Below are 56,533 nucleotides of genomic sequence, written 5' to 3'. Positions count from 1 at the left end.
TAGACGAACTGTACGCCGTCCTTGCGCGCTTCCCACCAGTTGATCGGGCCGTCATCTGCAGTGACATCGACGCCCTGGACCGGAAAGTCCGCCGGGCGCGGGTGCCAGCTGCGGGCATAGACCCATCCGGCGACCGCTACGCCGAGCACCGCCAATGCGGCAGCAACGCGCAACGGATGCGCTTTGAGACGGGACAGCATCGCTCAGCCCTTGATGTGGAGGACGCAGATCAGCGTGAACAGGCGGCGGGCCGTGTCGAAATCGACATCGATCTTGCCCGCCAGCCGGGTGCGCAGCAATTCGGCGGCGTCGTTGTGGATGCCGCGCCGGGCCATGTCGATCGTCTCGATCTGTTGCGGGGTCGCGGCGCGGATCGCCTGGTAATAGCTGTCGCAGATGGCGAAGTAATCACGGATCGGGCGGCGGAACGTCGCCAGGCCGATCACCAGCGTTTCCAGCGGCTCACCATTCTCGCGCCGGATTTCCAGCGCGAGCCGGCCTTCCTCGACGCGCAGGTGCAGGCGGTACGGGCCGGCATAGCCATCGGCATGGGCCCGCTGCGGCGCGAAATGATTGTCTTCGAGCAAGTCGAAGATCGCGATTCGCCGTTCCTGCTCGATATCCGCCGAACGCCACAGGATCGTGCGTTCGTCCAGCGTGACGTCGATGATGCGCGGATCGGCCATTGCGGCCTTGCTTTGCGGCCAATTCCCGCTTTCCACAAGCCGTCGAGGTTGAAGCGGCGGCAATGTTCCGCGACAAGGCGGCGATGGCGCAACCGATCCCCTTTCCCGCACCCGAGATTCCCGAAGGCGTCAGCCTGCCCGCCAATATCGAGGCGGAGGCCGCGCTGCTGGGCGCTATGATGATCGACAACCGAGTCGCGGAGGACGTGCTCCAGAAGCTGCGGCCCGAGCATTTCTTCGAGCCGCTGCACGGGCGCATCTATGATGCCATCGCGACGATGGTGGGCGACAACCGGCTCGCGACGCCGGTGACGCTGCGCCCGCTGTTCGCTGCCGATGCGGCGATGAAGGAACTGGGCGGCCCGGCCTATCTGGCGCAGCTGACCGGCAACCCGGCCAGCCTGATCGGCGCGCGATCGTTCGCGGACCAGATCTATGACCTGGCGATGCTGCGCGCGCTGGTGACGGTGGGGCGAGATCTGGTGGATGGCGCGCTCGACACCAGCCAGGACATCAATCCGTCGAAGCAGATCGAACAGGCCGAGCTGAAGTTGTACGAAGTCGCCGAGAAGGGCGACACCGAGGCGGGGCTCAAGTCGTTTACCCGCGCCGCGACGATGGCGGTGCGCCAGGCCGAAAAGGCGATGAATTCGGGCGGCGGCATTTCGGGCGTCACCACCGGATTGAGCGACCTCAACGCCTCCACCGGCGGCTTCAACCGTTCGGACTTGCTGATCCTCGCCGGACGCCCGGGCATGGGCAAGACCTCGCTCGCGACCAACATTGCGTTCAATGCGGCAAAGCGCTGGGCCGACGATCTGGATGCGGGCATTCCCGAGGACAAGTCGATCGGCGCGCCGGTCGCGTTCTTCAGCCTCGAAATGTCCGCCGACCAGCTGGCGATGCGTATCCTGTCCGAGCAGGCCGAAGTCGTGTCGGAAAAGCTGCGTACCGGGCAGATCAGCACGGCGGAGTTCCAGAAATTCGCACGCGCGGCGGGCGATCTGGAGCGGCTTCCGCTGTTCATCGACGACACGCCGGGCCTGACCATCGCGGCGCTGCGCACCCGCGCACGCCGCATGAAGCGCCAGCACAAGATCGGGATGGTGATCGTCGACTACCTCCAGCTGCTGACCGGCAGTGCCAAGGCATCGGGCGACGGGCGCGTGCAGGAAATTTCGGAAATCAGCCGCGGGCTTAAGACGCTGGCAAAGGAACTCAACGTGCCCGTGCTCGCGCTGTCGCAGCTGAGCCGCGCGGTGGAAAGCCGCGAGGACAAGCGCCCGCAGCTGTCCGACCTTCGCGAATCGGGGTCGATCGAGCAGGACGCGGACATCGTGCTGTTCGTGTACCGCGACGAATATTATCACGATTTCAAGGCGCCGACCAAGGTGCCCGACGGCACCGAAACCGCCGAGGAGCGCGCCGCGTACGAGGCGTGGCAGGCCAAGCAGCTGGAAGTCGCGAACAAGGCGACGGTCATCATAGCCAAGCAGCGCCACGGCGCGACGGGTTCGGTGCATATGCGGTTCGACCGACAGTTCACCAAGTTCAGCGATCTCGCGCCCGAAGCCTACTGATCCGGGGTTGCGGCGCGGGACCGTCACGGCCATAGGCGCCGGCCCACTTCTCAGCGACAGGCGATCCTCAACGTGACTCATGCCCTTGGGCTCGATTTTGGCACGACCAACAGCGTCGTCGCGCTGGCCGGTGCGGGGGCGGCGCCCGAGATGGTGGAGTTCGCCGCCCCAGGCGCGACCAGTGCGGTGTTCCGGTCGGCGTTGTGCTTCTGGGAAGACGATGACGTCCGCGGCGGCGTGAACGTCGAGGCGGGGCCCTGGGCGATCGCCGAGTATCTGGAATTTCCGCAGGGCAGCCGGTTCATCCAGTCGTTCAAGTCGGTCGCGGCCAGCGCGTCGTTCGAGCACGCCTCGATCTTCCAGAAGCGGCTGCGCTTCGAGGAACTGGGGCAGATGTTCCTCGACAAGCTGGTGGCTCATGCCGGTGGCGCGCTGAAGTCGCGGCCCCAGCGGATCGTGGTGGGGCGCCCGGTCGAGTTCGCGGGCAGCCGGCCCGACGAGACGGTGGCGCGCGAACGCTATGATGCGATGTTCGCCGGCTTCGGGGCCGAGGTGCATTATGTCTATGAGCCGATCGGCGCGGCGTTCAGCTATGCGCGGCGGCTGAGCGAGCCGGCGACGCTGCTGGTTGCCGATTTCGGTGGCGGCACCAGCGACTTTTCGGTGGTGCGGGTCGGCGCGCCGGGCGAGGCGCGGCGCTGCACGGCGCTGGGCCATGCGGGTATCGGGATTGCGGGCGACCGTTTCGATTACCGGATCATCGACAAGCTGGTGCTGCCGATGCTGGGGCAGGGCACGACCTATCGTTCGTTCGACAAGCTGCTCGAAATCCCGCGCGGCTATTTCTCCGACTTCGGAGACTGGTCGCGACTGGCGCTGATGCGCAACCGCCGGACGATGGAGGCGCTGCACAAGCTCCAGCGCAACGCGACCGAGCCCGAGGCGATCGGGCGGATGATCGCAATCATCGAGAACGAACTCGGCTTCCCGCTCTATGACGCAGTGGGCAAGCTCAAGCGCGCCTTGTCGACGCAGGATCGGGCCGAGTTCGTGTTCAGCGGCGGCGGCGTGGATATCGCGTCGGAAGTGTCGCGGGCGGATTTCGAAAGCTGGATCGCCCCGGATCTGGCGCGGATCGAAGCGACGATCGACCAGGCGCTGGCGGCGGCGGGGGTTGCCGGCGATGCGATCGACCGGGTGTTCCTGACCGGCGGGACTTCGCTGATCCCCGCCGTACGGGCGCTGTTCGATGCGCGGTTCGGCGAGGATCGGATCGGCACGGGCGGCGAACTGACGTCGATCGCGCACGGCCTCGCGCTGGTCGCGCAGGAAGGCGATATCGCCGCCTGGGCGAGTTAAAACACCGGCAGATCGGGCTCGCCATCGCCGGTGGGCGTGTGGATGCCGCACTCGGTCTTGTCCCAGCCGCGCCAGCGGCCCGCGCGCGGGTCCTCGCCGGGCTTGACGATGCTGGTGCACGGCGCGCAACCGATCGACATATAACCCTGCGCCTCCAGCGGGTGGCGGGGCAGATCGTGCGCCGTGAAATAGGCGGCGATGTCGTCGCGGGTCCAGTCGGCAAGCGGATTGAACTTCATCCGACCCAGCGGATCGGCGGGGTCGACTTCGAAGCGGGGAAGGGCGTTGCGTGTGCTGGCCTGGAACGCCTTGCGCCCGGTGATGCTCGCGTCGAAGCCCGCCATCCCGATCGCCAGCGGCGCGACCTTGCGGATCTCGCAGCAGCCATCGGGGTCGAACGACCAGCGCAGTTCGTTGGCGTCGCGCGCTGCGAGCACTTCGGCATCGGGCTGGAGCGTGCGCAGGTCCGTCAGCCCGAGTAGCGCAGCCAGCTGGTCGCGATAGACGAGCGTCTCGGGGAAATGGCGCCCGGTGTCGAGGAACAACACCGGCACCGTCGGATCGACTGCCGCGATCATGTGGAGCAGCGCCGCCGACTCCGCGCCGAACGAAGAAACCACCGCGACATCGCCCAGCATATGTTCGCCCAGCACGGTGCGCAGCAGGTCCTGCGTTCCCGTCCCCCGGAACAGGTTGTTGAGGCGGATCGCCTCCTGCTCGGTAAAGCGGGGGGCGGTGTCGATCCGGTCGATGCGGCGGGCAAGGTCAGCCATGCCGCAGTTTCCACACCGGCACGGCGCCATCGGCTGCCGCCTGATACACGCGCTCGTGCCGGGCCAGCGCGGCGGCCAGCACCGCTTCGTCGACCGGCGCTTCGGGGGCGAAGCTGTCGAACCCGCAGCGGCGCATCAGCGGGATCTGATCGACCAGCACGTCGCCCTGTGCGCGCAGTTCGCCGGTATAGCCCGCCTCGCGCAGGATGCGGGCGGTGGAATAGCCCCGACCGTCGCGAAACTTGGGGAAGCTGACTTCGATCAACGCGAGGCGATCGAGATGCGGCAGCAGCACGCCCGCGTCGTCGCCCGCCTCGATACGGACGGCAGTGGCGTTGGACTGGCCGAGGAATGCGTCGAGCGTGACGGCAGGCTCGTCATGCGCGTCGTCGGTGCGGAACCGGAGCAGGTCAGTCATACAGCGCCTCCTTGAACGGCGCCATGCCGATGCGGCGATAGGTGTCGAGGAAGCGCTCCCCCGGGGTGCGCGCGGCAAGGTACACGTCGGTCACCTTTTCGATGGCGTCGACCACGCCGTCCTCGGAGAAACCGGGGCCGGTGATCTTGGCGAGGCTAACGTCCTCCGCGCCCGATCCGCCGAGCAGCAGCTGGTAATTCTCGGTCCCGCGACGGTCGACGCCGAGGATGCCGATATGCCCGGCATGATGGTGGCCGCAGGCGTTGATGCAGCCGCTGATCTTGAGCTTCAGCTCGCCCAGTTCGCGCTGGCGGCCCAGATCGGCGAAGCGCTCGCCGATCTTCTGCGCGAGCGGGATCGACCGGGCGTTGGCGAGGCTGCAATAATCGAGGCCGGGGCAGGCGATGATGTCGCTGATAAGATCCAGGTTCGCCTCCGCCAGCCCGGCTTCGCGCAGCTGCTGCCAGACCGTGTACAGGTCGGCCTTGCGGACATGGGGCAGGACGATGTTCTGCGCATGGGTCACGCGCAGTTCGTCGAAGCCATAGCGCTCGGCAAGGTCGGCCATCAGGTCGATCTGGTCGGCGGTCGCGTCGCCCGGAATGCCGCCGATGGGCTTCAGGCTGATCGTGACGATCGCATAGCCCGGCGCCTTGTGCGCGGACACGTTCTGGTCGAGCCATACCGCGAAATCGGGGTCGCTGCGGTCGATCGCGTCGCTCAGCCCCGTCTCGAACGGCGGGGGAGCGAAATAGCCGGCGATCCGCTCGAACTCGGCGTGCGGCGGATCGATGCCCAGCGCCTTGACCTTGACGAACTCGGCCTCGACCTGGCGGCGATATTCGTCGGCGCCCAGCGCGTGGACCAGGATCTTGATCCGCGCCTTGTACATATTGTCGCGCCGCCCGTGGAGATTGTACACGCGCAGGCAGGCTTCGAGATAGCTGAGGAAGTCTTCGTACGGCACGAAGTCCTTGATCTCGGGCGCGATCATCGGAGTGCGACCCATGCCGCCGCCCGCAAAGATGCGCGCGCCCAGCTGGCCGTCGCGCTCGACGATCTGGATGCCGATATCGTGCAGCCGCATGGCCGCGCGATCCTCGTCCGCCGCGATCACCGCGATCTTGAACTTGCGGGGCAGGTAGGTGAATTCGGGGTGGAAGGTACTCCACTGGCGCAGCAGCTCGGCCCAGGGGCGCGGATCGGTCAGTTCATCCGCGGCGGCGCCGGCGAACTGGTCTGACGAGATGTTGCGGATGCAATTGCCCGACGTCTGGATGGCGTGCATCTCCACCGTCGAAAGCTCGGCCAGGATGTCAGGCGCGTCGGCGAGCTTGATCCAGTTATACTGGATGTTCTGCCGCGTGGTGAAATGGCCATAGCCGCGATCGTACTTGCGCGCGATCGTCGCCAGCATCCGCATCTGGCGGCTGTCGAGCGTGCCATAGGGCACCGCGACGCGCAGCATATAGGCGTGGAGCTGGAGATACAGCCCGTTCATCAGCCGCAGCGGCTTGAACTGGTCCTCGGTGATCTGGCCGGCCAGGCGGCGCTCCACCTGGTCGCGAAATTCCTCGACGCGCGCGGCGACAATGGAATGGTCGTACTCGTCATATTTGTACATGTCAGGCTCCGATCCTCCCCCGGAGGGGGAGGGGGACCACGCGCAGCGTGGTGGAGGGGTAGTCGCGGCAGGCGACTCGTTCGAATGCGGAAGCGGCGCCGCCCGTGGAGACTACCCCTCCACCGCTGCGCGGTCCCCCTCCCCCTCCGGGGGAGGATTGCGGGGCGCTCATATCACCCAGCTCCCGGCGGTCGGGTCGGCGGGCTTCAGCGTCAGGTCGGCGCGGACCGTGGGGCCGAGCGCGCGGATGCGATCCTTGATATGGCCCGGGCGGGGGCCTTCGGGCGTGTCGATCGCGTCGATGACATAGGGAACGTTGACGCGCAGCGCCGCTTCCTCTTCGCGGGCGATCATTTCGCCCTGTTCGCCGACGTCCACGGCATCCTCGACATGGCGCGACCAGCCTTCGCCGGTCCACCAGGTGACGTCGCCGGTGGCAAGATCGTTTCCGGTCAGCAGCTTCACGCCATCGCCTCCGCCGCCTGTGCCCAGCGGGCGAGCTTGTCCTCTGCATCGGCGAGCTGGACGACTTCGCCGATGACGATAACCGCGGGGCTCTTCACCCGTTCGCGCTCGACCATCGGGCCGAGATCGGCAAGCAGCGTGCGCAGCGCGCGGTGACCGTCGAGCGTGCCGCGTTCCAGCACCGCCACCGGCATGTCCGGCGCCACGCCGTCGGCCATCAGCTTGTCCGAGATCTGGGCGCAACTGGCCACGCCCATATAGATCACAAGCGTGCGCCCCTTGCCGGCGAGGCCGGACCAGTCCTGCTCGCTCAGCCCCTTGCACTGGCCCGCGACGAAGCTGACCGCGCTGGACCAGTCGCGATGGGTGAGCGGCAGCATCGCCTCGGCAGCGGCGCCGAGCGCGGCGGAGATGCCGGGAATGACTTCGACCGGCAGCCCGGCGGCGCGGACCGCCTCCACCTCTTCGCCACCGCGGCCGAAGATGAACGGATCGCCGCCCTTCAACCGCACGACGATCGCGCCGGTCCGCACATGGGCGATGATGAGCGCGTTGATCGCTTCCTGCGGCAGGGTGTGCCGGGCGCGTTGCTTGGCGACCGAGATGCGGTGCGCCTGCGGCGCCATGTCGAGCACGCGCGGATCGACCAGCCCGTCATGGACGAGGACGTCGGCCTGGGCGAGCGCCTCGACGGCGCGAACGGTGAGCAGGCCGGGATCGCCCGGACCGGCTCCGACAAGGATGACGCGGCCACGCGCGCCGGGATCGAGAAGGCTAGCCATGACAGGCGAGATGCGCCCGGGCCCCTTCGGCTTCAACCGACGCTTGCTTTGCCGGGGCTTAGCGAAACTATTGCATAGCCATGGAGTGGGGGAATGCCCGCCGCCGGTGGCAAGACCGGCGGCGGGAAAGAGGAGCCGTCGGGGGACGGGGGCTAGTCGAACAGCTCCTCAAGGAAAGACTTCCGCTTCTTGTGCGGATACCCGTGGCGGCCATAGTGGCGGGGTGCGTCGTCGTAGCGCGGTTCCGCCGGCCGGACGGGTTGGGGCGAGGGGGTGGCAGTGGCGGTGCTACGCTCGAGGATCTTGTCGAGTTCCCCGCGATCGAGCCAAACGCCGCGACAATCGGGGCAATAGTCGATTTCGATTCCCTGCCGCTCCATCGGCGTCAGCTTGGTGCCATCGACCGGGCAGGTGAAACTTCCGTGGGGCATGGGGTGGTCCTCAATGTGGTTCAGGGCTTTTGGGAAGCCCTGAACCTGAGATCTATTGGGCGATTTTAGCCCTAAGCGATTGTCATGCAGGGTCCGGCATGTGACGGAACAGGCGATCCTTTACCGCGAGTCGTTCCTTCTTCAACTGCGCGAGTCGTTCGCGGTCGGGCAGCCGGCGCGTGACTTCCTTGCGGATTTCGCGGTCGAGCGCGCGGTGGGCGGCGATCAGGCGTTTGAGTAGAGGGTTCATGTCTGGCTCCAAATCGATAGGTTGTATCGATCGAGCGTGCCGGGAGAGGTGGGGCGTATCGACAGCCGTACCTGCACCGAGCTTGCTCGATGCGGTCCGACATCACGGGGCTTCGGAAGAAGCCGCCGCCAGAGGGGCCCGGTCCCGCAGCCCCTATTTAGGGCAGACGAGACCGCGCTTCAAGAGGCGAGCGATCAGGCGTCGCGCAGGCCGAGACCGATCGAGGCGCGGGCCTGGTCGGCCTCCGAGCTTACCACCGGATAGGCGCAGTAATCGGCGGCGTAATAGGCGCTGGGGCGGTGATTGCCCGACCAGCCCACCCCGCCAAAGGGCGCGGCGGACGACGCGCCGTTGGTTGGCCGGTTCCAGTTGACGATGCCCGCGCGGATATTGGCCCAGAACTGGTCGTACAGCCGGGGGTCCTGGCTCACGAGGCTGGCGGACAGGCCATAGCGGGTGTTGTTCGCCTCCGCGATCGCTTCCTCGAAGGTCTCGACGCGGAAGACCTGGAGGATCGGGCCGAACAGCTCGACGTCAACCTTTTCCGTGGCTTGCGTCATGTCGATGATGCCGGGTGTGAGGAATGGGCGCCCCTCGATCGGGCGTTCCATGTGCCGTATCGGGCGCCCGCCGAGCGTCAGCAGCGCGACGAAACTCTCGGTCAGCATGTCGGCGGTATCGTTATCGATCACCGGACCCATGAAGGGCGCCGGATCGGCATGGGGCTCGCCGATGATGAGTCGTCCGACCAGCTTGTTCACTTCGGCCATCAGCGGGTCGTACAGCTTCTGGTCGACGATCAGCCGCCGCGCCGCCGTGCAGCGCTGGCCCGCCGTGGTGAAGGCCGATTGGACGACCAGCACCGCCGCCGAATAGAGATCGGGGGTGGACCAGACGACGATCGGATTGTTGCCGCCCATCTCCAGCGCCAGGATCTTTTCCGGCCGCGTCGCGAACTGGCGATTGAGCGCGATGCCGGTGTTGGCGGAGCCGGTGAAGAGCAGCCCGTCGATGTCGGGATGCCCGGCCAGCGCCTTGCCCTCTGCCGGGCCGCCGATCAGCAGGCGGATACAGCCTTCGGGAATGCCGGCGGCGCGATAGCAATCGACCAGGAACGCGCCCGATGCGGGCGTCTTTTCCGAAGGCTTGAAAATCACGGCGTTGCCCGCGAGCAGCGCGGGGACGATGTGCCCGTTGGGCAGATGCACCGGAAAGTTGTACGGCCCGAGCACCGCGAGCACGCCATGCGGCTTGTGCCGCAGCGCCAGCCGCGTGTTCATCGGCGCATCGATCCGGCGCTGGCCGGTGCGCTCCGAATAGCTGGTGATCGAGATATCGACCTTCGAGATCACGGTCTCGATCTCGGTTCGGGCTTCCCAGATCGGCTTGCCGGTTTCGCGCGCCAACAGGTCGGTAAAGGCATCGGCCTTTTGCCGGACGACATTGGCGAAGCGGCGCAGCGCTTCGATCCGATAGGCGAGCGGACGCGCGGCCCATTCGGCCCAGCTTGCGCGGGCGATGGCGACTTCAGCATCGGCGTCACCGATCGCGTGGCGCCAGAGGATCGCCCCGGTCGCGGGCTCGGTGGAGATGATTTCCTGTCCCGGCATTATGATCTTTTTACACTTCCCGGATGATGGACGTGCTCTTGCACGAAATGGGGAAGGGTTGCCAACCCCTCAGGCAAGCGCTTCGCCCATGCGGCGGATTTCGGCGACCTTGGCATAGAGCGGCGCCCAGTCGTCGCGCTCGGCGATCGGCGCCCACAGTGCCTCGACTTCGTCGATCAGCATCGCGCAGGGGTTGGCATCGGACCAATAGGGATGGTCGCGGGATGAGCGCGGGGCATAGCCGCCAAGCTGCTGGCGCAGCGCGTCGAATTCCGGGCCATAGTCGGCGGGCAATTGGCCGCCGAACGTATCGAAATAGAAGCGGTCCAACGACATAGCGGTCGCTGCCAGCGTGTGCTGAAGCGTCTGGACCAGCGCGGTGTCGCGTTCCTCGCCCTGGGGCACCACGCCCAGCCGCCACAGCATCGCCGCGCGCAGTTCGTCGTGGAACGCTGCGGGAAAGCCATCCAGCGCAGCGACCAGCGGCGCTTCCTCGGCGATCAGCCGCAGCGAACTGGCAAGCTGCATCACGTCCCAGTAGATCGCTTCGGGCTGGCGGCCAAAGGCGTAGAGCCCGGACTGGTCGAAATAGGCGGCAGTGAAGCCCGTGTCCCAATGCGGGGCGAAACGCCAGGGGCCGTAATCGAAACTCTCGCCGCTGACGTTGATATTGTCGCTGTTGAGCACGCCGTGGACGAATCCGGCGGCCATGAACCGCGCCGCCATCCGCGCAGTGCGCGCCGCGACATGGCCGAGCAGGCGGGCGGGGGCGTCGTCGCCCGCCGTCTCGCCATAATAGTGGCGCAGGACATAGGCGGTGAGCGCGGCCAGCCCTTCGGTATCCTGCAAATGGGCGAGGCGCTGGAACGTGCCGATGCGGATATGGCCGTGGCTGAGGCGGACGAGCACTGCCGAGCGGGTGGGCGAGGGTTCGTCGCCGCGATGCAGTTCCTCGCCGGTTTCCACCAGCGAGAAGGTGCGCGACGTCTCGACCCCGAGCGCCTCGAGCATTTCGGTGGCGAGGATTTCGCGCACGCCGCCCTTCAGCGTCAGCCGCCCGTCGCCGAAGCGGCTGTGCGGGGTCTGGCCCGATCCCTTGGTGCCCAGGTCCATCAGCCGCCCCTGCACATCGGTCATCTGCGCGAACAGGAAGCCCCGCCCGTCGCCGATTTCGGGATTGTACACGCGGAACTGGTGCCCGTGATAGCGCAGCGCGAGCGGCGCGGGCAGGCTGCCGGGCAAGGGCGCGAACTGCGCGAAATGGGCGAGCCACTGGTCGTCCGACAGCGACTCCAGCCCGACCTCGGCCGCCGCGCGGTCGTTGCGGTAGCGCAGGATCGTCTGGGGGAAGCGCGCTGGCTGCACGCGATCGTAGAAGGCGTCGCCGAGTTCGAGGATCGCCTGTTGCGGAGTGAAGTCCATACGGCGATATGGGGGGCGATGGCCGAGCGACGCAACTATAGCGATGGATATTGGTGGTCCAAGGACGGATTGCGGCTGCATTACCGCGATTATGCCGGGCCATCGGAGCGTCCGCCGATCCTGTGCCTGCCGGGGCTGACTCGCAACGCGCGCGATTATGACGCGCTGGCGCGCCGGCTGGCGGGCGAATGGCGCGTGCTGTGCCTGGAATTTCGCGGGCGGGGCGAGAGCGCCTATGCCAAGGACCCGATGACCTATGTTCCGCTGGTGTATCTGCAGGACGTGCAGGCGCTGCTGGCGGAACAGGGCATAGCGCGGTTCGTGGCGATCGGCACCTCGCTGGGCGGGATCGTATCGATGCTGGTCGCCGCGACCGATCGCGAACGGCTGGCCGGCGTGGTGCTGAACGATGTCGGGCCGGAACTGAACCCCGCCGGGCTGGCGCGCATCCGCACCTATGTGGGCAAGGCGATCTGGCACCCCACCTGGATGCACGCCGCGCGCGCGCTGGCCGAGAGCACGGGCGACGTCTATCCCGACTATGGGATCGAGGACTGGCTGGCGATGGCCAAGCGGCTGTACCGCGTGAACAGCTCTGGCCGGATCGTGCTGGATTACGACATGAAGATCGCCGAGCCGTTTCGCGTGCCGGGCAATGAGGCGGGGCCGGACATGTGGCCGACGATCGACGCGCTGAAGGACAAGCCGCTGCTGGTCGTGCGCGGCGAGCGATCGGACATATTGCGCGCCGATACCGCCGACCAGATGATCGCGCGCGTGCCGGGCGCCGAACTGGTGACCGTGCCCGGCGTGGGCCACGCCCCGACGCTGGACGAGCCCGATGCGGTGGCCGGGATCGCGCGGCTGCTGGCGCGGGTGGCGTAGCGGGCGCGTTGCTCGCCCGGCGCGTTGTCCCGGAAAAATCCGAGAAAAATCCCGTCTCTGGAGCCGGTTGGCGTATCGAGCGTTTCGCTGTCCGAACGACCGTTCGTTCGAGGAACAGGGAGAGAGAAATGAAGCATCTGACGTTCGTGCTGCCGGCGATTGCAATGCTCGCGGCCTGCAATTCGCAGCCCACCGTCAAGGCCGAGAACGCCTCTGTCGCGGATGTGGCGGCGGCGACCAAGGATGCCGTGAAGCTGGAGCCCGGCAAATGGGAAACGTCGATGCAGGTCCTGTCGGTCGAGGGGCCCGGCCTCCCGCCCCAGATGGCCGAGCAGATGAAGAGTGCGAAGATGCAGAAGGTCGAGACCTGCCTGACCAAGGAACAGGCCGACCAGCCGCCGCAGGACATGTTCGGCGCGGCGAAGAACTGCACCTATGAGAAGTTCGAGATGGGCGGCGGCAAGCTGGAGGGCATGCTGGTGTGCAAGGACATGCCGGGCATGCCCAAGGCCAACATGCGCGCGACGATGTCGGGCAATTTCGCCAGCACCAGTTACGACCTGACCAGCGAATCCACGATGACCATGCCGGCAATGCCCGGCGGTCCCGCCGGTGGCGGCACCGTGACGACCAAGACGAAGATCGCCGGCAAGCGGATCGGTACCTGCGACGCGCCGAAGAGCTGATCGATCGGCAGGGGGCCCGTGCCGTCGCGCGGCATGGGCCTCCTCCACGTTCGGGATGACGCGGGCCCAATCGCTCGCTAGACGCGGGAGGCCATGCCGATCCACATCCTGCACCTCCACTCCACTTTCGACCTGGGCGGCAAGGAAGCCCGTGCCGTCCGGCTGATGAATGCGTTCGGCGACAAGGCGCGGCACACGATCGTGTCGGCGATGCCCGAGAACCTTGGCGCGCGCGAATACATCGCCAAGGGCATCCAGTACGAAATCGCGCAGAACCCGCCGCCGCTTTCGGGGCGCCCTTCGACGTCTCGCTATGAGGCGATCGCGAAGTTCATGCGGCGCTTCGATCTGGTGCTCACCTATAACTGGGGCGCGATCGACGGGGTGATGGCGGCGCGCGTGTTCGGCAAGGACATGCCGCCGATCGTCCACCACGAGGATGGCTTCAACTCCGACGAGGCGGAACGGCTGAGCCCGATGCGCAACATGTATCGCCGCATCGCGCTGCCCGCCGCCAATGCGCTGGTGGTGCCGAGCCAGGTGCTGGAGCGCGTGGCGCTGAAGCACTGGCGCCAGCCGCCCGAGCGTATCCACCGCATCGCCAATGGCGTGCCGACCGCGCTGTACGCGCAGAAACCCGATGTGCGGCTGATCCCCCAGCTGGCGAAGCGGCGCGAGGGCGAGGTGTTCATCGGATGCGTCGCGGGCCTGCGCCCGGTCAAGAACCTGCCGATGCTGGTGCGGGCGTGCGCGGGAGTGAATGCGCGGTTCAAGCTGGTGATCCTGGGCGAAGGGCCCGAGCGACAGAACATCCTGGACGCCGCCGAGGCGATGGCGATCGAGGATCAGGTGATCCTGCCCGGATTCCTGCCCGAGCCGCATCGCTATATGGGGCTGTTCGACATTTTCGCGATGTCGTCGAAGAGCGAACAGGCGCCGATTTCGGTGATCGAGGCGATGGCGGCGGGGCTGCCGGTGGTTTCAACGCGGGTGGGCGACGTGCCGATCATGGTGTCGTCCGAGAACGAGCCGTTCCTGGCGCCCCGGCACAACGAAGTCGACCTGCGCGACCGGATCGACACGCTGGCGCGGCACCCGGATTCGCGGCGCTATATCGGCGAACAGAACCGCCTGCGCGCGCGCGCGTTGTTCGACGAGACACAGATGATCGCGGCCTATGCGCGGCTCTATGGTCAGGCGATGGGGCGTCCTGACGCACTGCAATAACGAATGGCACTCGCTTGTTGCGCCGGTTCGGTCTAGGTCGGCGCGGATTTTTCAGCTGGAGGTAGCGTGTTCAAGGGTCTTACGCCCATCAACTATAACGGCCGTGAAGTCTGGCCGCTGGTGGAGGGAGGAAAGGGCGTCGCCGCCACCAACCACGCCAGCGCCGGCGCATGGGCCGCTGCGGGCGGTATCGGCACGGTTTCGGCGGTGAATGCCGACAGCTATGACGCGGACGGCAAGATCATCCCGCAAATCTATCGCGCGCTGACGCGGCGCGAGCGGCATGAGGAACTGATCGAATACGCAATCGAAGGCGCGGTCGAACAGGTGAAGCGCGCGCACGACATTGCCGGTGGCAAGGGCGCGATCAACATCAACGTGCTGTGGGAAATGGGCGGTGCGCAGCGCGTGCTGCACGGCGTGCTGGAACGGACGCGCGGCATGGTGGCGGGCGTCACCTGTGGCGCGGGGATGCCGTACAAGCTGAGCGAGATCGCCGCGTCGTACAATGTTCATTACCTGCCGATCGTCAGCTCGGGCCGGGCATTCCGCGCGCTGTGGAAGCGCGCCTATTCCAAGGCTTCGGAATGGCTGGGCGCCGTGGTCTATGAAGACCCGTGGCTGGCCGGCGGACACAACGGCCTGTCCAATGCCGAGGACCCGCTGGTCCCGCAGGACCCGTATCCGCGCGTCCGCGAGCTGCGCGCGACGATGCGTGAGGGCGGGATTTCGGACGAAGTGCCGATCGTGATGGCGGGCGGCGTGTGGTTCCTGCGCGACTGGAGCGACTGGATCGACAATCCCGAGCTGGGCAAGATCGCCTTCCAGTTCGGCACGCGACCGCTGCTCACCAAGGAAAGCCCGATTCCAGAGGCGTGGAAGAACGCGCTGATGACGCTGGAGGAAGGCGACATCCTGCTCCACCGCTTCTCGCCGACCGGATTCTATTCGTCGGCGGTGCGCAATCCGTTCCTGCGCCACCTGGAAGCGCGCTCGGAGCGCCAGATCCCCTATTCGACCGAAGCGGCGGGGGACCACACGTTTCAGCTCGACGTGGGGGTCAAGGGCAAGAACTTCTGGGTGACGCGCAACGACCTGTTGCGCGCGCGCGAATGGTTCGGGCTGGGCTTCACCAGCGCGCTCAAGACGCCGGACAACACGCTGGTGTTCGTGACGCCGGAAGACCAGCAGGTCATCCGTAAGGACCAGGCCGACTGCATGGGCTGCCTCAGCCAGTGCCAGTTCTCGTCCTGGGCCGACACCGAGACCAATTCCACGGGGCGGCTGGCCGATCCGCGCAGCTTCTGCATCCAGAAGACGTTGCAGGACATCGCCCATGGCGGGCCGGTGGACCAGAACCTGATGTTCGCAGGGCACGGCGCGTACAACTTCAAACGCGATCCGTTCTATTCGAACGGTTTCGTGCCGACGGTGAAGCAGCTGGTGGATCGTATCCTGACGGGGGATTAAACGGTTGTTCCTCCCGCGAAAGTGGGGGCGCATATGGCCGTTGGGCAGCATAAATTCCGTCATCCCGGCGCAGGCCGGGATCCATTTTCCGATCCGCTGCGCGAAAAAGCGCAGGCGGAGCACCGAATGGATCCTGACTTTCGTCAGGATGACGGCGTATTTTTCATGCCATCGCGCGGTGCGGAAGCGCGTCGCCTGTGACCCTGGGCCCCTGCGTTCGCAGGGGAGCGGGGGCCTTTAGAGCCAGCCTTCCAGTACCTGGTCCAGCGGGCGATGGCCGTCGGACCAGGTACGGATGCTGGCGATGACTTTCATCCCCGTCGCCTCGCGCGCCTCGAAGGTGGCGGAGGCGAGGTGGGGGAGGAGGGTTACGTTCTGGAGCGGGAACAGCCGGGGATCGACGGCGGGTTCGCCGACATAGACGTCGAGCCCCGCGCCGGCGATGCGGCCTGTCTCCAGCGCCACCACCAACGCCTCCGGATCGACGATCTCGCCGCGCGCGGTGTTGATGAGCCAGCCTTCGGGCCCGAGCAGGTCGAGGCGGCGGGCGTCGACCAGCCCGGCAGTAGCGGCGGTGTGCGGCGTGTGGATCGTCAGTATGTCGACCGCCGCCAGCATCGCATCGAGATCGGCGTGGAACGTCGCGCCAAGCTGCGCCTCCAGCACTTCAGCCACGCGGTGGCGGGCGTGATAATGGATTTGCAGCCCGAACGCCCGCGCCCGCGCCGCCACGGCCTGGCCGATGCGGCCCATGCCGAGGATGCCCAGCTTGCGCCCGCCGATGCGGTGCCCGCGCATGCCGGTGGGGCTCCAGCCGGTCCAATCGCCGGAGCGGACCAGCTTGTCCCCCTCGACCAGCCGGCGCGGCGTGGCGAGGATCAGCGCCATCGCCATGTCGGCGGTGTCTTCGGTCAGCACGCCGGGCGTGTTGGTGACCAGGATGCCGCGTGCGCGCGCCGCCGCAAGGTCGATATGGCCCACCCCGGCGCCGTAATTGGCGATCAGGCGCAGCCGGTCCGGCGCGCCACGGATCAGGTCGCCGTCGATGCGATCGGTGACGGTGGGGACCAGCACGTCGCAATCGGCCATCGCCGCCGACAGCGCATCGCGATCCATGGGCACGTCGCCGCGATTGGGCACTGCATCGAACAGTTCGGCCATGCGCGCCTCGACGCGGTCGGGAAGCGCGCGCGTGACGGACACGCGCGGGCGGGCGGGGCGGTTCGCAGGCTCCATGCGCCTGGATTGACCCCCGACGCGGCGGCAGTCAACGCGCTTGTCGCGCGGGCGCCGCGTGCGCTAGGGCTGGAGCGGTTCTTACAAGGGGTTTGCATGCGTTTCTGGGGTTGGCTCTTGCTGGGCGGAGCAGCGCTGTCGCTGGGCGTGCCCGCGTGGGCGCAGCGCAAGGCGCCCTATTTCGCGTCGATCAACGCGGAAAAGGCACGGATGCGCACCGGGCCCGGGCGCAACTATCCGGCAAGCTGGCTGTATCGGCGCAAGGATCTGCCGGTCCGCGTGATCGGCGAGTATAATGAGTGGCGCAAGGTCGAGGACCCCGACGGCACCCAGGGGTGGATGCTGCGCAACCTGCTGGATGACAAGCGCAGCGCGATCGTGACCGGCGCGGTCACCGAACTCCGCGCCGCACCGCGCTTCAACGCCCCGATCAACTGGCGCGCGGCGCCGGGGGTGGTCGGGCGTATCAGCCGATGCGCCGACGGCTGGTGCTGGTTCGACGTGCGCGGACGCGGCGGCTATGTCGAGCAGTCGCACATCTGGGGGACGGAGCCGGGCGAGGTGGTGCGGTAGGGTTTCGGGGAAGAAGAAGAAGGCCCTCACCCAACCCTCTCCCGCTTGCGGGAGAGGGCTATTGCGGGCGGCAGGGGATTCCTTTCAAACCCCTCTCCCGCATGCGGGAGAGGGAGGGGCCCGCCGCGTAGCGGTGGGAGGGTGAGGGCCCGGCTCTCAGTCCAGCAATTCCACCGCCATCGCCGTCGCTTCGCCGCCGCCGATGCACAGCGAGGCGAGGCCGCGCTTCTGGCCCGTGGTCTCCAGCGCCGAGAGCAACGTCGTGAGGATGCGCGCGCCGCTGGCGCCGATCGGGTGGCCCAGCGCGCAGGCGCCGCCATGGATGTTGAGCACCGAATGATCGATACCCATTTCCTTCATCGCGATCATCGCGACGCAGGCAAAGGCCTCGTTCACTTCGAACAGGTCGACATCGGCGGTGGTCCAGCCGGCCTTCTCCAGCGCCTTGTGCATCGCGAACACGGGCGCGGTGGTGAAGCGCGCGGGGGCATGGGCGTGGCCGGCATGCGATACGATGCGGGCGATGGGCGTCAGGCCCAGCTTCTCGGCGACCGACAGCCGCGTCATCACCAGCGCAGCGGCGCCATCCGAGATCGAGGCGGCGGAGGCGGCCGTGATCGTGCCGCCGAACGCGCCCTTCAGCGTCGGGATCTTGGCCACGTCGCCGCGCGAGGGCTGTTCGTCCACCGTCACCGTCGTCACGCCCTTGCGCCCCGGCACCTCGACCGGGACGATCTCGCGATCGAACGCGCCGCTGGCCTGTGCGCGCTGAGCGCGTTCGAGCGAGGCGATGGCGAAGGCGTCCTGTGCCGCGCGGCTGAACTGATATTCCTGTGCCACTTCCTCGGCAAAGACGCCCATCAGCTTGCCGGGTTCATAGGCATCCTCGAGCCCGTCGAGATACATGTGATCCTTGAGCACATCATGCCCGATCCGCGCGCCGCCGCGATGGCGAAGCGACAGGTAGGGGGCGTTGGTCATGCTCTCCATGCCGCCGGCGATCAGCAGGTCGGCAGAGCCCGCGGCCAGCGCATCGGCGGCCATGATCGCGGCCTGCATCCCCGATCCGCACATCTTGTTGACGGTCGTCGCCTCGATATGGTCGGGCAGCCCGGCCTTGAGCGCCGCCTGGCGCGCGGGCGCCTGGCCCAGCCCGGCGGGGAGGACGCAGCCCATATAGATACGCTCGATCGCATTGCCCTTGAGCCCCGCGCGCTCGACGGCGGCGCCCACGGCGGTGGCGGCCAGCTCGGTCGCGGTCGCGCCGGTCAGCACGCCCTGGAAACTGCCCATCGGGGTGCGGGCATAGGATGCGATGACGATGGCATCGGCGGACATAAAGGCTCCTCTCGTTGGTTGGTCGCGATCTAGGCGTTCGGGGGACGGTTTGCAAAAGCCGGGAGCCCCCGCCAAAGACAGGGGCATGCATGGCGATCGTCGACATACTGAAATGGTCCGCGTCCATCAGCGGAATCATCGCGTGCTTCATGGTATCGCTCGACCTCGGGCGGCGGGTGACCGGATGGGGCTTCGCGCTGTTCGTGGGATCGAGCATCTGCTGGATCACCGGCGCGCTGATGACCGGCGACGAGCCGCTATGGACGCAGAACCTGGTGCTGTTCTGCATCAACCTGTTCGGGGTGTATCGCTATCTGATCCGCAAGCGCGCGCCCCGTGGGGATGAGTGACGGCGGCTATTGGGCACTCGCGCTGGGCGGGCTGGGGCTGATTTTCGGCAGCTTCATCGCGACGCTGGCGTTGCGCTGGCCACAGAGGCGGTCGGTGGCGCGCGGGCGATCGGCATGCGACGGGTGCGGCAGGGCGTTGCGCGCGCACGAGCTGGTGCCGGTGCTGAGCTATATCCTGCAGCGCGGACGGTGCCGGGCGTGCGGGGCGCGGATCGCGCCGTCGCATCTGGTGGTCGAGTTGCTTGCCGGGGCGGTGGGCATGAGCGCCGGGTTTGCCGCGCCGGGGATCGAGGGCGTGTGGGGCGCGGTGTTCGGCTGGTTGCTGCTGACGCTCGCCGCGCTGGACCTGGCGGCGTTCTGGCTGCCCAATGCGCTGACGGCCACGCTGGCGGCGGCGGGGCTGGGGCAGGGGCTGTTCACCGGCTTTCCGCCCGATCTGGTCGAGCGGCTGATCGGCGGCGCGGTGGGGTTCGGGGCGCTGTGGCTGGTCGCCGCGCTGTATCTGCGCACGCGCGGGCGGCGCGGGCTGGGCGGGGGCGACCCCAAGATGCTGGGCGGGATTGGGCTGTGGCTAGGCTGGCAGGCACTGCCGCTGGTGGTGCTGGGGGCGAGCCTGACCGGGCTGGCAGTGGTCGCCGTGCTGGCGCTGCGCGGCACGCGAATCGATGGGCGCATGCGGCTGCCCTTCGGGGTGATGCTGGCCGTTGCCGCCTGGGGCTGCTGGCTGGGTGCCGCTACGGCAGCGCCGCGCGCCGCGCCGGCGCTTTACTTCGCGCCCGATAGCGAGTGACATCGCGCAAAACGGGAGAGGGCGATGCAGGATATACTCGAGCGCCAGCGCGCTGCGTTCATGGCGGAACTGCCGGTGCCGGTCGCGGTACGCAAGGATCGGCTGAAGCGCGCGATCGCGATGATCGCCGACAATGCCGATCGCTTCTGTGACGCACTGAGCGAGGATTTCGGGCATCGCAGCCGCGAGCAATCGATGATCGCGGACATCGCCGCGTCGATCGCCCCGCTGCGCCACGCCATCCGCCATGTCGATCGCTGGGCGCGGCGCGAGCGCAAGCCGGTGCTGTTTCCGCTGGGGCTGCTCGGCGCGCGGGCGTGGGTTGAGTATCAGCCCAAGGGCGTGGTGGGCGTGATCGCGCCGTGGAATTTTCCGGTGAACCTGGTGATGGGGCCTCTGGCGGGCGCCTTTGCCGCTGGCAACCGCGCGATGGTGAAGACCAGCGAATACACGCCCTGTGTCGCCGCATTGTTCGAGGAACTGTGCCCGGCCTATTTCGCGCCCGAGGAACTGGCGTTCGTCAGCGGCGGGGCAGAGGCGGGCAAGGCGTTTGCCGCGCTGCCCTTCGATCACATGCTGTTCACGGGCGCTACGGGGATCGGGCGGCACATCCTGCACGCCGCCGCCGACAATCTGACGCCGGTGACGCTGGAACTGGGTGGCAAGTCTCCGGTGGTGGTGGGGCGTTCGGCAGACGTGGCGACGGTCACCGAGCGGGTGGCGATGGGCAAGATGCTGAACGCGGGGCAGGTGTGCCTCGCGCCCGATTACCTGCTTGTGCCGGCGGAAAAGGAGGCAGAGGTCGTCGCCGGGCTCGTGGATGCGGCGTCGCGCATGTACCCGAGCGTGCTGGCGAACCCGGACTATACCGCGATCATCAACGACCGGCATTACCAGCGGCTTGCCGGGTGGATCGACGATGCCCGCGCGCGCGGCGCCGAGGTGATCGTGGTCAATCCGGCGAACGAGGACTTCACGACCGCCAATTCGCGCAAGATGCCGCTCCACATCATCCGCAACGCGACCGATGACATGACCGTGATGCAGGAGGAAATCTTCGGCCCGATCCTGCCGGTGCGCAGCTATCATCACATCGACGGCGCGATCGGCGAAGTGAACCGGCGCGACCGGCCGCTGGCGCTATACTATTTCGGGCGCGATGCCGGCGAGCGGCGGCAGGTGCTGGACCGCACGATTTCCGGTGGCGTGACGCTGGACGATGTGATCTTCCACGTCAGCCAGGAGGAACTGCCCTTTGGCGGGATCGGGCCGTCGGGGATGGGTGCCTATCACGGCGAAGTCGGGTTCCGCACGTTCAGCCATGCGCGCGCGGTGTTCCGCCAGTCGCGACTCGATGTCGGCAAGCTGTCGGGGATGAAGCCGCCCTATGGGGACGCGACTCGCAAGACCATCCGGCGCCAGCTGGGCTGAAGGCAAAAAAAAGGGGCCGCCCGAAGGCGACCCTTTGAAAGGTTTAGGAGAGGATGCCTGAAAGGCCCGTTCCTTGTGCATCGCAGCGGCCTATGCCGCAAGTGCGTAATGATACCGCTACCATTGCAAAATCTGCAACTGGGCAGCGTTGTCAGTTGCAGTGGGCGGTGGGTAGTTGCAACGGTTACGGCATGCATAACTCTGTTTTGAAGCTCGACGACTTCCTCCCCTATCGCCTGTCGATCGCCAGCAACGCGGTGTCGGACGCGGTTGCGACGTCCTATCGCACTCTGTTCGGGCTGCGCATTCCCGAATGGCGGCTGGTGGCCGTGCTCGCCGAGGGTGGGGCGATGAGCCAGCAGGCGCTGTGCGGACGCACCCGGATGGACAAGGTAACGGTCAGCCGCGCCGCGATCGCGCTGGCCGAGCGCGGGCTGATCGCACGTACCGCCAATCCCGGCGACCAGCGATCGCATCTGCTGACGCTCTCTGCCGAGGGTGAGACGCTCTATGCCCAGGTCGCGCCGCAGGCGATTGCGCTGGAGCGGCGGATGTTCGCCGATTTCACGCCCGATGAACGCGCCCAGCTGCGCGCGATGCTCGACCGTGTCGAACGCGCGGCGGGCGCACTGGAAGACGGCTTGCCTAGCGCCGCCCGGTTGGCTTAATCGTCATGCGCCCTCCCCAGGCGACGTAGGAACGAGCCTGTAGGAGGAATACCATGTCCGCTTTCGTCGATCGTGCCGGCCTGAAGGTCGCCGATGTCCTTGCCCGCTTTGTCGAGGGGCAGGTGTTGCCGGGGCTGGAGATCGACGCGGCGGGGTTCTGGCGGAGTGCGGCGGCGCTGCTCGCGCGCCTCGCGCCGGAAAACCGTGCGCTGCTGGCCCGGCGCGACGCGTTGCAGGTGCAGATCGACGCATGGTGCGAAGCCGATCCTGTCCGCGCGACCGAACCCGCTGCGCAGGAGGCGTTCCTGCGCGAAATCGGCTATCTGGTGCCCGAGCCGGCGCCTTTCACGATCACGACCGAGGGCGTCGATGACGAGATCGCCCGCATGGCGGGGCCGCAGCTGGTGGTGCCGGTGCTCAACGCGCGGTTCGTGCTCAATGCGGCCAATGCGCGCTGGGGGAGCCTGTACGATGCGCTGTATGGGACCGACGCACTGCCGGGCGCGGCGGAGCCCGGCGGATATGACGCGACGCGCGGCGCGGCGGTGATCGCGGCGGCCAAGGCGTTTCTGGACGAGGCGGTGCCGCTGGAGGGCATGCGCTGGGCCGATTTCACGCACGGCACGCTTCCGCTCGCCGATGCGGCGCAGTTTGTCGGGCATCGTGGCGACTCGCTGCTGTTCCGCCATCACGGGCTGCACATCGAAGTGGTGATCGACCGCGCGCACCCGATCGGGCGCACCGATCCCGCAGGCATTGCCGACGTGCTGCTCGAATCCGCGCTGACGGCGATCGTAGACCTGGAGGATTCGGTAGCCGCCGTCGATGCGGACGACAAGGTCGCGGCCTATGCCAATTGGCTGGGGCTGATGCGCGGCGATCTGGAGGAGCGCTTCACCAAGGGCGGCGCGGACGTCACGCGGCGGCTGGAGGCGGATCGGACCTATCAGATACCGGGCGCGGGCGAGCTGGCGCTGAAAGGGCGGTCGCTGCTGTTCGTGCGCAATGTCGGGCATCTGATGACCAGCCCGGCGGTGTTGCTGGAGGACGGGCAACAGGCGCCCGAGGGGATATTGGACGCGATTTTCACCAGCCTGATCGCGCTGTACGACGTGCGCGGGCTGGGCCGGTTCCGCAACAGCACCAATGGCGCGATCTATATCGTCAAGCCCAAGATGCACGGGCCTGAGGAATGCGGCTTTACCAACCGGCTGTTCGACGCGGTTGAGGACCTGCTGCAACTGCCCCGCCACACGATCAAGGTGGGCGTGATGGACGAGGAGCGGCGCACTTCGGCCAATCTGGCGGCGTGCATTGATGCCGTGAAGGACCGGATCGTGTTCATCAACACCGGCTTTCTCGACCGGACGGGGGACGAGATCCACACCAGCATGCGCGCCGGGCCGATGGTGCCCAAGGGGGAGATGAAGGCGTCGGCGTGGATCGCGGCCTATGAGGACCGCAATGTCCGCATCGGGCTGGCGTGTGGGCTTTCGGGGCGGGCGCAGATCGGCAAGGGCATGTGGGCCGCGCCCGATCGGATGGCGGACATGCTCGCGCAAAAGATCGCGCATCCGCAATCGGGCGCGAACACGGCATGGGTGCCGTCGCCGACTGCGGCCACGCTGCATGCGACGCACTATCACCGCGTCGACGTGTTCGCCCGCCAGCGGGAGATAGCGGGCGAGGCCGTGCCGGGGCTGGCGCCGCTGCTGACGATTCCCGTCGCGACCGGGCGCAACTGGAGCGCGGCAGAGATCGCGCAGGAGCTGGACAATAATGCGCAGGGCATATTGGGCTATGTCGTGCGCTGGATCGACCAGGGCGTGGGCTGTTCCAAGGTGCCGGACATTCACGACGTGGGGCTGATGGAGGATCGCGCGACTCTGCGCATATCGTCGCAGCATCTGGCGAACTGGCTGTTGCACGGGGTTGCAAGCGCGGCGGAGGTCGAGGCGGCGCTGCGGCGCATGGCGGCGAAGGTGGACGCGCAGAATGCGGGCGACCCGCTGTATCGGCCGATGGCGCCCGATCCCGATGCCAGCCTGGCGTTCCAGGCGGCGCGGGCTTTGGTGTTCGAAGGCGTGGCCCAGCCCAATGGTTATACCGAGCCGTTGCTCCATCGTTTTCGTGCCCGTGCGAAGAAGTTGTCCGGCAATGCGACGGACCGTCGGCATTTGATTTGAACCCAAAAGCTGCTTTGGTCGTTACGCTAGAGAGAGGGCCGGGTGTTAACGGTCCGCCAAGGAGGCGTGTGAGCAAAGGGGCAAGGGCGGCGTGGGTCGCCGCTTTGGCGGGAACCGGGTTCCTGCCGGGCGTGGCATATGCGCAGATTTCCAATCCATCGCCGGGGCAGGGTGCGCCGGCGAGCGCCTCTGCGCCTGTTGCGAACGAAGCCGAGCCGATGGACGAGCAGGAGCCGATCGTCTCCGACGAAGCGTTCCAGGCCGCGCTGCCCAAGCTGAGCGACGACATCAACGCCCCGCTGGAGCCGATCAAGGGGTTCACGCCACCGGCATCGGCGCCCGCGACCACCGCGACGACAACGCCCAATGCCGCGCAGCAGCCCCAGGCCGTGGCGAACGCGATCGAGGACTTTCCACCGCCCGCCGCCGAATCGCCCGAGTTTGCCGAGCCGCTTCAGCCGCTGGCCGAGTTCAAGGTCGAGCCGGTTACGATCAAGGGCATCGATGACGCCAAGGTCGCGACGATCCGCTACACCACCCATGTCGAAGGCCTCGACAAGCTTCGCCTCGACGATGAGTTTCGCAGCCTGTCCGCGCTGGAGCAGGGCGAGGGCAAGGCGGCCAACGCTACCATGGTCGCCGCCCGCGCGCGCGAGGACGAGGGGCTGGCGGTGCGGCTGATGCAATCGATGGGCTATTACGACGCCACCGCCGTATCGACCATCGAGCAGGTGCCGAAGGGGTCAGGCACGGTCCGCGCGACGATCGTCGCGACGCCGGGCAAGGTCTATCGTCTGGGCACGGTGACGATCCTGAGCGACCCGACGATACCCGAGGGGCTGGTCGACCGCGAACTCAACCTGAACCCCGGCGACCCGATCCAGGCGGCGCGGGTGCAGGCGGCGGAGGCCAATGTCAGCCTTAGGCTGCCGCAGGAGGGCTATCCCTTCATCACGCTGGGCGACCGCGACATCCTGTTGGACGAGGATACCAATTTCGGCGACTATACGCTGCCCGTGAACCTGGGGCCGCGCGCCAGCTTTGGCCAGGTGGTGACCGAGGGGCGCCGGCAGGTGTTCGACGTCGATCACATCAACGTCTTCCGCCGCTACAAGCCCGGCCAGATCTATGACAGTCGCGCCGTGGACGATCTGCGCGATGCGCTCATCGCGACCAGCCTGTTCTCCACCGTGTCGGTCGAGCCCGTGCGCACGGGCAAGCCGGGGCCGGACGGGACCGAGATCGTCGACCTGCGCGTACGCCAGACGGCCGGGCGGCAGCGGACGCTGGCGGGCGAACTGGGCTACAGCACCGGGCAGGGCATCCGGCTGGAAGGGAGCTGGACGCACCGCAACCTGTTCCCGCCCGAAGGCGCGCTGATCGCGACCGGGGTGCTGGGCACGCAGGAACAGGGCGTGACCGGCACGTTCCGCCGATCCAATGCCGGCCAGCGCGACCGCACGTTCCAGGTCGCCGCAGGCGTCAACCACAGCGACTATACTGCGTATGAATCCTACACCGGCACGCTGTCGATCCGCTGGTCGCGCGATTCCACCCCGGTGTGGCAGAAGCACTGGACCTATTTCTACGGCGCCGAACTGGTGGGCTCGAACGAGGACCGGTACAATTTCAACATCGGTAAGCGCGATCGCGGCACCTGGCTGATCGCGGCGCTGCCCGGCTATGTCGGCTATGACATTTCGGACAATCTGCTCAATCCGACGCGCGGTTTCCGGCTCAAGGCGAATGTAAGCCCCGAAACGTCGGTGCGCGGCACGGTGCGCCCCTATGCGCGGATCATGCTGGAGGGCACGGGCTATGTCCCCGTCACGCGCAACATCGTGATTGCCGGGCGGGCGCGGGTGGGATCGATTCCCGGCATTGCGCGCGACGATCTGCCCCCCTCGCGGCGGTACTATGCCGGCGGTGGCGGGTCGGTGCGCGGCTTTGGCTATCAGGAGCTGGGGCCGCGTTCGCCCGACGGCAAGCCGGTGGGGGGCCGCAGCCTCAACGAGTTCGCGATCGAGGCGCGGTATCGGTTCGGCAATCTGGGCATCGTGCCGTTCCTGGATGCCGGGCAAGTCTATGAGGGGCTGTACCCGACCGCGCAGAACCTGCGCTTCGGCGCGGGCATCGGCGGCCGGATCTACACCAATTTCGGCCCGCTGCGCGTCGATGTGGCAACCCCGATCGCGCGCAAGCCAGGAGAATCCAAGATCGCTCTCTATGTCTCGATCGGGCAGGCCTTCTGATGGCCTCCGACGCACCCGAAGTGGCTGAAATAGAGGACGAAGCCGTCGTTGTCCGCACGCCCATGTGGCGGCGCGTTGCGCGGGGCGTGGGGATCGTGCTGGGCGTGCTGGTGCTCCTTGCGGGGATCGTCGCGCTGGGGCTGAACACCCAGCCGGGCCGCGATCTGGTGGCGCAGCAGATCAACAAGCTGACGCTGGCGTCGGGGCTCAATTTCCGGGTGCGGCGAATCGAGGGATCGCTGTTCGGCAAGATGGTGCTGCGCGATGTCGAAGTGCGGGACACCAAGGGCGTGTTTGCCGCATCGCCTGAGATTGCGGTGGACTGGCGGCCCTTCGCCTATATGAACAACCATATCGACGTGCGCAGCGCGACCAGCCCGCTGATCCGGCTGGCACGGCTGCCCGAGCTGAAGCCGGTGGCGAGCGATCCCAACGCGCCGCTCCTGCCGGACATCGACATCGACGTGGCAAAGCTGTCGGTCGCGCGGATCGAGATTGCGCCGGCGGTGAGCGGGCAGCAGCATATCGCCCGGCTGGAGGGCAGTGCGCACCTGTCCGGCGGGCGGGCACAGATCGTGGCGAATGGCGCGACCATCAGCGCGCCCGGCGTGGCCGGGGGCGACCGGCTGGCACTGCGCATCGATGCGGTGCCGGATCGCAACATGCTCGACATCGACTTGAAGCTCGACGCCCCAGCGAAGGGGCTGGTGACGGGCCTCGCGAAGCTGGACGCGCCGCTGGGTGTCACTGTCGCTGGCAAGGGCAATTGGAAACAATGGGACGGCCGCGCGGCGGCGACGCTGGGCGGATCGTCGCTGGCGGACCTGGTGCTCACCGCAACCGACGGGCGCTTTCAGTTGCGCGGGCCGACGCATCCGGGGCTCTACCTGAAGGGCCCCGTCGAGCGGCTGACCACGCCGCAGCTGGACGTCGCGCTCGACATGCGCTGGCAGAACCGCACGGCGGACGCCACGCTCAAGATAAAGTCCGACGCGCTGGCTGCCGAGGCGACGGGGCTGGTCGATCTGGGCAACAATCGCTTTGGCAATCTTCGCGTGAACGCCGTTCTGCTACGCCCGGGGTCGATCGCGCCCAACGTGAATGGCCGTGCCGTGCGCGCCGCGCTGGCGCTGGACGGGCCGTTCGCGACGCCGGTGGTGGACTACAAGCTACAGGCTGCCGCGCTGGGCTTTGGCGAAACGGTGGCCGAGCAGCTCTATGCCGAGGGACGCGCACGGATCGATTCGAACCGCATCCTGGTCCCGATCCGGGCAAAGGCGCGGCGGGTGACCGGGCTCAACGCCGCCGCCGGTGGACTGGTGACCAACCTGACGCTCCAGGGCGATCTGGCGATTTCGGGCGACCAGATCCTGTCCGATAATCTGCGGCTGCGCTCCGATCGGGTGGACGCCACGGCGATCATCGCCGCCGACATGAGCAGCGGGCGCTATACCGGCGCGCTGAAGGGGCGGATCAACGATTACGCGATCAACGGCGTCGGCGTGGTCAACCTCAAGACCGACGCACAGCTCTTCACCGCGCCGGGCGGTGGCTGGGGCATTCGCGGGCAGGTGGGCGTGGAGACACGGCGCATCACGAACGAAGGCGCGCGCGATTTCCTGGGCGGCAATGCCGTGGCGTCGGCGCGCGTTACGCTGGACCCCAAGGGTGTGGTGATCGTCAACGACCTGAAGATGCGCGCGCCGCAATTCCGCATCCTGCGCGGGTCGGGCCGTTATGATCCTGCCGGGCCGATCCTGGTCAATGCCGATGCCGTATCGACGCGCTATGGCCCGCTCACCGCGCGGGTGACGGGTACGCTCAATGCGCCCGAAGTGCTGCTGAAGGCGGCAAAGCCGGGGCTGGGCGTCGGGCTGGTCAACCTGGAGGCCCGAGTGCGCGGGCGGGGCGATGCCTATGCCGTCACGGCCACAGGCGGGACGGACTATGGCCCGTTCAACGCCGATGTCGTGGTGCGCACCGGCGCGTTGATGGCGGTGGACATCACGCGCGCGCGCTTTGCCGGCATGGATATCGACGGCGCGCTGACGCAGACGCGACAGGGGCCGTTCGCCGGACAGGTGCGGTTCCAGGGATCGGGTGTGACCGGCACGGCGGTGCTGGCGGCCCAGGGCGACCTGCAGCGCGCCGATGTGGATGCGACGGCGGCGAATGCGACGATCCCCGGCAATGCGGGGCTCACGATCGGGCGCGCGCTGGTGAAGGCCAGCATCGTGCTGGAGGACACGCCCCAGATCGTCGCCGACGCGCAGGTCGCGAACCTGCGCAGCGGGCAGTTCGTGCTAAAGACTGCGCGGGCCAAGATCGACTACAAGGGCGGCAACGGCACGGCGCAGCTGGTCGCCAGCGGCTCGTCCGGCGTGGCGTTCGATCTCGCCGCCAACGCTCGGCTGACACCGACCGAATGGCTGGTGGCGTTGCAGGGGCAGGGCAGCGGCATTCGTTTCCACACGGTCAACCCCGCCCGCATCGCGCTGCGCGACGGGACCTATCACTTGCTGCCCACCCAGCTGGATTTCGACAAGGGCAGCATGCGGCTGGCGGGCAGCTATGGTGCGGGCATGGCGCTGCAGGCGCGGCTCGACAGCCTCGACCTGTCGGTCGTCAACGGCTTCACCACCGGGCTGGGCCTGGGTGGCACCGCGAGCGGCAGCATCGATTTCGCGCAGGCCAGTGCCGATGCGTTCCCCAGCGCCGATGCGCGGCTGAACATCGACCAGTTCACGCGATCGAGCCTGGCGACCGTGTCGACCCCGGTGGACGTGGCGTTTGTCGGCAAGCTGTTGCCCGATGGCGGCGATGCGCGGGCGCTTATCAAGCGCGGCACAACGACGATCGGCCGTGTCGTGGCGACGCTGCGCCCGTTGAGCGCGGGTGCGGGAAGCTGGACCGAGCGGTTGCTGGGCGCGCCGCTTTCCGGCGGCATCCGGTATAACGGGCCGGCGGCGGTGCCCTTCTCGCTGGTGGGCCTGTCCAACCAGCATCTGAGCGGACCGATCGGCATCGCAGCCGATTTCTCCGGCCGGGTGCGCAATCCGTCGCTGACCGGCGTCGTGCGCGGCGAGAACCTGAACTATGGCAACGAGACGTTCGGCACGCAGTTGACGGCGATGAAGATCGACGGGCGGTTCTCCGACGACGAGTTCATCCTGAACCAGATGACGGCGCGCGCAGGCGAGGGCACCGTGACCGCGCAAGGGCGGCTGGGCCTGTCGGCGGATGCGGGCTATCCGATCAACATCGACGCCAGCTTCGACAATGCACGGCTGGCGCGGAGCGACGCGCTGGGCGCGACCGCGACGGGCAAGATCAGCGTGGTCAAATCGCTGACCGAGGCGAAGATCGAGGGCGACCTGACCATCCCCGAGGCGCGGTACGAGATCATCCGCCAGGGTGCCGCGGAAGTGCCCGAGCTGATCGGAATCCGCCGCCGCAGCCAGGTGGTGAAGGACGCCCAGGGCGGCGCGGCCAAGCCGGCACGACCGGCGGGCATTTTCGACCTGAACCTGCGGCTGCGCGCCAACAACCGGTTGTTCGTATCGGGCATGGGGCTCGAATCCGAATGGAGCGCGCGGCTCGTCGTTGGCGGTACCACCGCCGCCCCGGTGGTGCGCGGGAACATGGAGATCGTGCGCGGGACGTACAGCTTTGCCAGCCGGCGGTTCGAGGTTTCGCGCGGCACGATCCGGTTCCAGGGCGCGGCGCTGTCCAACCCGACGATCGACATCTCGGCCAACACCACGGCGGAGGGGATCACCGCGATCCTGACCGTGTCGGGCACGGCGCAGGCGCCGCAGATCGCGTTCTCGTCCTCGCCGACGCTGCCGCAGGAGGAAGTGCTGTCGCGGCTGTTCTTTGGCACCAACGTGACCAACCTGTCGGCGACCGAGGCGATCCAGCTGGCGGCTGCGGTCAATTCGCTGCGCGGCAGCGGCGGCGGGCTCAATCCGCTGGGGCAGCTCAAGTCCGCCACCGGCATCGACCGGCTGCGCGTGCTGGGCGCGGACGATACGACCGGGCGGGGCACGTCGCTCGCGGCGGGCAAGTACATCACCGATGACATCTATATTGAGATCATCACCGATGCCCGCGGCTTCACTGCGACCCAGCTGGAGATTTCGCTCACGCGCGCGCTCAGCCTCTTGTCGCAGACCGGATCGTTCGGCGGATCGAGCGTGAGCCTGCGCTATTCGAAGGATTATTGACCGCAGCCCGGTTCGCGCGTCTGATGCATATTGACATGCGTGTCAGTGGACGCAGTGCGGGAGAGGCAGTGTGAGCGAACATTTCGACGTGGTTGTCGTCGGTGCCGGGATTTCGGGGATCGGCGCGGGCTATCACCTCCAGGCGAACAGCCCGGATCGCAGCTATGTGATCCTGGAGGGGCGTGCGCGGATGGGGGGCACGTGGGACCTGTTCCGCTATCCCGGCATCCGTTCGGATTCGGACATGCATACGCTGGGCTTCGGGTTCAAGCCGTGGACACAGGCGAAGGCGATCGCGGATGGGCCGTCGATCCTGCGCTATGTCGAGGAAACTGCGCGCGAGCACGGCATCGACCGGCACATCCGCTATGGTCACCGCGTGACGGCGGTGGCGTGGTCGACCGCCGAGGCACTGTGGAGCGTGACGGTGGACCGGGGCGGCGAGGAAGAGCGGTTCACTTGCGCTTTCCTGTTCCTGTGCAGCGGATACTATAACTATGCGCGGGGGCACGCGCCGGAATTTGCCGGGGCGGCGGACTTTGGCGGGCGCGTTGTCCATCCGCAATTCTGGCCCGAGAACCTGGACTATGCTGGCAAGCGCGTGGTGGTGATCGGCAGCGGTGCGACGGCAGTGACGCTGGTGCCCGAGATGGCGAAGGCCGCCGCGCACGTCACCATGCTCCAGCGGTCCCCGACCTATGTCGTCTCGCGCCCGTCCGAGGATGGCATCGCCAACGCGCTGCGCAGGGTGCTGCCGGCCAAGGTCGCCTATGCGGTCACGCGGTGGAAGAACGTACTGCTCCAGCAATATGTTTTCCGCCTTGCCCGCAAGCATCCGGCCAAGGTGAAGGAACGGATCGTGGGGATGGTGCGCGACCAGCTGGGCGCCGGGTATGACGTCGCGACGCACTTCACGCCCCGCTACAATCCGTGGGACCAGCGAATATGCCTGGTGCCCGACGCCGACCTGTTCGACACGATCCGGGCGGGCAAGGCCGAGGTAGTGACCGACACGATCGACCGCTTCACGCCGGGCGGGGTGCTGCTGGCGTCCGGGCGCGAACTGCCCGCCGATATCGTGGTGACCGCGACGGGGCTGGAGATCCAGCTGTTCGGCGGGGTGCCGATCACCGTGGACGGAGCCCCGTTCGAGGCGGGGCAGGCGATGACGTACAAGGGCATGATGTTCGCCGACCTGCCCAATTTCGCGATTTCGTTCGGCTACACCAACGCCAGTTGGACGCTGAAGGCCGATCTGACTGCCGCCTATGTCACCCGGCTGCTCAACGCGATGCGGCGGCGGGGCGTGCGGCAAGTGACGCCGCGGGTGTCCGGGCCGATCGAGCCGGTGCCGTTCCTGGACTTCACCTCCGGCTATGTCACGCGCGCCGCCCCCGCATTGCCGCGCCAGGGCAGCCGCAAGCCGTGGCGGCTGAACCAGAATTACACGCGCGACCTGCTCGCGCTGCGCTTTGGGTCGATCGACGAGGAGATGGAATTCTCCAACCACGAGCCCGCCCCCTGATTATGCCGGCCGGCTGCGCAGCAGCGCCGAGCGGAGGCATTCGCAGACCACCTGATCGCGCTGGTTGTGCATCGCGTGGCGCCAGGTGACGATCCCCTGTCCGGGGCGCGACTTGCTGGGGCGCATCTCCACCACTTCGGACGAGGCGCGCAGCGTGTCGCCGATGAACACGGGGCTGGGCATCACGAGCTTGTCATAGCCGAGGTTCGCGACCAGCGTGCCCGCCGTCGTATCGCCCACCGTGATCCCCACCATCAGGCTGAAGGTGAAGGTGCCGTTGACGAGGATCTGGCCAAACTCGCTCGCGCGCGCGGCCTCTGCGTCGAGGTGCAGCGGCTGGGTGTTGTGGGTCATGGTCGAGAACAGCAGATTGTCGGTCTCGGTCACGGTGCGGCGCAGATCGTGCTCGATCCGGTCGCCGATCTGCCATTCGTCGTAGAAGCGGCCGGGCATCAGGGGGTCTCCGTGTATTGTTCGCGGACGATATGGGGAGCGGCCTTGCCGTTCCCCTGCGAAAGCAGGGGGCCGGAGTTGCGGGCGGTGCGGCGTGTTGCCCTGGGCCCCTGCTTTCGCAGGGGAACGCGGGGGGCTTGGGGCGGGCGTTGCCCCACGCCGCCGTCATGCTGAACTTGTTTCAGCATCCAGCCCTCCACCGGCGAGGCGTTTGCCCGTGGCGCGTTGGACCCTGAAACAAGTTCAGGGTGACGAAGGGTGGGGGAGAGGGTGGGGACGGCGCGGCGTGTCCGTTCCCCTGCGCAGGCAGGGGGCCAGAGTGGCGGGTGGTGCGGCTTGTGGCCCTGGGCCCCTGCTTTCGCAGGGGGACGGGGAGGGGCGGTCATTCGCTCTTCTCGATGCGGACGAGGAGCGTGGCTTCGCTGACCTGTGCGCCGGCTTGTGCGTGCAGCTCGGCGACAATGCCGTCGAAGGGGGCGGTGAGGCTGTGTTCCATCTTCATCGCCTCCAGCGTGACGAGGCGCTGGCCCTTGGCGACGGTGGCGCCGGGGGTGACGTCCACGGCGGTGATGCGACCGGGCATCGGGGCGAGGATCGCGCCGTCTGCGGTGGCACCGGTGGTGGCGCCGTCGGCGCGGGCGAGGGTGAAAATCCGCGTATCGCCGTCCAACGCCACCAGCAGGCCCTCGGCTACTGTTTTGTCGTAGGCGTAGCTGTCGTCTGCCACCGCTTCATAAACTTTAGTTCCATCGGACACGCGAAGCGATGGCGACCGCCCCGGTGCGTTAAGGCGGAAACCCTTGGGCTGCCGCCAGATCGGCAGCTTTGCGATAGAGTCGCTATCTTCATACTCCGGTTGTGCAAACGCCCCGGCCAGCATCAGTGTGTGCGCCGCGCGACCCAGCATTGCGGTGGTAGGCTCCAGCGGCGGAAGTAACGTGTCTCCCTTGCGGGAAATGATACCTGTGTCGAGGTTGGCGGCGCGGACATCGCCATCTTCGAGCAGGCGCTTTAGGAATGCCGCATTGGTGCGCACCGGCCAGCTATGCACTCCGCCGCAATGCCGTCCGAGTGCCTTCAGCGCCTCGTCTCGCGCTGGGCGGTGGACGATCAGCTTGGCGATCATCGGATCGTAAAAGGGAGAGATGGATTCCCCCTGTTCGACACCCATTTCCAGCCGCATCGGAGAGCGCAAATTTCCTTTGGGGACATAGAAATGCGTCAGCGGCCCCACGCTCGGCAAAAACCCATTGCTCGGATCCTCCGCATACAACCGCGCCTCCATCGCCCAGCCGTTGATGCTCAACTCGTCCTGCCGCATCGGCAGTGCCTCCCCGCTCGCGACGCGCAACTGCCACTCGACCAGATCGACGCCGGTGATTTCCTCGGTCACCGGATGCTCGACCTGGAGGCGCGTGTTCATTTCCATGAACCAGATGCGGTCGGCGCGGAGACCCTCGCTGGCGTCGGCGATGAATTCGATCGTGCCCGCGCCGACATAGTCCACGGCCTTGGCCGCGCGCACCGCCGCTGCGCAGATCGCCTCGCGCGTCTCGGCGTCCATGCCGGGGGCGGGGGCTTCCTCGATCACCTTTTGGTGGCGGCGCTGGAGCGAGCAGTCGCGCTCGAACAGGTGGACGACATTGCCATGGGTGTCGCCGAACACCTGCACTTCGATGTGGCGGGGCGAGAGGATGTATTTCTCCAGCAGCACGCGGTCGTCGCCGAAGGACGAGGCGGCCTCGCGGCGGCAGCTTGCCAGTGCGTCGGCGAACTCGGACGCGCTTTCCACCCGGCGCATTCCCTTGCCGCCGCCGCCGGCAACGGCCTTGATCAGCACGGGATAGCCGATCGCGTCGGCTTCGGCCTGGAGGCGCTCGGGCGACTGGTCCTCGCCCAGATAGCCGGGCGTGACGGGCACGCCGGCGGCGATCATGCGCGATTTGGCGGCGTCCTTGAGCCCCATTGCGCGGATACTGTCGGGGCTCGGGCCGACCCAGATCAGCCCGGCGTCGAGCACCGCCTGGGCGAAGTCGGCATTCTCCGACAGGAAGCCATAGCCCGGATGGATCGCCTCCGCCCCGGTCTCGCGCGCGGCGGCGAGGATCTTTTCGCCGACCAGATAGCTCTCGCGCGCCGGGCTGGGGCCGATATGCACTGCCTGATCGGCCTGGCGAACGTGCAATGCGTTCGAGTCGGCGTCGGAATAGACCGCGATCGTGCGGACATTCAGTGCGCGCGCCGTGCGGATGATCCGGCAGGCGATTTCGCCGCGATTGGCAATGAGCAGCGATTTCAACATGATACTCTCTCCGGGCGCGCGAAAAATTCACGAAGTTCGCGCTTATGCGGCATGAAGATAGCGGCGTGCGGTGGGGCGGTCATGCGGCCAGCCTAGGCACAATCAGGGGATGTAGGACAGGCCCTCAAGGATGGCGTTCGGGGAAGCCGTGGCGGGTGGCGAGCGCGGCGAGCAGTGCCTCGATCTCGTTCGCGAAGCCGCCGTCCCAGACCAGCGCGGGGAGGTTCTGGTTCGCCTCGCCCAGCCGCTCGACCACGGCGGCGCGCGGGCGGGGCCAGGGCACGCGGACCACGTCGATCGCGGCGGCGCGATCGGGGAAGGCGGCGAGCAGCCCCTCGATCACCATGCAATCCTTGCAATAAAAGCGCCGCTCGCCCCCCAGCGCGGGGTCAGCCCAGTCATTGTCGAGCAGGAACAGCGTGTCGCGGCTCATTTCGCCGGGCACCCGGTAGTGCGCGACGACCAGCTTACATTGGCGACTTTCCACGCGCCGCCTTCGCGGATCATGTCGAAATGGTTGACGCCGCAATGATGGACCTTGCCGTCGATCAGGAAGACATAGTCGCCCCACACCATCGCGACGTCGCCGTCGATCTCGATCGCCGGGGCAGGCATCCGCTCCTCAAGCCGCTCGGCGCCGGGGGCGAAGCGGGTGAGGAATTGCGGCCAGGGAGTGCGGGTGATGCTGCGCGTGCCATCGGGCTTTTCGGTCGCGGTGATCGCGCCGCCGCCGGGGAGGAGCAGGGGCTCTACGGCCTTGGCGTCGCGCGCCGTGATCGCGGCGAACAGCGCAGTGACGGGGGCGAGCACCTGCGCCTCCTCCGACGCGGGCGGGGGGAGCGCGGTGCCCTTCACGATCGGGGCGACGGGGGTGGTTTGTAGGGCGAGGGCGAGGAGAAGGGGGAGCATTTCTTTGGCCTTTTTTAGGGAATTAAGGGCGCGGGGGTATTTACCCGTCCACCACCGCTGCGCGGCGGTCCCCCTCGCCGAGACAAGCTCGGGGAGGAATTTGATGGCGCAGTCCTCCCCGAGCTTGTCTCGGGGAGGGGGACCATGCGAAGCATGGTGGAGGGGCCGGGCCGCAGGCGCGGTAAGGGGCGGGCGATATGCTGAAGGGCACGGGCAAATCGTACCGACGTTCCAGGGAAGCGCGGCGCCAGCTCACCTTGCCTGAAGTTCTGTTGTGGCAACAGCTTCGCCGGGAACGCGGCCAGTGGCACTGGCGCAAGCAACATCCCGCAGGACCGTATTCGCTCGATTTCTACTGCGATGCGGCCAAGCTTTGCGTTGAGGTAGATAGTGAGGCGCACGAACGTGGAAATCGGCCCGAGCGCGATGCTCGGCGTGATGCGTGGCTGGCCAGCCAGGGCGTGAGAACACTGCGCGTCCGGGCGGCGGATGTCCTGGGTAATCTTGAGGGGGTGATGCGCCTGGTTGGCGAGACCGCGCGCGAGCGCGCGCCCCTCCACCGTCCTTCGGACGGTCCCCCTCCCCCAGCCGAGCTGGGGGAGGAATAGGAGAGCACCCTCCCGCCTCACATCCGGAACACGCCGAATGCCGGGCGCTCGGGGATCGGCGCGTTCAGCGCCGCCGCCAGTGCCAGTCCCAGCACGTCGCGCGTCTGTGCCGGATCGATGATGCCGTCGTCCCACAGCCGGGCAGTCGCGTGCCAGGGGTTGCCCTCATCCTCGTATTTCTGGCGGATCGGCGCCTTGAAGGCTTCGGCTTCGTCCGGCGTCCAGGTTTCCGCGTCGCGGTGGACGGTGGCGAGCACGCTTGCGGCCTGTTCGCCGCCCATCACCGAGATGCGGCTGTTGGGCCAGCTGAACAGGAAGCGGGGCGAATAGGCGCGGCCGCACATGCCGTAATTGCCGGCGCCGAAGCTGCCGCCGATCAGCACGGTCAGCTTGGGCACCGTCGCGGTGGCGACGGCGGTGACGAGCTTTGCGCCATGTTTTGCAATGCCTTCCGCCTCATACTTGCCGCCGACCATGAAGCCCGAGATGTTCTGGAGGAACAGCAAAGGCACGCGGCGCTGGCAGGCGAGTTCGATGAAATGCGCGCCCTTTTGCGCGCTTTCGGAAAACAGGATGCCGTTATTGGCGATGATGCCGACGGGCATCCCCCAGATATGCGCGAAACCGCAGACGAGGCTGGGGCCGTACAGTGCCTTGAATTCGTGGAATTCGGACGCATCGACCAGCCGGGCGATGACTTCGTGCACGTCATAGGGCGCGCGGACGTCCTGCGGCACGATGCCGTACAGTTCCTCGGCGGCGTATTTGGGCGGGCGGGGATCGAGCAGCTTGACGTCGGGCACGCTGTCGGCGGGCAGGTGGCTGACGATGTCGCGCACGATCGTCAGCGCATGCTCGTCATTCTCGGCGAGGTGATCGACCACGCCCGAGGTGCGCGCATGGAGATCGCCGCCGCCCAGCGCCTCCGCGCTGATGACTTCGCCGGTCGCGGCCTTTACCAGCGGCGGGCCGGCGAGGAAGATCGTGCCCTGGTTGCGCACGATGATGCTCTCGTCCGACATGGCGGGCACATAGGCGCCGCCGGCGGTGCAGCTGCCCATCACGCAGGCTATCTGGGGAATGCCCTTGGCCGACATGTTCGCCTGGTTGAAGAAGATGCGGCCGAAATGGTCGCGATCGGGGAACACCTCGTCCTGGTGCGGCAGGTTGGCGCCGCCGCTGTCGACAAGGTAGATGCAGGGCAGGCGATTGGCCTCGGCAATCTCCTGCGCGCGGAGATGCTTCTTGACCGTCATCGGGTAATAGGTGCCGCCCTTTACCGTGGCGTCGTTGCATACGATCATCACCATCCGGCCCGAAACGCGGCCGATCCCCGCGATCAGCCCGGCGCCGGGCACTTCGTCGCCATAGAGCCCGTTGGCCGCGAGCTGGCCGATTTCGAGCAAGGGCGCGCCGGGATCGAGCAGCCGCTCGACGCGATCGCGCGGGAGCAGCTTGCCGCGTGCGGCGTGGCGCTCGCGCGACGCTTCGCTGCCGCCCAGCGCCGCCTGCGCCACATCGGCGCGCAGCCGCTCCGCCAGCGCGCGGTTATGCGCGGCGTTGGCGCGAAAGCCTTCGCTCTCGGTCGAAATGCGGGTGTCGAGCACGGGAGCGCTCATGAATTGCCATCCTCTCGTTTCTTTTCCGATGCCTAGACGCGGCAGGCGGAGTTTGGAAGCACTGGCGCGCGCTATCGGGCGGGTGTAGCCGGTGCTGCTTGTGAATCAGGTCCGGAGACGACGCCTTGAAGACTCGGTCGATGTTGCTTGCAGCACTCCTCGCAACGACGGCATGCACGCCGGAGGGGACGGGCGGGAACGCCACGGTGGCGACCGAGGCCAACGGCATCGGGGTCGATCTGGCGGGGCTGAACAAGCGGGTCCAGCCGGGCGATGATTTCGAGGAATATGCCAATGGCGGTTGGCGCGCGAGCGCGGTGATCCCGGCGGATCGTTCGGGCACCGGGTCGTTCCTCGAGGTGTTCAACAAGGCCGAGGCCAACAACGTCGCGATCGTCCAGGCCGCGCTGAAGGCCAATGCCGCGCCGGGCACCGACACGCGCCGCATCGCCGACTGGTATAATGGCTATACCGACACCGCCGCGATCGAGGCGCGCGGGCTGGCGCCGGTGAGCGCGGAAATGGACGCGATCGCGGCGCTGAAGGACAAGGTCGCGCTGTCGACGATGCTGGGCGCCAATCTGCGCGCCGATGTCGATCCGCTCAACGCGACCAACCTGGAGACCGAGAACCTGTTCGGGCTGTTCGTCAGCCAGGCGCTGGACCGGCCGGATACGACCGTGCCCTATCTGCTCCAGGGCGGGCTGGGGCTGCCGGATCGCGATTATTACCTGTCGCCCAAGCCCGAGATGAAGGCGATCCGCGACCAGTACAAGGCCTATGTCGGCAAGCTGCTGAGCCTTGCCAACGTGACCGAGCCCGATGCGCGGGCCGAGCGGGTGTTCGAGCTGGAGGGCCGGATCGCGCAGGCGCATGCCGACATCGTCACCACGCAGGACGCGCACAAGGCCGACAATCCGTGGACCAAGGCCGATTTCGCCAGGAACGCGCCGGGTATCGACTGGGACGCGTTCTGGCAGGCGGCGGGGCTGGGCAGCCAGCAGGATTTCATCGTGTGGCAGCCGAATGCGGTCGCCGGGCTGGCCAAGCTGGTGGCGGGCGAGCCGCTGGAGACGTGGCAGGACTGGCTGATGTTCCACCGGCTGAACCAGGTGAGCGACGTGCTGCCCGCCGCGTTCGACCAGGCGCATTTCGACTTCTACAAGACGCTGAGCGGCGCGCAGAAACCGCGCCCGCGCGACAAGCGGGCGATCGGCTCGCTCAACGTCTGGCTAGGCGACGCGATGGGCCAGCTGTACGTGAAGGACTATTTCCCGGCATCGTCCAAGACCGATATCCAGGCGATGGTGAAGGGCATCCTGACCGCGTTCGACCAGCGCGTGGCGGGGCTGGCGTGGATGGCGCCCGCGACCAAGGCCGAGGCGCGCAAGAAGATCGAGACGATGCGCGTCGGCGTCGGCTATCCGGAGGCGTGGCGCAGCTATGACGGGCTGGAGATCAAGGCTGACGATCCGGTGGGCAATTTCCGCCGCGCCGAGCTGGCCGAATATCGCCACCAGATCGGCAAGATCGGCAAGCCGGTCGATCGCGGCGAATGGTGGATGACGCCGCAGACCGTGAACGCGGTCAACCTGCCGCTCCAGAACGCGCTGAACTTCCCCGCCGCGATCCTCCAGGCGCCGTTCTACGATCCCGGCGCCGATCCGGCGTCCAACTATGGCTCGATCGGCGCGACGATCGGGCATGAGATCAGCCACAGCTTCGACAATCTGGGCGCCGATTTCGATGCGACGGGCAAGCTGCGCAACTGGTGGACCAAGGAGGATCTGGCGCGGTTCGAGGCGACCGGCGCGGCGCTGATCGCGCAATATGATGCGTATGAAGTGCTGCCGGGGCTCAACGTCAACGGCAAGCAGACGCTGGGCGAGAACATCGCCGATGTCGCCGGGCTGACGGCGTCGTACGAGGCGTATCGCGCCTCGCTGGGCGGCAAGCCCGCGCCGGTGATCGGCGGGCTGACCGGCGACCAGCGCTTCTTCCTTGCCTATGCCCAGAGCTGGCGTGCGAAGAACCGCGAGCAGTCGATCCGCGCCCGCATCGCCACCGATGTCCACGCGCCGGACCGCTTCCGCGCGCAGACGGTGCGCAACTTGGACGGGTGGTATGATGCGTTCGCGGTCAAGCCGGGGCAGCGCCTGTACCTGGCGCCCGACAAGCGCGTGAAGGTGTGGTGAGCGCGCTGGGTCAGTGCGCGGGCGGGGCCTGGGGTGGATCGGGGTCGATCGATACCTTGGGTTCCAGCACCTTCACATGGACGATCGAATCGCTGTGCGGCGTGACGCACAGGTTGGCGCGGCCATCGAGGGTGATCCGTTCGTGCGTCTTTTGCTGGCGCAGTACGAAGCGGACCGGCATGTCGCAGGTGGCGGCGTTGCCGGTCTTGACCGCGAGCGAGGCCTTGTGCGGGGCCAGCGCGCCCTCGAAACGGTTGCGGCTGAAATCGGACGCGGTGTCGGGGCGCGTCGCGATGTGGAAGGCGATCACGTCATAGCCGTCGGTCTCGTTGACGATGATGAGGCAGCCAAAATCCCAGCACTTGCTCTTGCGGAACTGGGTGATCGCGAGTTCCAGCCGCATGCTTGCCAGCGTGTCGTCGCTCGATCCGATCGAGGAGATCTTGCCCGCGCCACCGGCCTCCGACTGGGCGTGGGCGAGCATGGGGGCTAGAAGGGCCGCGAGCGATGCCATTATGCGCCAGAAGCCCATCATCGTCCTTTCGTCGCGCCGATCCTCCGTAGAAGTCGGGGATGCTGCCGCGCTATCGTCTATATTATGCTGTCGAATTATGGCGCCGTCGCGAAATTTCGTCGTGTGGACGACAGTGATGGGCATCATATAAAGATATCTTTATATTTCGATTGCGCGCTCCCATCTAACCGGCTAGGGGCGCCCAATCGCGGCCGGCGAGTCCGGTGCGCACCTGTATCTCGCTCAACTGGAGAAGCGTCTTGGCTACCGTGCTCGACAAGAAGGATTATGTGATCAAGGACATCGGGCTGGCCGATTTCGGCCGCGCCGAGATCAACATCGCCGAGACCGAGATGCCCGGCCTGATGGCGCTGCGCAGCGAGTTCGGCGCGTCGCAGCCGCTCAAGGGCGCGCGCATCACCGGTTCGCTCCACATGACGATCCAGACCGCGGTGCTGATCGAGACGCTGACCGCGCTCGGCGCGCAGGTCCGCTGGGCGACCTGCAACATCTTCTCGACGCAGGACCATGCCGCCGCTGCGATCGCCGCGACCGGCGTGCCGGTGTTCGCGGTGAAGGGCGAGAGCCTGGCCGAATATTGGGACTATGTCGGCGACATCTTCAACTGGGGCGCCGATGGTGACGGCACCACCGCCAACATCATCCTCGACGACGGCGGCGACGCGACGATGTTCGCGCTGTGGGGCGCCAAGCTCGAAGCCGGCGCGACGCTGGGCGAGCCGGAGAACGACGAGGAAGTCGAATTCCAGCGCGCGCTGAAGGCGTTCATCGCCAAGTATCCGGGCTATCTGACCGAGACGGTCAAGAACCTGAAGGGCGTTTCGGAAGAGACCACCACCGGCGTCCACCGCCTGTACGAGATCGCCAAGAAGGGCGAGCTGCCGTTCCCGGCGATCAACGTCAACGACAGCGTCACCAAGTCGAAGTTCGACAACCTCTATGGTTGCAAGGAATCGCTGGTCGACGCGATCCGTCGCGCCACCGACGTGATGCTGGCCGGCAAGGTCGCATGCGTCGCCGGCTTCGGTGACGTGGGCAAGGGCTCGGCCCAGTCGCTGCGCAACGGCGGCGCCCGCGTGATGGTCACCGAAATCGATCCGATCTGCGCGCTGCAGGCGGCGATGGAGGGCTTCGAGGTCGTCACCATGGATGAGGCCGTGAAGCGCGCCGACATCTTCGTGACCGCGACCGGCAACGCCGACGTGATCACCGCCGATCACATGAAGGCGATGAAGCCGATGTCGATCGTGTGCAACATCGGCCACTTCGACAGCGAGATCCAGATCGCTGCGCTGTCGAACTACAAGTGGACCGAAGTGAAGCCGGGCACCGACCTGGTCGAGTTCGACGACGGCAAGCAGATCATCGTGCTCGCCAAGGGCCGCCTGGTGAACCTGGGCTGCGCCACCGGCCACCCGAGCTTCGTGATGTCGGCCAGCTTCACCAACCAGACGCTGGCGCAGATCGAGCTGTGGACCAAGGGCGAGAACTACAAGAACGAAGTGTATGTCCTGCCGAAGCACCTCGACGAGAAGGTCGCCGCGCTCCACCTGGAGAAGCTGGGCGTCCACCTGTCGAAGCTGAGCGAAAAGCAGGCGTCGTACATCGGCGTGCCGGTCGAAGGGCCGTTCAAGCCGGATCACTATCGCTACTGATCCTGCGATAGCGCAATATTCGGGGCCGCGCCTTCCACGGGAGGCGCGGCCCCTTTTGCGTCGGGCGCTGGCGGAACAGGGGGATCGTCGTAACGTTTGAGCCCGTAACAGGGAGACGAGCGATGCGCGGCGACGTGATTGCCAAGCTGGGACTGGCGGGTGCGGCCATTTTCGGAGTCGGCGGCGCGATCGGCCTTGGCCTCGCCAACTTCGCCGAGTCCGGTGACTTCGAATTTTATCGGCATGCGCCAACCGTTGCGTGGGAGCCGGGGCCGGAGCGGGCCGTGGACGCATTCGTTTCGGTCGAAGCCCCTGCGGGCGATGCGGCGGCCAGTGCGTTTTTCGCTTCCGAGACGCGGCCTGCGCGGCGGCAATATGCCGGCTTCGAGCGTTGATGGGGCGTGGAAACGCAGGATGACGATCCCGAAATGGACTCCGCCCAGGCGCGGTTGCAGGCGATATTGCGCCGCGCGCTGCCTGTGGCGGAAGACGGGCTGGACGACGAGATAAGCAGGCTGATGCTTCATTTGTCGCACGATCCCGTGGAGGGCATGCCCACCCATTCCGACAGCGCTGCAAAGGATCGCGCGCGCGACAAGGGCCGGGCGCGGCCCGCGCCGTTGCTGGGTCGGTTGCTGCGGCGATCCCGCACGCGCTGACTGGGCGCACCGGCACCAAGCGGCTTTCCGATCGGCGGCGCATTCCCTAAAGGTGCTGCATGGATGTGCAGCACGGCCGCGCGTGGGCGGCTTGATCGAGATTTCACAGTCTGCGGCGGTGCTGGCGGGCGCCGTTATGGCGCTGCTCGTCTTCGGCGCAACCTGGGCGCTGTACCTTGGGCTGACGGCGCGGGCGGCGGCGGCGGCGTTTGTCGACGACAATGCCCGGCTGACGGCGCTGGTCGGCGGATCGCCGGCACAGGCGATGGTGGTGCGCGCCGATGGCCGCGTGGAAGTGCCGCGCCGGTTGGCGGACTGGCTGGGGCTGGAGGCATTGCCGCGCGAACTGACCGAGCTGTGCGGTGCCGGGGTTGGGCTGGCGCCGCAGGATGCCGAGGCGCTGGCGGCGCATGTCGCGGCGGCGCAAAAGGCGGGGCGGCCGTTCGCGCTATCGGTGGCGGTGCAGGGTTCCGAGCGCGCATTGCTGGTGCGCGGCGAAAAGGCGGCGGACGCGGTGCGCGCGCCCGGTGGCGTCGTGCTGTGGTTCCTCGACGAAACCGAGAGCGAGGCCGAGATCACCCGGCTTGGGCGCGAGGGGGCGCGGCTGCGCGCGGCGTTCGACGCGCTGACCGCGCTGATCGAGGCGGCGCCGATGCCGATGTGGTATCGCGGATCGGACCTGCGGCTGCTGATGGTCAACTCCGCTTATGTCGAGGCGGTGGAGGGCGGCGACGGCGAGCAGGTGGTCGAGCGCGGGATCGAGCTGGTCGAGGGCGCCGGGCTGGGCGGGCCGCTGGCCAACGCCGCGATCGCGCGCGACACCGGATCGCCCCAGATCGCGACGATGCCCGCCACGATCGGCGGCGCGCGGCGGATGCTGCGGCTGCACGATATTCCGCTGCCCACCGGCGGCGTGGCGGGCTTTGCCGTGGACATCGAGGAACTGGAGCAGCTGCGCGGCGGGATGAAGCGCTTCGGCGAGGCGCAGCGGGCGATGCTCGACCGGCTCTCGTCCGGCGTGGCGCAGTTCGCGTCGGATCGCAGCCTGGCGTTCTGCAACCAGCCGTTTCGCCGCATGTTCGCGATGAAGACCGAATGGCTGGCCGACCGGCCCGAGTTCGATCGGGTGCTCGACCGGATGCGCGAGGCGAACCGGCTGCCCGAAGTGCGCGATTTCCCGGCATGGAAGGGCGAGCGCCGCGAGTGGTTCACTGCCCCCGAAGCGGTCGAGGAGACCTGGACGGTGGGCGGCACGCACCTGCGCGTGGTCGCCCAGCCGCTGCCCGAAGGCGGGCTGTTGCTGATCTTCGAGGATCGTACCCAGCAGTTCGAGTTGCAGCGCGAGCATGGCGAGATGCAGCAGGTCCGCACCGCAACGCTGGAGAGCCTGGCCGAAGCCGTGGCGGTGTTCGGCAAGGGGCGGTTGCAGCTGTGGAACCGCAAGTTCCGGCAGGTGTGGGGCTTTGACGACGGGTTCCTCGACGGGCATCCGCAGATTGCCAATCTGGTCAAGGCGGCGGGACCGCGCTTCAGCAACCCCGCGCGCGCCGAAGTGATCGGCGATCTGGTGCGGCTGGCGGCGAAGGATCGGCAATCGCGCGGATCGAGCGTCGCCTTTGCCGATGGGCGGCATTTCGACATCACCGCCGTGCCGCTGCCCGACGGCAACGCGCTGGTGACGATGCTGGACACCACCGACCATCACCGCGCCGAGCGTGCGCTGCGCGATCGGAACGAGGCGCTGGAGGCGGCGGATCGGGTCAAGACCAGCTTTGTCGCGAATATGAGCTATGAGCTGCGCACCCCGCTGACCTCGATCAAGGGGTTTACGGAGATGCTGCACGGCGGCTTTGCCGGGCCGCTGAGCGAGAGCGGCGTGGAATATGCCGAGGCGATCCTGCTCTCGGTCGACCGGCTGGGCAATCTGATCGACGACGTGCTCGACCTGACCCAGAGCGAGGGCGCGCCGCTGGAACGCGCGGCGGTCGACCTGGAAATGGTGGCACAGGGGGCGGCCGAAGCCGTGGCGCACGCCGCCCGGGCCAAGGCGATCGAACTGGTGGTCGAGGATACCGGCACCGCCGGCATCGTATCGGGCGACCGCAAGCGGCTGCGCGAAGTGATCGAGCATCTGTTGCGCCATGCCATTGCCAATACCCCCGAACAGGGGCGCGTGCTGCTGCACCTCGACGGCAATGCGCAGACCGCGCGGGTGATCGTGTCCGACAACGGCCCCGGCATGTCCGCCGGCCAGGCGGCGAAGGCGTTCGACCGCTTTGCCCAGCACGGCATCTCGCGCAGCGCCGAGCGCGCGCTGGGGCTGGGGCTGCCGCTGGCGAAGCAGTTCGTCGAGGCGCATGGCGGGCGCATCGCGCTGTTGTCCGAGCCGGGCGCGGGGACGCTGGTGACGGTGGAGCTGCCGCGTGGGTGAGGGGGAAATCGGCATTTTTTGCCGGGAGAGGCGCGGGGGACTCCACGTGCGGGGCGCGTGGGGTGGGGCCCCTCCACCATGCTGCGCATGGTCCCCCTCCCCGTGCCGGGGAGGAAATGATGCGGCTTGAGTCTCCGCAGGACTCGCATGCGCTGGGCGAGCGGCTGGCCGCCGTGGTGCAACCGGGCGATGTCATTGCGCTGTCGGGGGACCTGGGCGCGGGCAAGACCAGCATTGCGCGCGGGCTGCTGGCGGCGCTGGGGCTGGCGGGCGAGGCGCCGAGCCCGAGCTTTGCGATCGTCCAGCCCTATGACCCGCCCGAAGTGCGGTTTCCGGTGCTGCATGTCGACCTGTACCGAATCGACGACCCGCAAGAAGCCGAGGAACTGGGGCTGGAGGATGCGCGGGCCGATTCGCTGCTGATCGTCGAATGGCCCGAGCGGCTGGGCGACGCATGGTGGGCCGATGCGCTGTGGATCACCCTGGAAGTGACGCCGGACGGCGCGCGCCGCTTGACAGCCAAGGTGCCCGCGCCATGGAAGGACCGATGGCCCTTGATATGAATCCGCCCGCCGCGGCGATGGACTTCCTGATTGCCGCCGGGTGGGAGGGTGCCGAGATCCGGCCGCTCGCCGGCGATGCGTCGTTCCGCCGCTATTTCCGCGTCGTCCACCATGATCGCAGTGCGATCCTGATGGACGCGCCGCCCCCGCACGAAGACCCGCGCCCGTTCATCGCCATCGCGCGCTGGCTGGTCGAGCGGGGCTTTGCCGCGCCGGCGATCCTGCACGAGGATCTGGCAGAGGGGCTGGTGCTGCTCCAGGATTTCGGCGACGCCCGGCTGCGCGAGACCGCCGATGCCGCGCCCGAAAGCGAGCTGCGGCTGTACGAGGCGGCAGTGGACCTGCTGGTGCGGTTGCATGGGCATCCGGCGGCGGACGTGAAACCCTATACGCTGGCCGAGTATCAGCGTGAGGCGGGTTTGCTCCCCGAATGGTATTGCCCGGCGCTGGGGCTCGACGTCGATGCGCAGGGCTATGCCGATGCGTGGGACGCGGTACTGGCGCCGGTGCTGGACGGTCATACGCCCGTCACGGTGCTGCGCGATTACCACGCCGAGAACATCATGCTGATAGAGGGCAGCGAGAGCTTGGGGCTGCTCGATTTCCAGGACGCGCTGGCGGGGCACCCCGCTTATGACCTCGTCTCGCTGTTGCAGGACGCGCGGCGCGACGTCGCGCCCGCGCTCGAGGTCGCGATGCTCGACCGCTATCGCCGCATCACGGGCGAGGGCGACGCGTTCGACGCGGCATATCACGTGCTGGGCGCGCAGCGGAACGCGAAGATCGTCGGCATCTTCACGCGGCTGTGGAAGCGCGATGGCAAGCCGCGCTATCCGGGGCTGTGCCCGCGCGTCTGGGGCTATCTGGAACGCGACCTGAAGCACCCTGCGCTGAAGCCGGTCGCCGACTGGTTCGATGCGAACATCCCCGCCGACATGCGCGGCGACCCCATGGCGATCCTCGGCGAATGACGACCTATTCGATCCGGCCGCAGCCCGATGCGGCGGTCCCCGAAACCGCGATGGTGATGGCCGCCGGCCTTGGCAAGCGCATGCGCCCGCTGACCGCGACGCGGCCCAAGCCGCTGGTCGAAGTGGCGGGCAAGCCGCTGATCGATCATGTGTTCGACCGGCTGCGCAGCGCGGGCGTCAAGCGCACGATCGTCAACGTCCATTACCTGGCCGACCAGCTCGAGGCGCATCTGCGCGCGCGGGTGAAGGACATGGAGCTGGTCATTTCCGACGAGCGCAAGCAGCTGATGGAAACCGGCGGTGGGCTGGTGCAGGCGCGCGATCTGATCGGCGACAAGCCGTTCCTGTGCGTCAACAGCGACAATCTGTGGATCGACGGGCCGAGCGACGCGATCCGCCAGCTGGCGGCGCATTGGGACGACGACCGGATGGACGCGCTGCTGCTCGTCGTGCCGTTGGCGCGCGCCTATGGCCATGGCGGCAACGGCGATTTCAAGGTCGATCCGTTCGGCCGTATCACCGAGCGGCGCAAGCCGGGGCGGATGGCGCCATTCGTCTATACCGGCGTGCAGATCCTGTCGCCGCGCGTGATCCGCGACTGGCCCGAGGGGGCGTTTTCGACCAATTTGTTCTGGACGCGCGCGATGGAGGCGGGGCGCCTCTACGCCGTGGTCCATCAGGGGCTGTGGTTCGACATCGGCAGCCCGCCCGCGATCGGCGCGGCGGAGGTGGTGCTGGCGGAGATGTGAGGCGAGCAACTATCCTCCCCCTGGCGAGGGAGGATTTTGAGCATCGATCAACGTCTTTCGTCGTCATGCTGAACTTGTTTCAGCATCCAACCCTCCGCCCGCGTCGCCGTTGCTTGTGGCGCAATGGATGCTGAAACAAGTTCAGCATGACGGAGGTTTGGGGATAGGGTGGCGCACACCCATTCATCTCCGCCGCGCCTTTGCGGGCATGGGAAAGAGCAGAGATTGACCAGCCCGACACGCCCCCACCTTTACACCATCCCCCCGCACCGCGCCTTTGCCGATGCGCTGGCGATCGGGCTGAAGCGACGCTTTGGCGGCGATCCGCTCAAGCTGGCGCGCGGGCTGGTGCTGGTGCCCAACAACCGCGCCAAGCGGGCGATCCAGGAAGCGTTCGTGCGCGCGAGCGGGGGCGGGTTGCTGTTGCCCCGGCTGGCCGCGGTGGGCGATCCCGAGCTGGACGAGGCGGTGTTCGACGTCGCGACCGCCGAGCCGGTGCCGCCGGCGGTCGATCCGCTTCAGCGCCGCATGATCCTGGCGCGGCTGATCCAGGCGGCGGGGGCGCCGGTGGATGCGGCGGAGGCGGTGCGGCTGGCGGGCGAGCTGGGCAACACGCTGGACCAGCTGCTGGTCGAGGAAGTGCCGCCGCGCGCGCTGCGCGAGCTGGAGATGGCGCAGGAGCTGTCGCAGCATTGGGAACGATCGCTGGCGCTGTTCGAGATCGTGCTGGAACAATGGCCGGCGGAACTGGCGCGGCTAGGCCGGGTGGACTTGGTCGAGCGGCGGACCCGGCTGATCGACCGGCTGCGGCTGCGCTGGGAAGCGACGCCGCCGGGCGGGTTCGTGTGCGCGGCGGGCGTCACCGGCTCTGCCCCGGCCATCGCCCGGCTGTTGCGCACCGTGGCCCTGCTCCCGCAGGGCATGGTGGTGCTGCCGGGGCTGTCGACCACGATCAGCGACGCCGAATGGGATTTGCTGGGGCCGCACAAGCCCGATCCCGTCACCGGGCGCCGGCGCCGCAACATCGAGACGCACCCGCAATATCACCTGAAGCTGCTGCTCGACCGGATGGGCGTGCACCGCAGCGAGTTCGAGCCCTGGCGCGTCGCCAGCGACCATGATGCGCCGCCGGCGCGGAGCAAGGCGATTGCCTCCGCCATGGCCCCGCCCGAGCTGACCCATGGCTGGACCGCGCTGCCCGCCGCCGAACGGCGGCTGGACGGGGTGCGCGCGCTCGACGTCGCGACTCCCGCCGAGGAGGCACAGGCGATCGCTCTGGCGCTGCGCGAGGCGCTGGAGACGCCGGGGCGGACGGCGGCGCTGGTGACGCCCGATCGCGTGCTGGCGCGGCGCGTGGCGGCGCATTGCGCGCGCTGGGGGCTGCCCATCGACGATTCGGCGGGGCAGCCGCTATCGATGCTGCCGCCGGGTACGCTGCTGCTGGCCATCGCCGACGCTGCCGCGCAGGGCTTTGCCCCGCTGCCGCTGCTGACGTTGCTAAAGCATCCGCTGGTGATGCCCGAGGGGCGGCTGGAATGGCTGGAGGGCGCGCGCACGCTCGACCGCGCGCTGCGAGGGCCGCGACCGGCGCCGGGACTGGGCGGGATCGACCGGCATCTTGCAGAACAGACCGGGCGCGAGGGGCATTTGCGCGCCGCCGCCGAGCGCTGGTGGCCGAATGCGCGGGCGCTGCTGGCACCGATCGAGGCGCTGTTTGCCGGTGGCCCCGCGCCCTTGACGGCGCTGGTGACGGCGCTGCGCGAGGTGGCGCAGGCGCTGGGTGGCGACGCGCTGTGGAGCCGCGCCGATGGCCGCGCGGCGGCGGATCTGCTCGACGCGCTGGAACGCGAGGCCGTGCACGGCCCGGCGCTGGCGGAGCCCGAGGCGCTGGCGCCGATGCTGCGCACGCTGATGGCGGAGACTGCGGTGCGCCCGCCGCAGGGCGGGCACCCGAGGCTGGCGATCCTGGGGCTGCTGGAGGCGCGGTTGCAGACCGCCGACCTGATGATCCTGGGCGGGCTGAACGAAGGCGTGTGGCCGGGGCTGCCCGCGCCCGATCCGTGGCTGGCGCCGCGCATTCGCGCCGAGCTGGGCCTGCCGGGGCTGGAGCGGCGGATCGGACTGTCGGCGCACGACCTTGCCAGCGCGCTGGGCGCGCCGCGCGTTCTGCTGACCCGCGCCCGCCGCGACGCCAGCGCGCCGACGATTGCGTCGCGCTTCTGGCTGCGGCTGGAGGCGCTGTCGGGCGGGCTGGAGCGGGCGGGCGAGCTTGCCGCATGGCTGCGGGCCGTGGACGATGGCGGCACCCATAGCCCCGCCGAGCGGCCTGCGCCCGCGCCGCCGGTCCATGCCCGGCCCAAGGCGATTTCGGTCACCGAAGTCGATCGTTTGAAGGCCGATCCCTATGCCTTTTACGCACGGCGGATGCTGCGGCTGATGCCGCTCGATCCCGTCGATGCCGATCCCAGCGCGGCGTGGCGGGGGACGGCAGTGCATGACGTGCTTCAGCGCTGGTTCGAGCAGGACGGGTGTGCGGCCGAATTGCTCCGCCCCCGCGCCGAGGCGATGCTGGCCGACGAGCGAACGCACCCGATGATGCGTGCGCTGTGGCAGCCGCGACTGATGGAGGCGATCGACTGGATCGCTGCGCAGATCGCCGCCGATCCGGCGCGCCGGGTGATCGCGGTCGAGACGCGCGGGGTGATCCCGTTCGACGGCGTCGAGCTGAGCGGGACGTTCGATCGCGTGGACCGGCTGGCCGATGGTGGCCTGGCGATCGTGGACTACAAGACCGGCAAGCCGCCCAGCCTGGCGGCGGTGCGCGAGGGGTTCAGCCTCCAGCTGGGCTTGCTGGGGCTTATCGCCGAGCGGGGCGGGTTCGACGGGGTTCAGGGCCGGGCGACGGCGTTCGAGTATTGGTCGCTGTCGCGCAACACGCGCGGCGGATTCGGCTATGTCGAGAGCCCGTGCGACCCGAAGCGGCGCGACCATCTGCCCGCCGACGAATTCATCGACCGTGCGGTCGAACAGTTCGAGGGGGCGGCGCGAATGTGGCTGACGGGCGACGAACCCTTCACCGCCAAGCTCCACCCCGATTACGCCCCCTATGCCGAGTATGACCAGTTGATGCGCCGCGATGAATGGTATGGCCGTGATTGAGGGGGCAATCGCTTTCCTGCACCCCCTTGTGCGCCTGCGAAGGCAGGCGCCCAGCGTTATGGCCCGGTCGCTCGAGACTCTGGGCCCCTGCTTTCGCAGGGGAACGAGTGTGTGCAGGGGAGCATGGGAAAGCTACAGGGCGCGGGGATGCGCCGCGACGAATGCTGTGGCCGTGACGGAGGGGGGCACTCGCGCTCCTGCCACGCCTTGTGCTCCTGCGAACGCAGGAGCCCAGGGACACAGGGCGTTCGCTCGCGACTCTGGGCCCCTGCTTTCGCAGGGGAACGGATGGGCGCAGGGGAACGCGTGGCCGCAGGAACATGGGAGCGCGCAGAATGGCTGAAGTGCGTGCGCTCCATGCGCTCAAGGGGAATCAGAAGCGCGCCAGCGATCCGACGCGGCATGTGTGGCTGTCGGCATCGGCGGGCACGGGCAAGACGCAGGTGCTGGCCGCGCGCGTGTGGCGGCTGTTGCTCGCCGGGACCGATCCCGGCGCGATCCTGTGCCTGACCTTTACCAAGGCGGGCGCGGCGGAAATGTCGGAGCGGATCACCGGGCGGCTGGCGCGGTGGGTGCGCGCGAGCGACGCGGAGCTGGTCGCCGACCTGACCGCGCTGGGCGAGAGTATTTCGCCTGAGGGCCGGGCGCGGGCACGCACGCTGTTCGCCAAGGTGCTCGACGCGCCGGGCGGGGGCATCCGCATCCAGACGATCCACAGCTTCTGCCAGTCGCTGCTCGCCGCCTTTCCGGTCGAGGCGGGGCTGGTCCCCGGCTTCCGCCCGCTCGACCAGCGCGAGGAGGCCGTGCTGGCGCGCGAGGCGCTGGCCGAGATGCTGGTCGATGCCGAGCGCGAGGGGCGCGGCACCCTGATCGACGCGGTCGGCGCGCTGAGCCTGCGGCTGGGAGAGGGCAAGGCCGAGGCTTTCCTGAAGGCATGCGCCCATGCCGCCGAGGCGATGGACGCGCTGCCCATCGGTATCCAGCCCTTCGTGCGCCGCGAAATGGTGCTGCCGAGCGGCGACATCGCCGAGGCGATCGAGGCGGCGTGCAGCGACGACGCGTTCGACATCGCCGCGCTGCGGATGGTGGCGCGGATGAATGCCGACTGGGGGACGAAGTCGGGGCTCGCCCGCGCCGAGGAAATCGCGATGTGGCTGACGCTCTCGCCCGCCAGGCGCGCGCTGCGGCTGGGCGAGCTGCACGGCGTATGGGCCACCGCCAAGGGCGAGCCGCGATCCTTCGGCAAGGGGCAGGCGCCGCAGGAGCCGGGCTATGCCGAGGCGGCGATGCGGCTCTACGAACGCTGTGCCGCGCTGGTGGGGATGCGCGTGCAGGCGGCGTTTGCGGACCTGCTCGCGCGCGGGCTGGAGGCGGGGCGGACCTATGCCCGGACCTATGCGCACGCCAAGCGCCGGGTGGGGGCGGTGGACTTCAACGACCTGATCCGCCGCACCGTCGAGCTGCTGGGCCAGCCCGGCATGGGCGAATGGGTGCGCTTCAAGCTCGATCAGGTGACCGAGCATGTGCTGATCGACGAGGCACAGGACACCAATCCGCAGCAATGGGCGATCGTCAGCGCCATCGCCGACGAGTTCTTCGCCGGAGAGGGCGCGCGCGGCGAGATGGTGCGCACGCTGTTCACCGTGGGAGACTATAAACAGGCGATCTTCGGGTTTCAGGGCACCGATCCGATTTATTTCCGCGCGGCGTTCGAGCGGTTTCTAGGCCTGTCGCGCATCCGGCCCGAGTTCGATGTCGCGGCGGCCGAGCTGGAGCCGCTGTCGCTGACGCACAGCTTTCGTTCGACCCGACCCGTGCTGGAGTTTGTCGATGCCGCGCTGGGCGCGTTGCCGGTGCCGGGGATGGGGGCGCTCACCGATCTGGAGCCGCACGCCAGCGAAGTGCCGGGGCCGGGCAGCGTGACGCTGTGGCCCGTCACCGCCGAGGGCGGGACCGAGGCGGAGGAAGAGGAATGGGTGGGCGACGCCACCCGGAAACTGGCGGGCGACATTGCCCGCGCGATCCGGGCCTGGCTCGACCAGGGGCTGATGCTGGAGAGCAAGGGACGCCCGCTCGCGCCCGAGGATGTGATGATCCTGGTCAAGCGGCGCGGCGAGCTGGCCTCGCTGATCGTCGCGCGGCTCTATGCCGAGGGGGTGCCCGTGGCGGGAGTCGACCGGCTGCGGCTGAACGCGCCGCTGGCGGTGCAGGACCTGCTGGCGGCGATGCGCTTTGCGTTGCAGCCGGAGGATGACCTGTCGCTCGCGTCGCTGCTGGTCTCGCCGCTGATCGGGTGGAGCCAGGACGAATTGATGGCGGCCGCCGTGCGCGATCGCGGCGGGCTGTGGCGGCATCTGCGCGCGACGCAGAGCGAGGAACGGCTGGCGCCGCTGTTCACGCTGCTGCGCCGCGCCGACATTGCGACGCCGCATCGGTTCCTGGAGGAGATCCTGTCGGGGCCGATGCGGGGACGGCGCAAGCTGCTCCACCGGCTGGGCGAGGAGGCGCGCGATCCGATCGAGGAACTGGTCAACGCCGCACTTAATTTCGAAAGCGTGGCGACGCCCTCGCTCCAGCGATTCCTCGACTGGTTCGATCGCGGCGATGTCGAGATCGTGCGCGATGCGGCGCAGCCTGCGGGGGCGGTGCGGGTGATGACCGCGCATGGCGCCAAGGGGCTCCAGGCGCCGCTGGTGATCCTGGCCGACGCGACCGTGGACCCGACGCGCAGCCCGCGCGATTTCCTGCTCTGGGCGCCCGAGGGGCATGACGGCCCGGCCTTTCCGATCTTTCGCCCGCGTGCCGCCGAGCGGGGCGGGGCGCTGGACGACGTGGTCGCGGCCGTCGATGCCCGCGAATTGCAGGAGCATTGGCGGCTGTTCTACGTCGCCGCGACGCGCGCCGAGGAGCAACTGGTGATCGCAGGCGCGCTGGGGCCGATGGCCAAGGGCGTGCCGCCGGAGAATAGCTGGTACGCGGCCTGTGCCCGCGCGTTCGATGCGCTGGAGGTTCCGGCGGGCGAGGGCGCGCGGCGCTTTATGGGCACGGCGGTGACCGCGCCGGTGGCGGCAAAGGCGCGCGCGACGGAGGTTGCGGCCCCGGTCGCCGTGCTGCCCGACTGGGCCAGCCAGCCCGCCCCCGAAGAGGCGCGTCCGCCGCGTCCGCTGGCACCCTCCGCGTTGGGCGATGATAGCGTCGCCGATCCGCCGCCCAACCCGGCGATGCGGGCTGCCGCCGAGCGTGGGCGGCTGCTCCACGGCCTGTTCGAGCGGCTTCCGCAGGTTGCGCCCGATGCGCGTGCGGCGGCGGCGGCGCGCTGGCTGGAGGCGTCGGGCGGTGTTGCCGATGCCGGGGAGCGCGAGGCGCTGGTGGCCGCCGCGCTGGCAGTGACCGAAGACCCGCGCTTTGCCGCGCTGTTCGGAGCGGATTCGCTGGCCGAGGCGCCGATCGCCGCAGTGGTCGGCGGCATCGTGGTCTCGGGCACGGTCGATCGGCTGGTGGTGGAGGCGGATCGCGTGCGCGTGGTCGATTTCAAGACCGGACGCCGCGCCCCGCGCACGCTGGACGCCATCCCCGAATATCACCTGCGCCAGATGGCCGCCTATGCCGCCGCGCTGGAAGTGATCTTTCCGGGGCGCACCGTCGAAGCCGCGCTGCTCTACGCCGCCGGGCCGGTGCTCCACGTCCTGCCGCCCGCGCTGCTGGCGGCGCACAAGCCGGACTTGCCCCCTTCGGAGCAAAGCTTGCCGCTGCCCGCTTGAGCCGGGGCCCCTGCGACCATAGATAGGGCCCAACCGATAAGGAGAATTTGAATGGCCACCGTGGCGACCACCGACGCAAGCTTTGAAACCGACGTTCTCAACTCCGACACGCCGGTGCTGGTCGATTTCTGGGCCGAATGGTGCGGGCCGTGCCGCATGATCGCGCCGGCGCTGGAGGAACTGGCATCCGAGCTGGGCGACAAGGTGCGGATCGTGAAGCTCGACATCGACGCGAACCCCGATGCGCCGACCAAGTATGGCGTGCGCGGCATCCCGACGATGATCCTGTTCAAGAACGGCCAGCAGGCCGCGACCCAGGTGGGCGCGATGCCGAAGAACGCGATCAAGCAGTGGATCGAGCGCGAGATCTGATCTCCGCGAGGCAGGCGGGGGCGCTGGCGCTCCTCGCCTGCCTCGGCGCGTGCGGGGCGCAGCAGCCGTCCCGCCAGACCCCGACATCGCATAGCGTTGCCGAGATGGAACGCGCCTTGTTGGCGCGCGACGATGTTCCGGCGAGCTTCAAGGCGCAGCTTCGCCGGTGCCCCTCTGTAGAGAAGGATGGCAGCGTCGTATCCCGCCCGGATCGAGAATGTGTCGCTTTTTCGCCCCAGCGTGAATTTTCGGGCCTTTGGATCTCGGCATTCGAGGGCTCGGAATATTTCGATGGCGCGCGGTCTGCGGCCGACTTGCCAGCCCCGGAGCACGGCGGCGGGGTCTGGTTCGAGACGGACGCCACCAGCAAGCTGCCTGCGCACTGGGCCCCGAAGGACTCGCAGGTCTATCGCGTCCGCTTCCTTGGCCGGGAAGCGGCGGATGGGAAGCGACCGCCCGGATTAGGCTATGGGCATTTCGGCATGTTCGCCGGGATGGTGCTGGTGGATGAGCTTCGCTCGATCGAGGACCTGGGGCCGTACCCGCCGGCCGAGTGACCAGCGTCGCGCGTCGTTCGTCAGGTCAGCGGGATCATCACCTGGCTGGCATAGCCGGGGCGTTCGCGCAGGCGGGCGTACCACTGCTCGACATGGGGCAGTGCCGGGCGTTCGATCGGTAGCGTGAACCAGGTGTGGGCATAGACGCCCATCGGAATGTCGCCGAGCCCGAACGCCGAGCCCGACAGCCACGGCGTTTCGCCCAGATAGCGTTCCAGCACCGTCATCCGATCCGCGCAGACGCTGGCCGAGCGTGCCACCGCCGCCGCATCGCGCCGATCCTCGGGGGTGCGGATCAGCTGGACGAAGGCGTCGCGCTGGGCATCGGCGAAGCTGAACTGCCAGTCCATCCAGCGATCCGCCACCGCGCGCGCGGCGGGATCGGCGGGCCAGAAGGCCTCGCCGCCATATTTCCCGGCGAGGTAGCGCAGGATCGCGTTGGATTCCCATAGCACGAAGCCATCATCCTCGATCGTCGGGATCAGCGCATTGGGGTTCTTCGCCAGATAGTCCGCATCCATGCCGAACGCGCCGCCGACATCGTGGCGGACATGCGGAATGCCCAGTTCGTGCGCGAGCCACGCGACTTTCTTGACGTTATGCGAGTTGAGGCGGCCCCAGATCGTCAGCATCGCGCTCAGCTCCGGTAATCAGCGTTGATCGAGATATAGCCATGCGTGAGGTCGCACGTCCAAACCGTGGCGCGGCCTTCGCCCAGCCCCAGATCGACGCCGATCTCGATTTCCTGGCCCTTCAGATGCGCGGCGACGGGGGCCTCGTCATAGCCCTCTA

50 protein-coding genes (2 of these 50 running past the window's edge) are annotated in these 56,533 nt (G+C 67.9%); 29 read left to right on the top strand and 21 right to left on the bottom strand.

Going from position 1 to position 56,533, the window contains the following annotated elements; all coding sequences use genetic code 11:
• Positions 1-200, bottom strand: partial view of a GH25 family lysozyme gene (locus ACG3SL_RS09565; protein WP_448664901.1) — the 5' portion only. Its footprint begins 487 nt before the window's first position; only the first 200 of its 687 coding nucleotides appear in the window; the start codon lies at positions 198-200; the stop codon falls past the left edge of the window.
• Positions 201-203: 3 nt separating this feature from the next.
• On the bottom strand, positions 204-686 hold the full coding sequence (locus ACG3SL_RS09560) for a UPF0262 family protein (protein ID WP_448664900.1): 483 nt from the start codon (positions 684-686) through the stop codon (positions 204-206).
• A gap of 83 nt (positions 687-769) precedes the next feature.
• Between ACG3SL_RS09560 and ACG3SL_RS09555 the strand changes: the two genes are divergently transcribed.
• On the top strand, positions 770-2,266 hold the full coding sequence (locus ACG3SL_RS09555) for a replicative DNA helicase (RefSeq protein ID WP_448665105.1): 1,497 nt from the start codon (positions 770-772) through the stop codon (positions 2,264-2,266).
• A 72-nt stretch (positions 2,267-2,338) separates the two neighbouring features.
• A complete protein-coding gene (locus ACG3SL_RS09550) occupies positions 2,339-3,625 on the top strand; it encodes an Hsp70 family protein (protein WP_448664898.1) in 1,287 nt (428 codons plus the stop codon).
• On the opposite strand, the gene ACG3SL_RS09545 is transcribed toward ACG3SL_RS09550, so the two are convergent.
• The 9 genes from ACG3SL_RS09545 to ACG3SL_RS09505 form a co-directional block, all read right to left on the bottom strand.
• On the bottom strand, positions 3,622-4,398 hold the full coding sequence (locus tag ACG3SL_RS09545) for a phosphoadenylyl-sulfate reductase (protein ID WP_448664897.1): 777 nt from the start codon (positions 4,396-4,398) through the stop codon (positions 3,622-3,624). The genes ACG3SL_RS09550 and ACG3SL_RS09545 overlap by 4 nt on opposite strands.
• Complete coding sequence (locus tag ACG3SL_RS09540) at positions 4,391-4,816, bottom strand: DUF934 domain-containing protein (protein WP_448664896.1); 426 nt, start codon at positions 4,814-4,816, stop codon at positions 4,391-4,393. The genes ACG3SL_RS09545 and ACG3SL_RS09540 overlap by 8 nt, the downstream gene beginning before the upstream one ends.
• Entirely contained in the window at positions 4,809-6,440 is a 1,632-nt protein-coding gene (locus ACG3SL_RS09535; protein ID WP_448664895.1) for a nitrite/sulfite reductase, read from the bottom strand. The genes ACG3SL_RS09540 and ACG3SL_RS09535 overlap by 8 nt, the downstream gene beginning before the upstream one ends.
• A 168-nt stretch (positions 6,441-6,608) precedes the next feature.
• A complete protein-coding gene (locus ACG3SL_RS09530) occupies positions 6,609-6,905 on the bottom strand; it encodes a DUF2849 domain-containing protein (RefSeq protein ID WP_448664894.1) in 297 nt (98 codons plus the stop codon).
• Positions 6,902-7,687, bottom strand: a complete 786-nt coding sequence (gene cobA, locus ACG3SL_RS09525; protein ID WP_448664893.1) for a uroporphyrinogen-III C-methyltransferase — start codon at positions 7,685-7,687, stop codon at positions 6,902-6,904. The genes ACG3SL_RS09530 and cobA overlap by 4 nt, the downstream gene beginning before the upstream one ends.
• Positions 7,688-7,839: 152 nt before the next feature.
• Positions 7,840-8,118, bottom strand: a complete 279-nt coding sequence (locus ACG3SL_RS09520; RefSeq protein WP_448664892.1) for a TFIIB-type zinc ribbon-containing protein — start codon at positions 8,116-8,118, stop codon at positions 7,840-7,842.
• Between the two features lie 82 nt (positions 8,119-8,200).
• Positions 8,201-8,368, bottom strand: coding sequence for a YdcH family protein (locus ACG3SL_RS09515; RefSeq protein ID WP_448664891.1), 168 nt, complete (start codon positions 8,366-8,368; stop codon positions 8,201-8,203).
• 194 nt (positions 8,369-8,562) lie between these two features.
• Positions 8,563-9,978 carry a succinylglutamate-semialdehyde dehydrogenase gene (astD, locus tag ACG3SL_RS09510; RefSeq protein WP_448664890.1) on the bottom strand — a complete coding sequence of 472 codons (1,416 nt, stop codon included), beginning with the start codon at positions 9,976-9,978 and terminating at the stop codon, positions 8,563-8,565.
• 69 nt (positions 9,979-10,047) lie between these two features.
• On the bottom strand, positions 10,048-11,400 hold the full coding sequence (locus ACG3SL_RS09505) for a protein adenylyltransferase SelO family protein (protein WP_448664889.1): 1,353 nt from the start codon (positions 11,398-11,400) through the stop codon (positions 10,048-10,050).
• A gap of 18 nt (positions 11,401-11,418) precedes the next feature.
• Between ACG3SL_RS09505 and ACG3SL_RS09500 the strand changes: the two genes are divergently transcribed.
• The 5 genes from ACG3SL_RS09500 (at position 11,419) to ACG3SL_RS09480 (ending at position 15,869) form a co-directional block, all read left to right on the top strand.
• On the top strand, positions 11,419-12,285 hold the full coding sequence (locus ACG3SL_RS09500; RefSeq protein ID WP_448664888.1) for an alpha/beta fold hydrolase: 867 nt from the start codon (positions 11,419-11,421) through the stop codon (positions 12,283-12,285).
• Positions 12,286-12,413: 128 nt separating this feature from the next.
• Positions 12,414-12,971, top strand: a complete 558-nt coding sequence (locus ACG3SL_RS09495) for a DUF3617 domain-containing protein (protein WP_448664887.1) — start codon at positions 12,414-12,416, stop codon at positions 12,969-12,971.
• 93 nt (positions 12,972-13,064) lie between these two features.
• Positions 13,065-14,198 carry a glycosyltransferase family 4 protein gene (locus ACG3SL_RS09490; protein WP_448664886.1) on the top strand — a complete coding sequence of 378 codons (1,134 nt, stop codon included), beginning with the start codon at positions 13,065-13,067 and terminating at the stop codon, positions 14,196-14,198.
• 66 nt (positions 14,199-14,264) lie between these two features.
• Positions 14,265-15,668, top strand: a complete 1,404-nt coding sequence (locus ACG3SL_RS09485) for an NAD(P)H-dependent flavin oxidoreductase (protein ID WP_448664885.1) — start codon at positions 14,265-14,267, stop codon at positions 15,666-15,668.
• A gap of 33 nt (positions 15,669-15,701) precedes the next feature.
• A complete protein-coding gene (locus ACG3SL_RS09480; RefSeq protein ID WP_448664884.1) occupies positions 15,702-15,869 on the top strand; it encodes a hypothetical protein in 168 nt (55 codons plus the stop codon).
• A 36-nt stretch (positions 15,870-15,905) separates the two neighbouring features.
• Here ACG3SL_RS09480 and ACG3SL_RS09475 read toward each other — a convergent pair whose 3' ends face one another.
• Positions 15,906-16,904, bottom strand: a complete 999-nt coding sequence (locus ACG3SL_RS09475; RefSeq protein ID WP_448664883.1) for a 2-hydroxyacid dehydrogenase — start codon at positions 16,902-16,904, stop codon at positions 15,906-15,908.
• A 96-nt stretch (positions 16,905-17,000) separates the two neighbouring features.
• On the opposite strand from ACG3SL_RS09475, the gene ACG3SL_RS09470 reads away from it, so the two are divergent.
• Positions 17,001-17,477 carry an SH3 domain-containing protein gene (locus ACG3SL_RS09470; RefSeq protein WP_448664882.1) on the top strand — a complete coding sequence of 159 codons (477 nt, stop codon included), beginning with the start codon at positions 17,001-17,003 and terminating at the stop codon, positions 17,475-17,477.
• A gap of 156 nt (positions 17,478-17,633) precedes the next feature.
• Here the strand turns inward: ACG3SL_RS09470 and ACG3SL_RS09465 are convergent, their stop codons facing one another.
• The gene (locus ACG3SL_RS09465) at positions 17,634-18,815 is read right to left on the bottom strand and encodes an acetyl-CoA C-acyltransferase (protein ID WP_448664881.1); all 1,182 of its coding nucleotides are present in this window, start codon (positions 18,813-18,815) and stop codon (positions 17,634-17,636) included.
• An 89-nt stretch (positions 18,816-18,904) separates the two neighbouring features.
• Between ACG3SL_RS09465 and ACG3SL_RS09460 the strand changes: the two genes are divergently transcribed.
• From ACG3SL_RS09460 to ACG3SL_RS09425, 8 genes are all read left to right on the top strand, one after another.
• Complete coding sequence (locus ACG3SL_RS09460; protein ID WP_448664880.1) at positions 18,905-19,165, top strand: hypothetical protein; 261 nt, start codon at positions 18,905-18,907, stop codon at positions 19,163-19,165.
• Entirely contained in the window at positions 19,158-19,955 is a 798-nt protein-coding gene (locus ACG3SL_RS09455; protein ID WP_448665104.1) for a prepilin peptidase, read from the top strand. The genes ACG3SL_RS09460 and ACG3SL_RS09455 overlap by 8 nt, the downstream gene beginning before the upstream one ends.
• A gap of 24 nt (positions 19,956-19,979) precedes the next feature.
• Complete coding sequence (locus ACG3SL_RS09450; protein ID WP_448664879.1) at positions 19,980-21,386, top strand: coniferyl aldehyde dehydrogenase; 1,407 nt, start codon at positions 19,980-19,982, stop codon at positions 21,384-21,386.
• Positions 21,387-21,577: 191 nt separating this feature from the next.
• Positions 21,578-22,054 carry a MarR family winged helix-turn-helix transcriptional regulator gene (locus ACG3SL_RS09445; protein WP_448664878.1) on the top strand — a complete coding sequence of 159 codons (477 nt, stop codon included), beginning with the start codon at positions 21,578-21,580 and terminating at the stop codon, positions 22,052-22,054.
• Positions 22,055-22,107: 53 nt separating this feature from the next.
• Positions 22,108-24,240, top strand: coding sequence for a malate synthase G (locus ACG3SL_RS09440; RefSeq protein WP_448664877.1), 2,133 nt, complete (start codon positions 22,108-22,110; stop codon positions 24,238-24,240).
• A gap of 68 nt (positions 24,241-24,308) precedes the next feature.
• Complete coding sequence (locus ACG3SL_RS09435) at positions 24,309-26,492, top strand: autotransporter assembly complex protein TamA (protein ID WP_448664876.1); 2,184 nt, start codon at positions 24,309-24,311, stop codon at positions 26,490-26,492.
• Positions 26,492-30,718 carry a translocation/assembly module TamB domain-containing protein gene (locus tag ACG3SL_RS09430; protein WP_448664875.1) on the top strand — a complete coding sequence of 1,409 codons (4,227 nt, stop codon included), beginning with the start codon at positions 26,492-26,494 and terminating at the stop codon, positions 30,716-30,718. The genes ACG3SL_RS09435 and ACG3SL_RS09430 overlap by 1 nt, the downstream gene beginning before the upstream one ends.
• A gap of 70 nt (positions 30,719-30,788) precedes the next feature.
• Positions 30,789-32,243 (top strand): flavin-containing monooxygenase, encoded by a 1,455-nt coding sequence (locus tag ACG3SL_RS09425; protein ID WP_448664874.1) that lies wholly within the window; start codon positions 30,789-30,791, stop codon positions 32,241-32,243.
• On the opposite strand, the gene ACG3SL_RS09420 is transcribed toward ACG3SL_RS09425, so the two are convergent.
• The 4 genes from ACG3SL_RS09420 to ACG3SL_RS09405 all read right to left on the bottom strand — a co-directional run bounded on the left by ACG3SL_RS09420 (position 32,244) and on the right by ACG3SL_RS09405 (position 35,907).
• A complete protein-coding gene (locus tag ACG3SL_RS09420; RefSeq protein ID WP_448664873.1) occupies positions 32,244-32,696 on the bottom strand; it encodes a MaoC family dehydratase in 453 nt (150 codons plus the stop codon). It abuts the gene before it with no gap.
• A gap of 382 nt (positions 32,697-33,078) precedes the next feature.
• On the bottom strand, positions 33,079-34,998 hold the full coding sequence (locus tag ACG3SL_RS09415; RefSeq protein WP_448664872.1) for an acetyl/propionyl/methylcrotonyl-CoA carboxylase subunit alpha: 1,920 nt from the start codon (positions 34,996-34,998) through the stop codon (positions 33,079-33,081).
• Positions 34,999-35,122: 124 nt separating this feature from the next.
• The gene (locus ACG3SL_RS09410; protein ID WP_448664871.1) at positions 35,123-35,431 is read right to left on the bottom strand and encodes a DUF3088 family protein; all 309 of its coding nucleotides are present in this window, start codon (positions 35,429-35,431) and stop codon (positions 35,123-35,125) included.
• Entirely contained in the window at positions 35,428-35,907 is a 480-nt protein-coding gene (locus tag ACG3SL_RS09405; RefSeq protein ID WP_448664870.1) for a nuclear transport factor 2 family protein, read from the bottom strand. Before ACG3SL_RS09405 ends, ACG3SL_RS09410 begins: the two co-directional genes overlap by 4 nt.
• Positions 35,908-36,104: 197 nt before the next feature.
• Here ACG3SL_RS09405 and ACG3SL_RS09400 point away from each other — a divergent pair, with 197 nt between their 5' ends.
• Positions 36,105-36,515: an endonuclease domain-containing protein gene (locus tag ACG3SL_RS09400; protein ID WP_448664869.1), complete on the top strand. Its 411-nt coding sequence runs from the start codon at positions 36,105-36,107 to the stop codon at positions 36,513-36,515.
• A gap of 17 nt (positions 36,516-36,532) precedes the next feature.
• On the opposite strand, the gene ACG3SL_RS09395 is transcribed toward ACG3SL_RS09400, so the two are convergent.
• A complete protein-coding gene (locus ACG3SL_RS09395) occupies positions 36,533-38,134 on the bottom strand; it encodes a carboxyl transferase domain-containing protein (protein WP_448664868.1) in 1,602 nt (533 codons plus the stop codon).
• 140 nt (positions 38,135-38,274) lie between these two features.
• Between ACG3SL_RS09395 and ACG3SL_RS09390 the strand changes: the two genes are divergently transcribed.
• The gene (locus ACG3SL_RS09390; RefSeq protein ID WP_448664867.1) at positions 38,275-40,329 is read left to right on the top strand and encodes a M13 family metallopeptidase; all 2,055 of its coding nucleotides are present in this window, start codon (positions 38,275-38,277) and stop codon (positions 40,327-40,329) included.
• A gap of 10 nt (positions 40,330-40,339) precedes the next feature.
• Here the strand turns inward: ACG3SL_RS09390 and ACG3SL_RS09385 are convergent, their stop codons facing one another.
• Positions 40,340-40,843: a hypothetical protein gene (locus ACG3SL_RS09385; RefSeq protein WP_448664866.1), complete on the bottom strand. Its 504-nt coding sequence runs from the start codon at positions 40,841-40,843 to the stop codon at positions 40,340-40,342.
• A 260-nt stretch (positions 40,844-41,103) separates the two neighbouring features.
• Here ACG3SL_RS09385 and ahcY point away from each other — a divergent pair, with 260 nt between their 5' ends.
• The 11 genes from ahcY to ACG3SL_RS09330 all read left to right on the top strand — a co-directional run bounded on the left by ahcY (position 41,104) and on the right by ACG3SL_RS09330 (position 55,741).
• Positions 41,104-42,519, top strand: coding sequence for an adenosylhomocysteinase (gene ahcY / locus ACG3SL_RS09380; protein ID WP_448664865.1), 1,416 nt, complete (start codon positions 41,104-41,106; stop codon positions 42,517-42,519).
• A gap of 122 nt (positions 42,520-42,641) precedes the next feature.
• Positions 42,642-42,914 (top strand): hypothetical protein, encoded by a 273-nt coding sequence (locus ACG3SL_RS09375; RefSeq protein WP_448664864.1) that lies wholly within the window; start codon positions 42,642-42,644, stop codon positions 42,912-42,914.
• A gap of 6 nt (positions 42,915-42,920) precedes the next feature.
• Positions 42,921-43,178, top strand: coding sequence for a hypothetical protein (locus tag ACG3SL_RS09370; RefSeq protein ID WP_448664863.1), 258 nt, complete (start codon positions 42,921-42,923; stop codon positions 43,176-43,178).
• Positions 43,179-43,269: 91 nt separating this feature from the next.
• Positions 43,270-45,609, top strand: coding sequence for an ATP-binding protein (locus tag ACG3SL_RS09365; RefSeq protein ID WP_448664862.1), 2,340 nt, complete (start codon positions 43,270-43,272; stop codon positions 45,607-45,609).
• Between the two features lie 119 nt (positions 45,610-45,728).
• Positions 45,729-46,172: a tRNA (adenosine(37)-N6)-threonylcarbamoyltransferase complex ATPase subunit type 1 TsaE gene (gene tsaE / locus ACG3SL_RS09360; protein WP_448664861.1), complete on the top strand. Its 444-nt coding sequence runs from the start codon at positions 45,729-45,731 to the stop codon at positions 46,170-46,172.
• Positions 46,169-47,143 carry an aminoglycoside phosphotransferase family protein gene (locus tag ACG3SL_RS09355; protein ID WP_448665103.1) on the top strand — a complete coding sequence of 325 codons (975 nt, stop codon included), beginning with the start codon at positions 46,169-46,171 and terminating at the stop codon, positions 47,141-47,143. Before tsaE ends, ACG3SL_RS09355 begins: the two co-directional genes overlap by 4 nt.
• The gene (locus tag ACG3SL_RS09350) at positions 47,140-47,892 is read left to right on the top strand and encodes a nucleotidyltransferase family protein (protein ID WP_448664860.1); all 753 of its coding nucleotides are present in this window, start codon (positions 47,140-47,142) and stop codon (positions 47,890-47,892) included. The genes ACG3SL_RS09355 and ACG3SL_RS09350 overlap by 4 nt, the downstream gene beginning before the upstream one ends.
• 225 nt (positions 47,893-48,117) lie before the next feature.
• On the top strand, positions 48,118-51,051 hold the full coding sequence (addB, locus tag ACG3SL_RS09345) for a double-strand break repair protein AddB (RefSeq protein ID WP_448664859.1): 2,934 nt from the start codon (positions 48,118-48,120) through the stop codon (positions 51,049-51,051).
• A 335-nt stretch (positions 51,052-51,386) separates the two neighbouring features.
• Complete coding sequence (gene addA, locus ACG3SL_RS09340) at positions 51,387-54,812, top strand: double-strand break repair helicase AddA (RefSeq protein WP_448664858.1); 3,426 nt, start codon at positions 51,387-51,389, stop codon at positions 54,810-54,812.
• Positions 54,813-54,863: 51 nt separating this feature from the next.
• Positions 54,864-55,184 (top strand): thioredoxin, encoded by a 321-nt coding sequence (gene trxA, locus ACG3SL_RS09335; RefSeq protein ID WP_448664857.1) that lies wholly within the window; start codon positions 54,864-54,866, stop codon positions 55,182-55,184.
• A gap of 119 nt (positions 55,185-55,303) precedes the next feature.
• Positions 55,304-55,741 carry a hypothetical protein gene (locus ACG3SL_RS09330; RefSeq protein ID WP_448664856.1) on the top strand — a complete coding sequence of 146 codons (438 nt, stop codon included), beginning with the start codon at positions 55,304-55,306 and terminating at the stop codon, positions 55,739-55,741.
• A 20-nt stretch (positions 55,742-55,761) separates the two neighbouring features.
• On the opposite strand, the gene ACG3SL_RS09325 is transcribed toward ACG3SL_RS09330, so the two are convergent.
• The gene (locus tag ACG3SL_RS09325) at positions 55,762-56,373 is read right to left on the bottom strand and encodes a glutathione S-transferase family protein (RefSeq protein WP_448664855.1); all 612 of its coding nucleotides are present in this window, start codon (positions 56,371-56,373) and stop codon (positions 55,762-55,764) included.
• Positions 56,374-56,378: 5 nt separating this feature from the next.
• Positions 56,379-56,533 carry the final stretch of a bifunctional glutamate N-acetyltransferase/amino-acid acetyltransferase ArgJ gene (gene argJ, locus ACG3SL_RS09320; protein ID WP_448664854.1) on the bottom strand. The gene runs 1,072 nt beyond the window's last position, so 155 of the gene's 1,227 nt are visible here — the last part of the coding sequence; its start codon lies off the right edge, out of view; it ends in the stop codon at positions 56,379-56,381.

Source organism: Sphingomonas degradans (assembly GCF_053502645.1).
The sequence above is the reverse complement of the archived record's forward strand: the minus strand, read 5'-3'. Positions and strand labels throughout refer to the sequence as shown.

What these genes read in the sequence shown, in the direction of transcription:
- ACG3SL_RS09505 (WP_448664889.1), bottom strand. Translation starts at nt 11,400, where the DNA reads ATGGACTTCACTCCGCAACAGGCGATCCTCGAACTCGGCGACGCCTTC.
- ACG3SL_RS09415 (WP_448664872.1), bottom strand. Translation starts at nt 34,998, where the DNA reads ATGTTGAAATCGCTGCTCATTGCCAATCGCGGCGAAATCGCCTGCCGG.
- ACG3SL_RS09480 (WP_448664884.1), top strand. Translation starts at nt 15,702, where the DNA reads ATGGCCGTTGGGCAGCATAAATTCCGTCATCCCGGCGCAGGCCGGGAT.
- ACG3SL_RS09455 (WP_448665104.1), top strand. Translation starts at nt 19,158, where the DNA reads ATGAGTGACGGCGGCTATTGGGCACTCGCGCTGGGCGGGCTGGGGCTG.
- trxA (WP_448664857.1), top strand. Translation starts at nt 54,864, where the DNA reads ATGGCCACCGTGGCGACCACCGACGCAAGCTTTGAAACCGACGTTCTC.
- ACG3SL_RS09490 (WP_448664886.1), top strand. Translation starts at nt 13,065, where the DNA reads ATGCCGATCCACATCCTGCACCTCCACTCCACTTTCGACCTGGGCGGC.
- ACG3SL_RS09410 (WP_448664871.1), bottom strand. Translation starts at nt 35,431, where the DNA reads ATGAGCCGCGACACGCTGTTCCTGCTCGACAATGACTGGGCTGACCCC.
- tsaE (WP_448664861.1), top strand. Translation starts at nt 45,729, where the DNA reads ATGCGGCTTGAGTCTCCGCAGGACTCGCATGCGCTGGGCGAGCGGCTG.
- ACG3SL_RS09450 (WP_448664879.1), top strand. Translation starts at nt 19,980, where the DNA reads ATGCAGGATATACTCGAGCGCCAGCGCGCTGCGTTCATGGCGGAACTG.
- ACG3SL_RS09445 (WP_448664878.1), top strand. Translation starts at nt 21,578, where the DNA reads ATGCATAACTCTGTTTTGAAGCTCGACGACTTCCTCCCCTATCGCCTG.
- ACG3SL_RS09390 (WP_448664867.1), top strand. Translation starts at nt 38,275, where the DNA reads ATGTTGCTTGCAGCACTCCTCGCAACGACGGCATGCACGCCGGAGGGG.
- ACG3SL_RS09420 (WP_448664873.1), bottom strand. Translation starts at nt 32,696, where the DNA reads ATGCCCGGCCGCTTCTACGACGAATGGCAGATCGGCGACCGGATCGAG.
- ACG3SL_RS09555 (WP_448665105.1), top strand. Translation starts at nt 770, where the DNA reads ATGGCGCAACCGATCCCCTTTCCCGCACCCGAGATTCCCGAAGGCGTC.
- ACG3SL_RS09470 (WP_448664882.1), top strand. Translation starts at nt 17,001, where the DNA reads ATGCGTTTCTGGGGTTGGCTCTTGCTGGGCGGAGCAGCGCTGTCGCTG.
- ACG3SL_RS09405 (WP_448664870.1), bottom strand. Translation starts at nt 35,907, where the DNA reads ATGCTCCCCCTTCTCCTCGCCCTCGCCCTACAAACCACCCCCGTCGCC.
- ACG3SL_RS09385 (WP_448664866.1), bottom strand. Translation starts at nt 40,843, where the DNA reads ATGGCATCGCTCGCGGCCCTTCTAGCCCCCATGCTCGCCCACGCCCAG.
- ACG3SL_RS09440 (WP_448664877.1), top strand. Translation starts at nt 22,108, where the DNA reads ATGTCCGCTTTCGTCGATCGTGCCGGCCTGAAGGTCGCCGATGTCCTT.
- cobA (WP_448664893.1), bottom strand. Translation starts at nt 7,687, where the DNA reads ATGGCTAGCCTTCTCGATCCCGGCGCGCGTGGCCGCGTCATCCTTGTC.
- ACG3SL_RS09465 (WP_448664881.1), bottom strand. Translation starts at nt 18,815, where the DNA reads ATGTCCGCCGATGCCATCGTCATCGCATCCTATGCCCGCACCCCGATG.
- ACG3SL_RS09540 (WP_448664896.1), bottom strand. Translation starts at nt 4,816, where the DNA reads ATGACTGACCTGCTCCGGTTCCGCACCGACGACGCGCATGACGAGCCT.
- ACG3SL_RS09375 (WP_448664864.1), top strand. Translation starts at nt 42,642, where the DNA reads ATGCGCGGCGACGTGATTGCCAAGCTGGGACTGGCGGGTGCGGCCATT.
- ACG3SL_RS09355 (WP_448665103.1), top strand. Translation starts at nt 46,169, where the DNA reads ATGAATCCGCCCGCCGCGGCGATGGACTTCCTGATTGCCGCCGGGTGG.
- ACG3SL_RS09325 (WP_448664855.1), bottom strand. Translation starts at nt 56,373, where the DNA reads ATGCTGACGATCTGGGGCCGCCTCAACTCGCATAACGTCAAGAAAGTC.
- ACG3SL_RS09500 (WP_448664888.1), top strand. Translation starts at nt 11,419, where the DNA reads ATGGCCGAGCGACGCAACTATAGCGATGGATATTGGTGGTCCAAGGAC.
- ACG3SL_RS09395 (WP_448664868.1), bottom strand. Translation starts at nt 38,134, where the DNA reads ATGAGCGCTCCCGTGCTCGACACCCGCATTTCGACCGAGAGCGAAGGC.
- addA (WP_448664858.1), top strand. Translation starts at nt 51,387, where the DNA reads ATGGCTGAAGTGCGTGCGCTCCATGCGCTCAAGGGGAATCAGAAGCGC.
- ACG3SL_RS09350 (WP_448664860.1), top strand. Translation starts at nt 47,140, where the DNA reads ATGACGACCTATTCGATCCGGCCGCAGCCCGATGCGGCGGTCCCCGAA.
- ACG3SL_RS09495 (WP_448664887.1), top strand. Translation starts at nt 12,414, where the DNA reads ATGAAGCATCTGACGTTCGTGCTGCCGGCGATTGCAATGCTCGCGGCC.
- ACG3SL_RS09545 (WP_448664897.1), bottom strand. Translation starts at nt 4,398, where the DNA reads ATGGCTGACCTTGCCCGCCGCATCGACCGGATCGACACCGCCCCCCGC.
- ACG3SL_RS09430 (WP_448664875.1), top strand. Translation starts at nt 26,492, where the DNA reads ATGGCCTCCGACGCACCCGAAGTGGCTGAAATAGAGGACGAAGCCGTC.
- ACG3SL_RS09560 (WP_448664900.1), bottom strand. Translation starts at nt 686, where the DNA reads ATGGCCGATCCGCGCATCATCGACGTCACGCTGGACGAACGCACGATC.
- ACG3SL_RS09515 (WP_448664891.1), bottom strand. Translation starts at nt 8,368, where the DNA reads ATGAACCCTCTACTCAAACGCCTGATCGCCGCCCACCGCGCGCTCGAC.
- ACG3SL_RS09475 (WP_448664883.1), bottom strand. Translation starts at nt 16,904, where the DNA reads ATGGAGCCTGCGAACCGCCCCGCCCGCCCGCGCGTGTCCGTCACGCGC.
- ACG3SL_RS09520 (WP_448664892.1), bottom strand. Translation starts at nt 8,118, where the DNA reads ATGCCCCACGGAAGTTTCACCTGCCCGGTCGATGGCACCAAGCTGACG.
- ACG3SL_RS09535 (WP_448664895.1), bottom strand. Translation starts at nt 6,440, where the DNA reads ATGTACAAATATGACGAGTACGACCATTCCATTGTCGCCGCGCGCGTC.
- astD (WP_448664890.1), bottom strand. Translation starts at nt 9,978, where the DNA reads ATGCCGGGACAGGAAATCATCTCCACCGAGCCCGCGACCGGGGCGATC.
- ACG3SL_RS09400 (WP_448664869.1), top strand. Translation starts at nt 36,105, where the DNA reads ATGCTGAAGGGCACGGGCAAATCGTACCGACGTTCCAGGGAAGCGCGG.
- ACG3SL_RS09460 (WP_448664880.1), top strand. Translation starts at nt 18,905, where the DNA reads ATGGCGATCGTCGACATACTGAAATGGTCCGCGTCCATCAGCGGAATC.